This window comes from Lactiplantibacillus herbarum (assembly GCF_001039045.1).
GTDB classification, from domain to species: domain Bacteria; phylum Bacillota; class Bacilli; order Lactobacillales; family Lactobacillaceae; genus Lactiplantibacillus; species Lactiplantibacillus herbarum.
Window position 1 is genome coordinate 1 of the sequence record NZ_LFEE01000020.1, and the last position, 57,671, is coordinate 57,671.

Below are 57,671 nucleotides of genomic sequence, written 5' to 3' on the forward strand. Positions count from 1 at the left end.
TACTTGTCTAACAATTATGGGGCACTTCATCACTTACGGATTTTTTATTTTTATTTTTATTTTTTTAAATGGACATTATATAAGATTACTTTCCCCATAAGAACTTGATCAAAGTACGATCCACCTGAGGGTTGCTGTGCAATTTACTGTGACGAGCATTGTGGCCCGTAAACTGTTTTTCAGTATAGCTACGAGCACGGCCCGCAACTAAGTACTTCAACGCAAGTGATGAAACATTCGGAACGGTCCCGTCAGTGTGACCACCAATATTGCCGTATAGGTTTAGTACGCGGACCTGCTGATCAGGTAATAACTGCCGCAACTGGGTCATCTGTCGATAAGTTGCGTTCATCTTGTTGGGCTTACCCGCAGCATTTAACTTTAACCCAGCTGGTTGTTGAATACTAGCTGGAACACCTTTAAAATCTAAACCGGCAAAATGCCCCGCAATATCGACCTGTTTACGTAATTTCGGTAATTGCTTATTCTGGCTGTTCTGTAATGAATAGTAGATCAGTGAAATATTACCCAGAGAATGGCCTACCATATTAAACGATTTAATATCATAACGCTGCTGTAAAGCAACCACCACATTTTTAGCCCACTCACCATGCTTGGCAAAATCTAATTCACGATTATTCGCATAGTTAACTTCTACAATTGGGTTAATAGCACCCTTTTTAAACGTTCCGACCAATTTGACATGACCATTTTTACTAACCATCGCACGTATAACCGACGTTGTCACACCAGCTTTTTCAGCAGCAGTCACCATATGTGTTTCAGCGTGATAACTACTACCACCACCGTGAAAGAACAACGTCGGTGTGGTTGATTGCACGTACCGTTGGTGTGACTGTAGTCGTGTGCAACCACTGATACTTAATCCTAATAATACTAATACCCCTAAAAGTAGACTACCCCGTACCCATTTTTTCATTTACTCAACATCCCCATTAATTTAATTATCTTTATTGTACTGGGTTAGTGTTACTAGAAGGCAAGTGATTTGTTTGAAAAAAAATCAAAAACATCAAAAAACGTCCAGAACTTTTCTGTTCTGAACGCCTGTCTATGATCTAATCCTTAACAGAATGGACCGTTGATTGCCAATTTCCAGTAGCCGTCACTCGTGGTGTTTGGTTACCTAATTGGTATTCTTGTTCGACAGCTTGCTGACCGGCCAAGTTCAAATAATTAAATGGTTCATTAAAATTAGGCTAGAAAAACATATCAACATAAGCTAAATCGTCGATCGTATTACCATTTTGAATCATCACTGAAATCGTGTTAGCCGCCTGAGCAATATCGTGTTCACTCCAGAACTGAGCACCTAGAATCTGCCGGTTATCGTAACGATAAACTAATTCAATCGTCACCTTGGCCGTAGTTGGCATGTATGACGGTCGCCAATCACCAACGTAAATGGCCCGGCGAATTGGCAACTTATCCTTCATCGCTGCATCGTAAGTCAGTCCGGTAGTCGCCAATGTATAATCGAACAACTTCATCGCTGAAGTCGCTTGCGTTCCCATGTATGGTTGGATATTACCAAAAACATTAATCCCAGCTAACGCCCCTTGCCGCAATGCGTTAGTTGCTAACGGTGTGTATGCCGGTTGCCCCGTTGGATTGAAGTTAACCACACAAGCATCGCCAGCCGCATAGATCTGTGGGTTTGAAGTTTGAACATAATCATTAATAATCAATGCACCGTGTCGATCCATCTCAACCTGACCGCGCAATAATTCCGTATTCGGTACGAAACCAGTACAGACGATTGCCAAATCAACGACGTAATCATCTTGAACAGTTTCAATTTGTAATCGGCCATCATCACTGCTCGTAAAACCAGTGACTCGTTCATTTAAGTGCACATCAACGTGATGCTCACGTAGCAGGCCCACCGCCTTGGTCGACATTTCAGTACTGATATAATTATTGAGAATCTGGTCATGCGACTGAAATAACGTCACGGGCTGCTCCATACTAGCGTAACTTTCCGCAAATTCAGTCCCCATATAACCAGCGCCAATCACAGCGACGTGTTGTTTTTCCCCAAGTGAACGGTACAGTTGCTTCGCCTGCTCATAATTCTTACATAGCAACACCTTGGCATGGTCAATCCCCATTATCGGCGGTACAACCACTGAAGAACCAGTTGCCATGATTAATTTATCATACCGATCAATAAAAACCCGACCAGTCTGCATATCAACGACTTGCATCGTCTGTTGCTCACTATCAATTCGTAGGACATTATGCTGAGTCTTCAACTGAGCCCCCAACTTTACCAAGTCAGCTGGTGCAGCGTAAAACATCTCTTCTAAATGTTTGATAACCCCAGTCAGATAGAGATAAATACCACTTGAAACGAATGAAATATTATTATTACGCTCATAAATGGTGACTTCCGTTTCTGGATGCCGAGTTAAAATCTGACGAGCCGCCGCTGTGCCAGCGTGCGTACTACCAACAATGATCACTTTCATACGTGCCACTTCCACTCCTTCAGACTTATTGCTATTTAGTTTCTCCGTTCAACCATTACCACTATTCATCTATTATAACGTGCTTTAGCTTATTTGTACATAAGTCTGATTTGTGTGATTCAAACGAATCAGCAAGCGTGATATTAATATATTAATTAAACTGTATTTATCATAGTTATATCAGTGTTTTAAACTGATGGCGTCAGGCTTTCACTATATAATTGAGCACTAAAACAGTTTCACAGCCACTGGTTATTCTTAGCTACTTTAATCGCTTCTAGGCGATTGTGAACCCCCAGCTTACTGAAGATTGCTGACAAGTAATTACGAGTCGTTTCACTGTCATATTGATATTCGTTAAAACAGGCTGTTCCCCATACTTAAACGCAACGTGGTGTGCTACTATCAATGCTGTCATTCTAATCACGTCCCCTTTACTTGATAAACCTAGTTTAACAAGCTATTGGCGTACTCAGTAGTCCCTTTTGTCATGACTTCGATATGACAAATGTCATGTTTTAAAAAAAGGTAGTCAACGTTAGCTTACTAACATTGACTACCTTTTACATACTATGTTCTATAGTTAATTTTATTTATTCGCTAATAACCAATAATGACTTAATCGCTTCACGTTGGTCCATTGCTTCATACGCCTGTTGAACGTGATCTAAGTCAAATCGTTGGGTAAAGACTTTTCCCGGGGGAATCTCACCCTTCAAAACAGCATCCAACAAGATTTCACGGTCATACGTCGTAACCGAAGCGATCCCGCCGCGTAAACCAATATTACGCCAGAATAAGTTATTGGTGTTCATCTCAGCTTTTTGAGGAACACCGACTCGACCGACAATAGCACCGGGACGGCCAACTTTAATCGCCGTATCAACGGACTGCTCAGTCCCAACACAATCCAACACGGCATCGGCACCAGCACCGTCCGTCAATGCCATTACACCGTCAACTGCCGCGTCACCACGTTCAGCCACAATATCAGTTGCACCAAAAGCTTTCGCCATCCGTTGGCGATCTTCGTGACGACTCATCGCAATAATCCGTTTAGCACCACGTAATTTAGCCGCGATTACCCCACAGAGTCCAACGGCGCCGTCACCCATGACAACTACCGTATCTCCGGGTTTAACTTCTGCCGTAGCAGCTGCATGGTAACCGGTTGCCATCACGTCAGATAAGGTCAATAGATCATTGAGCTGATCATCGGTGTAGTCCGCTGGTTTTCCGGGGATCTTAACTAAGGCCCAGTCAGCGTTAGTGAAACGTAAATATTCACCTTGGTAACCAACGACTTCATCGTCGTGGGCATTGATACAGTTACCGTCAAAGCCAGCTAAACAAGCCGCACAATGGCCACAACCATGTGTAAAGGGAGCAACGACAAAGTCACCTGGTTTAACGTTAGTTACTTGATCACCAACTGATTCAACGACCCCGATTGCTTCATGTCCCACGGCAGAAGGCTGACGTTTAGAAATCCCACGATACCACCAGAGATCTGAACCGCAAACACAAGCCCGGACAATCTTGATGACGGCATCCGTTGGTTTTGTAATCTGCGCTTTTGGCACCTCACGTGCTTCTACTTTACCAGGTTCAACAAAGACTGCTGTTTTCATAATTAAATTCCTCCTGAAATTAATATTGCTATTCTTTAATCATCATAATTAACTAACCTGAATAGTACATAGATCCAGGTTAACTCAGACCTATTTCAGCATACCAAGCTTCAATACTAGTCTGCAATTTTTGCGTTTGAGATAATAACTGTCTAGTTGCTTCTAGGCCAGATTCAACGCTAACCTCTGGAACCAAGTTTTTAAAATCCACTTCATAATCACCAGCCGTGCCCATATCTGTAAAGAACGGGGCGATGGACCCTTGAAAATCATGCAAGTCCCTCAAAAACGTCCGAACAGGCGTCGCAACTTGTCCACCCCAGACCGGCCCACCAACAAGAACCTTCTGGTAGTCAGTCAACGTTGGCAAAGCGTTCGTCAGTTTCGGTAACTGACCACTAGCCATTTGCTGTTTAGCCGTATCCGAAGTCGCATACATATCAGTCGAAAAAGTGTCCGCAGCGACGGTCAACTCAACTATGTCCGCTGGCACCCGTTTAGCGGTCAATTCGGCAGCCAGTGCCTGTGCCAAACGTTTGGTCGTTTGTGACCATGAATAATAAACAATTAATACTGCTTTTGTCACTCAAAATCATCCCTTAGTCTAATTTAACCTACTTACGATTGATTCCCAAACTATCACGTGAACCCATCTCAGGATCATGGGCTAAACGCATGACTAAGTCCGCAATACTGGTAACAGCAACATCATGACCACCAAAAGGTTCGCCCTTCTTAGTAATCTCGTAATCGAGGTCGCCACCATTATCAAACCAGCCCGGACGAATGACCGTATAGTTCAGGTCTGAACCTTCAACGACATCCGCAGCCTTGCGGTAAGCACTGAGCATGGAATTGTATTTCAAATTGCCCCTGTCACCAATCGAAGCTGGAATTTCATTGTAGATTCCCATCGAAGTGATGAATAATAGTCGCTTGACCGTAGTCGTCCCCATGGCCGCAACCAAGGCTTCAGCCATTTGAGGTAAATCCCCGCTTAAGGCAGCGAAAACAACGTCCTGACCGGCCAATGCTTCCTTCAAAACTGCAGTGTCCGTTACACTACCAATCACAACGCGTTCACGGTTTTTATCAACACTACCGAGCCGATTAGTACTGCGTGCCATCAACGTTAAATCATCATTTGAGTTTGCCAATAAATATTGACGAGTGGCACTACCAACCGTTCCAGTAGCACCAATAATTAGAATTTTAGTCATAAGTTGAATTCCTCCAGATTTAAGTGCTGGCTAATTGATGAATCCAATTGGACCTAACACTAGTTTAACCCAGTAATCCGAGTTAGCCATTAATCACACTTCCAAGGATCATCTGCGTTGCTTGATCTCTACAAAACCTATTTTAAAACCTTGAAGTAACTTCAAGGCAAGCTTTTTTGATGATCTTTTCAATTAAATTTAAGTAGGACTACTCAGCTAAGACGAATTTTTCTACTATATATAATGTAGTCGCAGTCTAATCAGCATAAAAAACGCACCTCCCGATGAAGTTCGAGAAGTGCGTCTAGTGAGGTACTAATAATTATTGATGATTACGTTCCATAATCCAGCTAGTGGATAAAGTCATAGCGGCGCGGGTTGCATGCGTTTCATCTAAAGCATTGACCATCACAAAATCATGGATCATGCCTTGGAATTGGACTTGTGTCACTTCAACACCAGCTTCGCGTAACTTGTTGGCATAAGCTTCACCTTCGTCACGTAAGACATCCGCTTCACCGTTCAAAATCATGGCAGCTGGTAAACCCTTTAAGTCTTCTAGACTTGCGCGCAATGGTGAGGCCGTAATTTCTGCACGTTCGGCAGGATCAGTTGTATATTGATCCCAGAACCATTGCATCCCTTCCTTAGTCAAATAGTAGTCTTCAGCAAATTGATTATATGACGCTGTTTCAAAGTTAGCATCCGTAACCGGATAGTAGAGTAATTGTTGTTTAATTTCAATCCCATGACGTTGCTTAGTCATCAACGTCATAACGGTTGCCATGTTCCCACCGACTGAATCGCCAGCCACTGTTAAGCGGGTCACATCCAAGTTTTCGCTTTGCGCGATACTTGGTAACTGCTGTAAGACCGCGTAATTCTGTTCGATTGCCGTTGGATACTGTGCTTCTGGTGACAAACTGTATTCGGGGAAGATCACTACTGAATTGGTTCGTACTGCTAGTTCCCGAACTAACTTATCATGTGTCTGAGCACTACCAAATACCCAACCAGCACCATGAATATAGAAAATCACTGGCAACTGTGCATGGTTACCTGCTGGACGAATAATGCGGACGTTGATGGCACCCCATTTACTCGTTTCCATCAGCGTATCCTTAATATCAACGTTAGCTTTCTTAACTGGTGACGTTTGAACTTTTTCTAGTAAATCGCGGCCATCTTGTGGTTGTAATTCATAGATCCGTGGATGTGGCGCATTAGCAAGGCTAAAATCCTGAGCAGCTGATTCCAAAACAATCTTCTTTGACATAATAAGCACTCCGTTTCATATGTTATAATGATGGCAAGTAAGACGTGCACGACTTATTTGGTAAATTCATTATAGGACGTGCACGATCTAATTGTCAACACTTTATTTTGAAAGGATTCGATCACAATGGAAAAAGAGCCACTACGTCCCCTAGAAGATCACTTTTGTTTTTCAGTCTACAATACGTCCCACGCCATTCAACGTATCTACCAGCCGCAGTTAGCCGCACATGGGTTAACCTACCCGCAATATCTAGTGCTAGTGATTTTATACACGCAAGGTGATAGTACCGTCAAGGAATTAGGCGCACAGCTAAATCTTGGGACAGGTACAACAACACCCCTGCTAAAACGGATGGAAAAAGCCGATTTAGTACGACGTCAGCGTAACCCTAACGATGAGCGCAGTATCCTCATTGCGTTGACGGAACACGGTGAACAAGAACGGATTGCACTGAAGAACATGCCAGATTTATTAACCAACAAAGCCAGTTTGACTGATCAGCAGTGGGACCAACTGACTCTTTTGATTAACCAACTAATGACTGATCTGAATCAATAAACTAAGCCGTTTGTTTAACTAGCAATAGCTCAAATTAAAAGACCGAACTAAAATCGCAGCTGATTTTAGTTTGGTCTTTTGCTTGTCACTGATTAAATACTATTCATTAATAATTTTAGTAATATCCAAATTCAAGGCCTGTGCGACTCTTGTCCCGTAATCTTCATCCGCCGCATAAAATTGACAAATTTCAAGTTCTTTAACCCCAGGTAAGGTGACTTGTCCCAAGGCTCCCTTAATCGTTTCGATCAGCCGATCCTGTTCGGGTTTGGACATCAGGCGATAGAGATCACCTGCTTGGGTCGTGTTATCGACTTGATACGTATATGGTTGCGCTTGCGCTTTACCGTGAACCGCTACGGATTTAATGGCAGCATCAGGCACTTCTTTGGGACCATCAAGTGAATTAGGCTCATAATTAACATCCGCAGTTTGGCTAGCCTTCATGTACCCATCACGCTCATAATTATGCACCGGAGCAACTGGCCGGTTAACGGGTAAGTCTTCAAAGTTAGCACCTAAGCGATACCGCTGAGTATCCTTGTACGAAAATAGACGACCCTGTAATAATTTATCTGGCGATGCCTCAATGCCGGGTACTAAGTTAGCTGGCGACATCGCAACTTCTTCAACATCCGTGAAATTATTGGTTGGATTCTCATTCAACGTCATTTTTCCGACTTTGATCAACGGATAATCCTTGTGTGAGATAACTTTCGTGACATCAAAAATATCCCACTTATAAGATAACCCGGCCTCATAAGGAATAATCTGCACGTACAGTGTCCATGACGGATTATTGCCCTTCTCGATGGCATCATAGAGATCATCTTGCAAATAGTCGACGTTCTGAATCGTTGCTTTATCAGCAGCTTGGGCGGTCATATTCTTAACCCCTTGGTCAGCAATGAAATGATATTTAACCCAGAACTGCTCGCCTTGCTCGTTGACCCATTTAAACGTATGCGAACCATAACCGTTCATCGTCCGGTAAGAAGCTGGCAGACCCCGATCACCCATCAGATAAGTCACTTGATGCAGTGATTCTGGTGAATGTGCCCAGAAATCCCACTGCATATTTTGCGTCCGTCGGTTAGTCTTAGGATCGCGTTTTTGTGAATGAATAAAGTCTGGGAATTTTAATGGGTCCTTTACAAAGAAGACCGGGGTATTATTGCCGACAATATCGTAATTACCCGCCTGCGTGTAGAATTTCATGGCAAAACCGCGAACGTCACGAACCGTGTCTGGATAGCCTTTCTCCCCAGCTACTTGTGAAAATCGTAAAATCACAGGCGTGGTTTTACCAACACCATTGAACAAATCAGCCTTGGTATAGGCACTCATATCATTTTGTAATTCAAAATAACCCTTTGCACCGGCACCCTTAGCGTGAACGACCCGTTCTGGAATTCGTTCACGGTCAAAATGTGCTAGTTTTTCCAGTAAATCATAATCTTGCATCAATACCGGGCCACGAGCGCCCGCCGTCTGTGAATTTTCATTATTGGCCCACGGTTGACCCGCTGCCGTTGTTAGTTTATCAGTCATTACAATACTCCCTTTCTAGTCAATTGAATTTAAGTTTTGCACAATTTAAATGCTAGCACTCTAATTTCAATTACGCTAATATTTATTTATCCTCACAACAAAAACAGGCTTATCGACCAAGCATAATTTGTAAATTTTATTAATAAAATGATTTCCAAATAGTAAGCTTATTACTTTAATCGAACACCATAATTCGTTGATGAACCCTAAAAAAATAGCCCATGAAAGTGACTAACCTTCATGAACTATTCTGACTTCAACATAGCAGACAACAACTAACTCCTCAGCACTGTTTTAAATAAAACTTCGAATCCTATCCGCAACCGTTTTTGGCATACACTGCTGATCCATCTGTCTCCCTAACTCATTGAGTATCGGCTTACTAGTCACCCAAACACTTGTATCTGCATTGGCTAACATCTCAAGGTCATTCTGATCATTACCAAAAGCGACGTAATGATCAACACCCAAGTATTGAAGCGTCGTCCATTTATTAACTCCCTTAGCAGTCAGATCCAGATTTCCTTCAGTTGTATGTTGAATAACAGCCAATTCGGTATTTCGTTTGAGATGGTCACTTAACCGGACAATCTGCTCTGATGATAAATCTAATAAAATAATTTTAATAATATTAGTTAATGTTGTCATCAGCACACGGTTGGCTAACTTTCCCGGGTCTAATTGTTTCAAAATCTGATGATTCGCTGGCACAGCAGCCGCATAATCCCACTGACCATCAATCACGTAACTTAAAGCTTCCGATTCGATGAGCTGTTTAACCACCGCACTATCATGATCAGTAATTGGCCTAACAGACTTCACTTGTTGTTTATTAGCGATCAGTGCACCATTCGCACCAATCAAAGTACAATCTTTAAACGCTGGAATAATCGGTAACAAATCGCGAATTGGTCGTGCAGAAGCAAAAATCACACGATTCCCCGCCCGTTGTAACGTCACAATCGCTGCACTAATCTCTGGCGCAATCGTCTGACCATTAAAACTGATGGTGCCGTCAATATCAAATACAAAGTTCATCGTCATCCCCCATAGTGTCATTAAAGTCATTTCATTTTCATCTTACATTGTGAGCCATTCAATTGCTAGCAACTTATAAAAATCTCATCAGAATCTAAATCCAGATTTATTTTCATCCACGCTGTTACTAGCTCAAAACACTTATAAAAAAACCGACCCAGAAATATCTAGGTCGGTCAAATAATGATTTAATGTCCGCGATGTTTCGCCAACCGCTTAGCTTGCCGCGTTTGATACAACTGCTCACGATGAGCTTGGCGTGCCGTTTATTATTTAAAAATTAGATACTCAACATTCTAAGCTAACGCAACTGTCGCGTTAATGACCAAAGACGTTCACTCCACTTAGGCCGATAGATCCATATAGCCAAGCCAATCAGCGCTAATATCCAAATTAGACCGTATCCTAATACCAGTGCATCCGTTGCTAATAGGTTGACACCGACATTGCCCATCAGCAGGGTCACCGCCAAACTAATCACTACCAACATCGGTAATCGCCAACTCGAAATAATAATTGGTTGACCGGTTCGCTCACCCGTCTGCCGCTTGCTTAAAAAGTAACCTAATACGGTGCAACTCACTGTTAGTACTACCAGCAAGCTGAGTTCCCATTGACCATGGCTAGTCACATATTTATACACTTGGGACAAATGACGAACCAAAGGCAAAGTAGTCGGCTCATTTTGTGCATCATTGATACAGGCGTTAACCAGTAGGAATACAACAACAGCATTAGTCGTAATCAGCATGATTACCGCTGCAAACGTCATACATAGTAACATCGATAGCAGATCCGTCACCAGTTTGAGTAACCATGCCATCATGCTGAAATGACTAAAATATTGCACTGGAATCGTCAGCCAGAGTGTTCCTAGCGTTAGTCCCATTGTGAGTATACCCGCTAGCAGAAGTGCGCCACCATATAGTAGCCACGTCGCTTGGAAAATCGTTTGCCGCTGATGCCCCATACTCTGAAGCCATTCGTTGAGATGTCGGTAACGTGGATAACTAATCATAATAATTCCAATCAATAAGCTAAGTACCAGCAAGTAAAAGTTATTTTCCTCGTCATAGTCACCGTGCGCATTATACGATAATCCTTTATTATTTGTCCGATAAACCTGTAAGCGATCCTGTAAATAGGCTTGTTTAGAACTCACACGCTGATTACCCTCATCAACGTAATATTGTTTTTGTCGATTATAAGTGACACGTTCCGTAACCATCGTACGGTTGTCATCTGCTTTGTGCCAGTTGTGACTAATTCGGCTTCCCGCAAGCACCCCAATCAAACTGAAGACTAAAACAATGCCAATTAATATTGGCGCCTGCTGCCGCCACACTAGTCGCATCAATCGTTGCATAGCACTTGCCCCCTTATTTGCTGGCACCGAAACAACCAGTACCCAGCAAAACATAGTAATGTCAGTAGCATACCGCTGTATTCATACCAGGGAATAGCGGACTGCCAGAACGGTGCAATCATCATATCCCCAACTACGGTACCAATCCCAATACTTGCTAAAATACCAAAAACTACTACTGATAATAATCCTTGCGGCGTTACCTCAGCCGACCATTTTATCAAGGTTAGCCAAGTTAATGCAAGTAATACCACTAAACCGATGGCAGCTAGACCACTTGCCACACCGCAATGCTCATATAGCCACACATCACTTGTCTTCTTAACTCCAAACGGTTGTAACCAGAAGTTAGTGCGCGTTAACATTCCAAAACCCCAGCGCCACGTTAGGAAACCAACTAAGCCTGCTAACCAGAAATGATCAGTTACATTACCAATCAGCCATCCTAGCGCTGCCACACAACCACTAGTCAGTATGATAGCAATATTGCTACCCATCAACGGTCCAACTGACAAATAGAGTTGATATTTTTGGGGAATCACAGCCACAATCCATAAGTAATGTAGCAATTGGCTTAACGCTGCTGTCCCCATGATAGCGCCCAGTAGACTCAACTGAGCACACCAAACCTGCCAACGTGTCACACCTAGGCTCAATAAAAATGCGAGCCGATGAGTTCGTCGCTCCCAAAAGGCAATCACCAATCCCGCTAAAAGTGCAAGTACGTAGTAGTAATGATTCGGTTCAAATCCCGTAACAGGAATGTGACCATCAGTGTTTTTAAATTCATTCTCTTCAAAGAACTGTTCAATATGATCATAGTAAGCTCGCTCACTGGCCGCTGGCTTCCCATGAATTCTATAGGTTTCTGGGTGACGACGATAATCGGCAGCGTTCAATCGATAACCAATATCCAAGTCGGCACGTCCGGCTTGCCAACCGCGAGTTGAACTCACTGCTGTCCCCATCCCGACCAGCAGAATCCCCGCCATAAGCAGTTGCATCCACGTCCAATTCTGGCGCCACCATAGTCGAGCCAATGTCTTATTTGTCATTTACTCACCTACCATCACGGCTTGGTAGTCACCCAACTTAACTCGGAAGACATCCGTCACTGTAATTGGCTGATCAGCCATCATAACTGGTTCAGCTGCCTGCAACGCTGTTTCAATCGTTGGCGTGTAGTCAGCAAAATAAACTTCCAGTACGCGACCATAGACCTTAATGAGTTGCCCATTTTCCTTAACAATCGCTGGTACTGCTTTTTGTGGGAAAACCAGCTGGAATTTACGGGCTGTCACTCGCAGCTGTTCCAAATCATAGTTAGCGATCAACTGATGATTCTTCAAAAAGAGGATCTGATCACACAGACCGTCCAGCTCATCCAATTTATGCGACGAAATTAAGAAACTGGCCTGCCTACTCGTCATCTCATCAACAATCCGGGTCACGATCCGCTCACGCACCAAGACATCCAACCCATCAAAGGGTTCGTCCAAAATAATGTATGGTGTCTGACTCGCTAAAGCCAATAAAATTTGGAACAACATCCGCTGACCCTTGGATAATTGCTGATAATGGCTGGTAACAGCTAATTGTTCTTCGGCCAGCAATCGCAACATGCGTTGACTATCAAAATGGTCATAGCTGAGTGCGTAAGTTTTGATCAGATGGCTTAATGTTTGGTAATTAAAAAAATTATTTTGTGTATCAATGTAAAACAAGCGCCGCCGCACTGCTGGTTTCTGTGCAACGTCTGCCCCGTCAATCACTAATGTCCCATGATCTGCTAAGTAGTGTGCAGCCATTGTTCGAAAAAGGGTCGTTTTCCCCGCGCCGTTACGACCGACAAGCCCAATAATTCGTCCCGGTTGCCAATCAAACGTCACATTTTCGATAATTAACTGCTGATTAATGCTTTTACTTAACCCACTCACTTTAATCCCCATGTTATTTTCCCCCGTTGTGATAAGCTGCTGTAACCCACTCCTGTAATTGCTGTTCGGTCACGCCTAAAAACTGTGCCTCCGTTAATAAATTTTGCAAACGTTCATGAACAGTATCGATTTCCCCCTGATTAACTGTCGTAGTCGTTGATTCACTCACAAAAGTCCCCTTGCCTTTCACGGTATAAACTGCTCGCTGACTCTCCAAAAGCTGATACGTCTTACTAACCGTATTCGGATTCAAATGTAACTCGGCAGCCATTGCACGAATCGACGGTAATTTATCCCCCGGCTGTAAACTCCCCTGTACGATCTGCTGTTTAATCTGCATCACCAGTTGTTCATAGTACGGTGCGCCATTCGTTGCAAACATGATTTGATCACCTCGAGTTTTGTGTCCTGTGTGTATTACTACAACTAGTACACTATCATACGACTTTTAACTTAACAACCCTTATTTTTTATACTGACTAATGATTACTAGCCATCATCCGCAAAGGCTACTGACTTAGCGTTACCAGTCTTCACACTAATTATTTTCTAAAAAGGCAGGCCCTTTCCCAGCCTTTCAAAAAAATGGACGGTCACCATCCCAAACGAGATGATGACCGTCCATTCATCAATCAGACGCAATTTTTTAATTACTTCTGAACACCGTATTTTTCAAAGTAGTCAGCTAACGGCTTCAGTTCAGCCGCATCGTACTTAGTCTTAAATTGCTCAACCGCTGCTGCCGACGTCTTAGCTGGATCAACGTCCAACTTTTCAACTGGCAAGCCCCGGAAGTCTTTGATCTTAATGTCTAATAATACTGGTTGTCCAGCCTTGGTCACAGCCAGCCCAGCTTCAAACGCATCGTATAGTTGATCAAAGCTAGTCACCTGAATGCCTTTCATGCCCATTGCTTCCGCAATCTTAGCGTAATCCGCATCCAGAAGGTCCAACCCAAAGATCTTCTGAGGAACGTCCTCCTGCTCAGACTTAATAAAGCTTAAAACTTGATTGGACGTCACAATGTTGAAGATTGGCAACTGATACTTCACTTCAGTCAACAGATCCTGAATGACCATTGAGATCGCACCGTCACCCGCGATATTAAAAACTTGGCGCGCTGGTGCATCTAACTTGGCTGCAATCGCACCTGGAATCCCACAACCCATCGTTGCAAAGAGTGCAGAAGTTAATAATTTTTGCTTAGGGTTCATCTTCAAGTACCGGAAACTATTAATGGTATTATCACCAACATCCATTGAAAAGATGGCGTCATCTGTGGCGACGCGATTAATTTCTTTATAGACAGCTTCACCCGTAATCGGATTAGTCTGTTTATTTTGCATCTTCGTCAAGTAAGCCTGCCAATTCTGCATATCATCTTTTGCGGCCTGATAATAAGGTGATTTATTGACGGGAGTCGCTAATGCCAAGGCCTGATTAATAAAGTCCTTCGCATCGCCGTTAATCCCGTAGTCTAAGTGATGGTGCCGACCAAATTTGACCGGATCAGACTCAATCTGAACGTATTTAAATGGATGACTCGTATACACAGCCTGCGCAAAGGAGAAGTCCGCACCGATTGAAACCACTAAATCAGTAACTGCCATCAGTTCATCGGCGGCTTTCGACGCAGCCCGGTAAGCCGTTCCCATATTGCCAGCAAAGTCATCTGGGATAACGCCCTTGGCTAAGCCCGTAATAATAATGGGTACTTGCAACTTATCAGCCAGCTCCATCATGGCTTTCGAAGCACCGCGGATTCCTTGACCAATGTGGAAAACAGGATATTTAGCTTCTTTGATGAGGTCCAGTACGGTTTGTACCTGCGACTGCTCAATAGCTGGTGCTACCGGTTGACTTACTGACACACTCGCAGAATCATATGGGCCCGCATCAATCTGTTGATAACCGAAATCATTAGGAATCGTCACGACTGCCACACCACGTTCCTTATACGCATTCCGAATTGCTTTGTCGACCACGTATGGCAGACTTGCAGGCGTCATAACGGTACGGTTGTAGACCGCAACATCCGCAAACATTGGTTCCTCTGGGAATTCTTGGAAGAAGTCATAGTTCATATTTTCATGACCAACCTGACCCACTAATGCTAAAACGGGAACATGATCTTCCTTGGCATCATAAAGGCCGTTCAACAAGTTAATCGCACCAGGGCCAGCTGATCCAAAGGCGACCCCAATCTTATGGCTCACTTTTGCATCCGCCGACGCGGCTAGCGCGCCAACTTGCTCATGACGAACTTGAATGAACTTGATCCGTTGCTGTTCCGTATCCAATGCGTGCATCGTCGAATTGATAGAACCACCGGCATAGCCATAGATATGATCAACGCCCCACGATTCAATCACACGTAACATTGCGACCGCTGCTTCAATTTTTTCAGTCATTTAAAATCCCTACCTTTCTACCTACGCATGCTAACATGCGCTAAATAGAAACGTTACTTAAAGTGTCTAAAATCAGGGCTTTCACTAATTTTTTTGTGTGAGCAATCGAAGTAAATTTAACAATCCAATTAGCCCTCATCATTAAAATAATGATATCAAAATTCATGGATACCAAGCTACCTGATCAATTAGTTAGCTTGGCATTCATGGCATAAACATTTAATTTCTACCGATAACCGTGCTACAGTACAATTGATTGGTTCCTCTTTGTAAGCTAATTTTAGCCCCGCTCACAAACTAGAATTAATGACTTAAAAAGTGGGTGACAACATGTTTCACAATTCACGTGAACGTTCCATGAACTTCAGTGACGGCGTTTTTGCCGTTATTTTAACTGTCCTAGTCTTGGAAATTAAACCACCAACGGGAGATTTAAGTCTCTATTCCACTAGTTGGCGCACCTTTGGTTACTTAATTCTCATCTATATTGCAAGTTTCTCGCTTGTCTCTACTTACTAGTTCTTCCATCAAAAATTATTTAGTAGTGTTCGTAAAATCACTGGTACTCATCTGCTCTTAAATTTCTACTTCTTATTCTTTATTTCATTAATGCCGTTATTGACTCAATTAATCGCTGAAAATCCGCTGTCGCGGCTGGATAACTTAGTCTATGCATTGGTCTACCTGATCTTTAATATTTACCTATGGTGGTTATTCAAAGAAACTTACGCTACCTTAGTTAAGGATTCTAAATGGACTGCAGCCAATTTGCGTACAGCCATTAAGGAGATTCGAATTATTAGAGGAACCATCGTCGTCGCAGTAATTGCTTGTATAGGCGCTCTAATCTGGGGACCTCTCAGTCCCATTATTTTAGCAACTAGCCCCTTAGTTCGTGACTGGTACAAATGGCTCAGAGTAAAATTAACTACCTCTAAATAAGCAAAACCTAGTATCCTTTAACAGTCCCAGCAGCTGAGAAAAAAGCAGTCAAGCTTGCAGTATCAATCGAGCCTATCCGCTTCAGGACATCCTCACAATTCTGTGTAACAACTGCCGTTTTTCACTTTGACTGTGCACAACAACTAATTGCTGGTCTGATCGCATCTGACGTAATAATGGCACGACTGATTGACTAACTCGTTGCGGATACTGCCAAATAAGCTTTAAGAAAATCCAATAGTCCCAATTAAAGTGTTCTCTAAACATCGGCGGCATATCCGGACGTGTCTCTGGGTGAATTCTGAAACGTAACGAACGTCTAATCACCCTAATACTTGCTAGTAGCCGCGATGTCTGACACCAAATAACCAGGTCAGCCTCTCTTAGCCGAGGCGCCAATGTTCGACTATAATTACCATCAATAATCCAATCAGACTGTGCGTTCATAAATTGACGCTGTGCTTGCAATAACTTCAACTCAGCCGCATGACTATAGTCCATCGCATGCCAAAGCCGATCCAATGCTAACAATGGCCAACCCGTTTGAGCTGCCAATTGACGCGCCAACGTTGATTTTCCCGTTCCAGCATTCCCAATAATAATGACCTTCATGATAGCCTCCTATCAACGTACAACTTTACACGATGCAAAAAACGCCCGTAACCAACTAGGCTGGTTAACGGGCGTTTTCAAATTACTATTCCAAGAAATCTTTTAATTGTTTGCTACGTGAAGGGTGGCGTAACTTCCGCAATGCCTTAGCTTCAATCTGACGAATCCGTTCACGCGTAACACCAAAGACCTTACCAACTTCTTCAAGGGTCCGTGTCCGACCATCATCCAAACCAAAACGTAAACGTAAGACGTTTTCTTCACGATCAGTCAACGTATCAAGTACGCCTTCCAATTGTTCCTTCAAAAGCTCGTAAGCCGCTGCGTCAGCTGGTGACGTTGCGTCTTGATCTTCAATGAAGTCACCTAAGTGTGAATCGTCCTCTTCACCAATTGGGGTTTCCAATGAAACGGGTTCTTGCGCGATCTTCAAGATCTCACGAACCTTTTCCGTTGGCATGTCCATTTCAGCCCCAATTTCTTCAGGAGTTGGTTCGCGGCCAAGATCTTGAAGTAATTGCCGTTGAATACGAATCAATTTGTTGATCGTTTCAACCATATGGACAGGAATCCGAATCGTCCGTGCTTGGTCAGCAATGGCACGCGTAATTGCCTGGCGGATCCACCAAGTTGCGTAAGTTGAGAATTTGAACCCTTTACGGTAATCAAACTTTTCAACGGCCTTCATCAGACCCATGTTACCTTCTTGGATCAAATCAAGGAATTGCATCCCCCGACCAACGTAACGTTTAGCAATGGAAACAACTAACCGCAAGTTAGCTTCTGCTAATTCTTGCTTAGCCGTATCGTCGCCCTGTTCAATCCGCAATGCCAAAGCAACTTCTTCATCAGCCGTTAATAAGTCAACCCGACCAATTTCCTTCAAGTACATCCGGACGGGATCATTGATCTTAATCCCAGTAGATGAACCGGCATCGCTCAATTCTTTCTTAGAAACGGTCTTAACACTCTTGACTGCCCGGGCATCTGGATCACCCTTCTCGTCAACAACGCTAATCCCAGCGTCTTCAACTTTTTGCAATAACTTATCAATACCCTTAGCATCTAATTTGTAAGGTGCAGCAAGTTTATCTGATAATTCATCATATTTAATGTTACCAGTTTTCTTATATTCTTTAATTAATGCTTTAACAGCCTTGTCGTACTCAGCCGTTTCTTTTGATTTTGCCATGTAGTAGTCCTCCTAATAGTATGCATCTACCAGCGCCCAGAGTTCAGACCATTTCTAGTATAACATTATAATCATCAATTCCCAGCCTGTTGAACCTGTTGCTGTTGTCGGTATAGCTCAATTAATGCCAACGTTAACTGCTGGACCAAATCGTGATTACCGATTTGTTTCGCTGCCGTTAACTCGGCTTTCTTACCCTGAATTTGTTCTACTAATGGCTGCTGATTCATGATGACGTTCACCAGATCAGCAATCTCTTCTTTAGAAGACTCACTCGCCACATCCATAAATTCCAAACTAGTAACTACGTGTTGCAGACTTGAATCAGTCATAAAGTCCGTGAAACTGCCTAGTTCAAATTGATTATGCGTCTTAAAGTAAGCTTCCGCAAAGACTAAGACTTGCTGATACGGATCATGCACAAAATGAAATCCAGCAATTGCCATCACTCGTAACCACACATCATGATCATTTAACAGTCGGTATAGTAATAACCGTTCAGCTTTTTCAACTCGACTAAGTGGCCCATTATTATTCGTGGGCCCTTCACCCTGAGCCATTGGCGGTTCATCCGGCATTGGCTCAGGTGGTGGCACCATTGATGAAGTTGACTGCGATTGTGATGGCCCACGATGACTACGTTGCACCGCTTGCTGGCCAATCAGTGACCGCAACTGTTGTTTGAGATCATCCTTATCCAAATTAAATTCGGATACCAGTTGATTCAGATACAAGTCCTGTTCAACACTCGATGATAACTTAGACAACTGTTGTAGGACGGCCTCTAAATAAGTCAGCTGATCCTGCGTATTCTGCAAGTTCAAATCATGTTTTAAATACTGCATCTCAAAGGCAGTCGGTGTTTGCTTACCATCTTCAAAGACCTGGACAAACTTTTCCTTATCGGTTGCCCGCAGATACTCATCAGGGTCCATCCCATCAGGCATCTGAATGACCCCAAGATTGAGACGGCTATTACCATCAAGTAGCTTAAGGGCACGATCAGTCGCTTTTTGCCCCGGCATATCACTGTCATAACAGACGTACAGCGTATCCGTGATCCGCTCAAGCATATAAATCTGCTCGTCGGTCAGACTAGTCCCCATCGAGGCAACCCCATTTTGGATACCAGCGCGGTAAGCCGCAATGACATCCATAAATCCTTCAAACAAGATTACAGATTTATCTTGACGAACCGCACCACGCGCCAAATCAAAGTTGAATAAAACAGATCGTTTATTGAATAACTTCGTCTCCGGGCTATTCAGATACTTCGGTTCATCTGGTGACTTGGTTAAAATTCGCCCAGAAAAAGCAATCACCCGACCACTGGCATCCTTGATTGGAAAAAGGACCCGGTCAACGAAGCGATCACGCAAATCCCCCGCCTGATTCTCAATAAACAACCCCGATTGCCGTAATAATTGGTAATCAGTCTGATGTTCCTTGAAAAAATCCAGCAATAACTGGTTGGCAGGCGCGTAACCGATACCGAACGTTTCAATCGTTTCATCATCTAAACCACGGTCGTGTAAATATTTAAGTGCTGGTTCACCCAACTCAGTATTAACTAGAATGTGTTGATACATCTTAGCACTATCTGCGTATAACTTTAGTAAATCAGCTTGTTGTTGATCCTTAGGGGCTGCCGGTTGGGTCTGAGCCGTGTAGGTCGCCGGCAAGTCAATGTGACCAAAATCAGCAACCTTAACGATAGCTTCTGGGAAAGAAAGGTTTTCCAGTTCCATGACGAAACTGAAGACATTCCCACCCCGACCGCAACTAAAACAGTGAAAAATCTGCTTCTGTTCATTAACAGAAAATGACGGCGTCCGCTCCTCGTGAAAGGGGCACAGGCCGAATAAGTTTTTACCAGCCTTTTTCAACTGAACGTATTGTCCAACGAAATCCGCAATATTAACCGCCGAACGAACTTCTTCGACTTTCTCTTCAGGAATTCGATTGGCCACTTTGCCACCCCATTTCTACTAACTAAAGTCTGACAAATTAACCAAAATGATTGCAACAATCAAAAGCCGCACCACAAAAACTGGATGCGACTATTAACGTGCAAACTTCTACAAAATATATGATATCACAAATTTGACAGCAGTGCAATAATAAGTTTCACTTATTAGACATTTCTGTCAAATTCGTCATTATTTCAACAATCAAAAATTGGGACCTGTGACAAAATCGACGCTTCAGAATCAATTTCAATCCTGAAACGCCGATTTTTTTACAACTAATTGGTGTCAAAACGTGCGCCACCAGGCAGTTTGTTCCGCTTAGCACGAAAGCAGCAACCATTCCCAAAACCGGAATAATTGCTGCTTCCACGTTAATGCTCACAAACTAACCGCCTGGTGGCCCACTCTCTTATTTAACGATTAATTGATTCAAGTCACCCATGACGTTCACCATCTGAGCAATTGTCAATAATTGCTTCAAGTGATTATCACGAACCTGATCGTCTTTACTCATAACCATCGTTTGTTCAAAGTAATCAACAATCAAAGGTCGTAAGTCAGCTAAAGCCTTGAAGCGATCTTCCATACTCATCGTTGGTGTGATCTGCTTCTGTAACTCGTTAACTGCATCATATAGCTTTTGTTCTGCATCATTTTCGAACAAGCTAGGATCGACTACTAAGTCACCCGCTGCTAAATCAGCTTTCGCAGTAATCCGCAATAAACGGGTAAAGGCTTCGATCGTGTCCTTGAAATGAGGATCATCCTGATGCGCATTAAGCACGTCAGCAGCTCTGAACATTTCACGAATGTCTTGACGACTCCCCTTGATAACCGTATCAACGATATCATAACGTAACTTACGGTTGTTGAACCATTGCTTAACTCGATCGGTTAAGAAGGCTGCAACTGGTGTGGCTTGCTTAGCCAAGTCAAGATCATAAGTTGCACCGTGCGCTGACAATTCTTTTTGAATTTCCATTTCGATTTCATGAATTGGGAAATCCCAGCTCTGATCACGAACAATCCGGACAATCCCGAAAGCTTGACGACGTAATGCAAACGGATCATTAGACCCACTAGGTGTTAAGCCAACCGCGAAGAAACTCGTAATTGAGTCGATCTTATCGGCAACGGCTAAGACAGCACCAACCTTTGATTTTGGTAAATCGCCGTCAGCACTGATTGGTAAGTAGTGTTCACGAATAGCTTGACCCACAATTGGATCTTCACCCTTCAAGACCGCGTACTTTTCACCCATTACCCCTTGTAATTCAGGGAATTCACCAACCATACCTGAAACTAAGTCAAATTTGTAAATCTGCGAAGCGCGGTGTAATTGGTTCTTTTCAGTTTCGCTAAGACCAAAACGATCAGCCAAGAAACCACTGATATACATGACACGTTGCATCTTTTCATACATCGTCCCGATCTTATCGTGGAAACTAACTTTTTTAAGTCGTTCAACGTATTCCTGAATTGAATGCTGTTGATCTTCATGGTAGAAGAAGGCGGCATCTTCCAAACGGGCAGTTAACACTTTTTGGTTACCTAAGGCCACGTTCTCTAAGTGTTCAGCATTCCCATTACGAACAGAAACGAAGTGTGGCAACAAGTTGTCTTCATCATCAGTTACGTAGAAGAAACGTTGGTGATCACGCATTGACGTAATCAACACTTCGTCAGGAATCGTCAGGTACTTCGTATCAAAGTCACCAGCAAATGCGGTTGGATATTCAACTAAGTTCGTGACTTCTTCCAACAAGCCTTCATTAACTTTAATTTCCCAGTCATGTTCAGTTGCTAAAGCCGCAATCTGTTCACGAATGATGTCTTTACGCTTAGTCGCGTCTGCAATCACTTTGACAGCATCTAAGTCAGCTTCGTAATCCGTTGCGTTAGCAATTTCAACGTCATGACCCAAGAAACGGTGACCACGAGAAACTCGGCCAGCCGTAACGTCTAAGATTTCAACTGGTACAATCTGTTCATCTAATAATGAAACGATCCAACGAATTGGCCGAATATACTTAAAGCTATAAGTAGACCATTTCATCATCGTTGGGAAGTTCATCTTAGTGATGACGTCCTTGATACCATCCGTCAAGACTTCAGCAGCCGTCTTACCAGCCGTAAAGGTCTGTACGAAGACGTAAGGTGTTCCCTTGATTTCTTTAAAGACGATATCATCAGTTGAAGCGCCCTGACCCTTAGAAAAGCCAATCGCAGCCTTCGTCCAGTTACCATCCGCATCCTGAGCAATCTGCTTAGCGGGACCACGAACTTCCTTCTTAACGTCTGCTTGCTTGTCAGCTAAGCCCAATACTTCAACGGTCAAACGTCGAGGCGTTGAGAAAGTCTTGACGTCTTCAAAGTCCAAACGAGCATCCTTCAAGAACTTGATCATGCGTTCTTTAAGTTGCAGCACACTTTGTGTAACGACGTGTGCTGGCATTTCTTCCAAACCGATTTCTAATAAATAAGTTTTAGCCATTATTTGGATTCCTCCTGTGCGTGTTTTAATAATGGGAAGCCACGTTTTTCACGTTGCGCAACAAATTCCTTGGCAATCGACTTCGCCATGTTACGGATGCGGTCCAAGTAACCGGCCCGTTCCGTAACGGAAACCATCCCGCGAGCATCCATCAAGTTAAAGGTATGGCTACATTTCAAACAATAGTCGTATGCAGGGTGAACTAAGCCATTCTCGATCTGTTGCTTAGCTTCCTTTTCGTATTCATCAAATAACATCAATAGTAAGTCTTCGTTGCTATCTTCAAAGGCATACTTTGAGTTTTCAAATTCTGGTTCTGAGAAAATATCGCCATACTTAACACCGTCGCCCCATTCGAGGTCGAATACGGAGTTAACGTCTTGAATATATGATGATAAGCGTTCCAAACCGTACGTGATTTCAGACGTCACGGGGTCAACTTCTAGGCCACCAACTTGTTGGAAGTAAGTAAATTGACTGATTTCCATCCCATCAAGCCAAACTTCCCAACCAACACCGGCACAACCCATTGATGGGTTTTCCCAGTTATCTTCAACGAAACGAATATCGTGTTCTAGTGGGTTGATGCCTAATTTTTCCAAACTTTGTAAATACAAGTCCTGGATGTTTTCAGGTGAGGGTTTCATAACCACTTGGAATTGATGATGTTGGTATAACCGGTTAGGGTTTTCACCATAACGACCATCAGCTGGGCGCCGTGAAGGTTCCACGTAGGCAGCGTTCCATGGTTCTGGTCCGATTGCGCGTAAGAAGGTATAAGGACTCATCGTCCCAGCCCCTTTTTCTGTATCATAAGACTGCATTAACATACAACCTTGATCTGACCAAAACTTCTGTAAGGTCAAAATAATCTCTTGTACTGATAATTTTTTACTCATTAGTTTCCTCCCAAAATTAGTTGACTGAACGACTGATACATCAGTTGAATACGACGTTAATCGGATTTTACGGCACAAAAAAGTCCCCTGTCGCTATTCTAATAACGACATAGGGACGATTTAATATCGCGGTTCCACCCTACTTCTGAGTAACCTCAGCAGCTTAATTACTTGATCTATCAGCTCCGAAAGCGCCAGTTAACGTTGTGGATTAGTCGTTTTTCACCATCACGACCTCACTAAGAATCCTCATCGTTGACTTTCTCTCATCAACACTTAACTATTCAGTTCTCCATCATCATAGTCGATGAAGTGGTGTTTGTCAATCAGTCTGACGGGGTTTTAGTGGTTGATACCAACTCCCCATCTGATCAATAAAGCGTTTCGACTTCAGATGAATCCCAACCGAGCTCTGATAAATTTCATCTAAAATCCGCCGTAACTCAGCCGCCGTATTCGGTTTAACCTTAATCGAATGGACCTTAGACAGATCAAGCGCCGAAAACTGGCGCAGGTAATAGATAGCGGCCGCACTAGCATGTAACCGGTGCGGATCCACGTGCCAATGCTGCTGACACAACAAACCACCGTTACTTTCAGAATAATCAAACGGCAAATCGGTTCGGCCACACACCGTACACCAGCGTAGTTCCGGTGCCACCCCAAACGGGCCTAGTAGCTGAATCTCGATCACATTGGCTACCAGAGCTGGTGCCACGTCTTGATCAATCAATTGCAACGCACTCGTCAGTTGTTGGTACCAGCGACCCACGGGCTGATTATCTGGAAAAGCCACGTCAATCAAACTCATCACGTAGGTTGCATAGGCGTTCAACGCGATGTCTTGACTGATATTTTCGAAATACTGAACTTCTTTCACACTATTAACGTAGGATAATCCTTCATCACGCAGATCACCAACGTACGTGCCCATGGTGAATGGCAACAATTCCGCCGCCATTTTAAAGCCCCGTCGCCGCGCTCCCCGGATAAAAAACATCTTTTTTCCGTATTCGGCGGTTAGAAACTTAATTAGCATGTCACGTTCACGGTAATCACGGCGCGACAGTAGAATCCCGTTAAAGTTAGCGACCATTTGTTGGGCCATGTGATCACCTAACGTTTCTAATAATCGTCTGACCGGTAGCCATAGCTAGCCAGTAAGTCTTGACGATCTTTCCAATTCTCTTGGACTTTGACCCAGAGTTCCAGATAGACCTTGTCACCTAGTAAAAGTTCAATATCACGGCGAGCCATTGAACCGATCTTCTTGAGCATACTACCACCCTTACCGATGATAATGCCCTTTTGTGATGAACGTTCAATGATAATCGTTGCTTGGACGTGAATCTTTTCTTCATCTTGACGCTTAATTGAATCAATAACCACTGCAGTTGAATGTGGAACTTCCTGACGGGTTAGATCGAGAACCTTTTCACGAATCAATTCCGAAATGATGAATCGTTCTGGGTGATCAGTAATCTGATCAGATGGGTAGTATTGAGGACCTTCTGGCAATTGTGTCTTTAGGGTCGTCAACAACTCGTCCACGTTATTACCTTCGAGGGCAGAAATTGGATAAACTTCTTTCCAAGGTAAAGCGTCCTTATATTGATCCATAATTTCTAGTAAGTGATCTGGATGAACTTGGTCAATCTTATTGATCACCAAGTAAATCGGTTGTTTAACATTTTTTAGACGGTCAATAATAAAGTTATCACCGGCACCACGGCGTTCGTCTGCATTGATCATGAACAACACGGCGTCAACTTCACCTAACGTTGAAAGTGCTGATTTGACCATGAAGTCACCTAAGCGACTGTGTGGCTTGTGGATCCCAGGAGTATCAATAAAGACCATCTGGGTATCATCAGTGGTGTAAATCCCTTGAATTCGGTTACGTGTCGTTTGGGCTTTGTCAGACATAATTGCCACTTTTTGACCAACAACTCGATTTAGTAACGTTGATTTACCAACATTGGGACGACCAATAATCGCCACAAACCCGGAATGAAATGCCTTTTGTTCTACCATAATTAATTCCTTTCGCTGCGCTGCTGATTAGAACCAGTCTAACGCAAGTTCCCATATTTTAGGCGCAAATAATATCACACCAACTAACACCGCAAATGCCGCTGAAAAAACGACAGCACCGGCTGCAATATCTTTAATTTTTTTAGCTAACGGATTAAAATGTGGCCCCGTAACCATGTCACAGATGTTTTCCGCAATCGTATTATTAATTTCGCATAGCATGACCAAAAAAATGGCCAAAGCTAGCCACAGCCATTCATTAACACTCAAATGCACCCACCAGCCAGCAATCAGAGCTACTGCTCCTAATACTAGGTGGGTCCGCATATTACGTTCTTCAATCACAACTGTTTTAAGCCCATTCCAAGCGTGGCGCCATGACTGTAAAAATGAATGATTCTTGCCAACTTGCAAGCGATCTGGCCTATTTTTCGAGGCCATAAGCATCCAATATCTGTCGTTGCAATCCAAACATTTCAGTCTCATCTGCTGGCTGGAGATGATCATACCCATTCAAATGTAGAAAACCATGAACGATCAGGTAGCCCAATTCGCGGGCCTCTGAATGTTGTAAAAAGGCGGCTTGTTCCGCAACTTTATCGACTGAAATCATGATATCTCCCAAATTGAGTGGCATCTCAGCCGCCATTTCTGGGTCCATCACAATCAGGTCATCTTCATCATCGTCGTGCATCGCAAAACTAATGACATCGGTTGGGCGATCAACCCCCCGGTATTGTTCATTAATTTTTTGAATGGTGTCGTTATTCATCAGGGTTACTGAAACTTCAGTATCTTCCCGTAAATTTAACGTTTTTCCTGCCAGCTCAATTAGTTCACGCACTTGTTGCAATTGTTCCGGTTGTGCGCCGTCCTGGGTTTGATCAAATAACTCTAAATCCATAACTGCCTCCGTTTACCGTTGTTCCACTTGGTCATATGCCTTAATAATCTTGGCCACAACTGGGTTTCGTACCACATCATCCGCCGTAAACTTGACGAATGAAATATTGCTAACACCTTGTAAGATTCGTTCTGCTTGGATCAAGCCACTGGTCGTATTCCGTGGTAAGTCAATTTGCGAGATATCACCGTTAACAATCATTTTGGCACCGAATCCTAGCCGGGTCAAAAACATCTTCATCTGAGCATTAGTTGTATTTTGAGCCTCATCAAGAATGACAAAAGCACGATCCAGCGTCCGCCCCCGCATATAAGCAAGTGGCGCAATTTCAATAATTCCCCGATCCATTAATCGCTGCGTATGTTCCGCACCATAAATGTCGTATAGCGCATCATAGATTGGTCGTAAGTATGGATCCACTTTTTCTTTTAGATCCCCTGGTAAGAAGCCCAAGCTTTCGCCAGCCTCCACAGCGGGACGCGTCAAGATAAGCTTTTCAACGTCACCACGCTTTAACGCCGCAATCGCCATGACAACCGCTAGATACGTTTTACCAGTACCGGCTGGGCCAATCCCAAACGTAATATCACTCTTCTCAACGGCCTTAACATACTGCCGCTGACCAAAATTCTTGACTCGAATTGGTCGACCACGATTGTCCTTAATCAACGTTTCAGAGTAAAGGTCCTTAAAATAAGCGAGTGTCCCGCGGTTAACCATCTTGATGGCACTAATCACATCAGGCGCACCTATTTGAATCCCCTGACTGATCAAGCTTGTTAGGTTTTCCAAAACTGCTTGCGTATTCTGAATAGCCGCCTCGTCATCGCTGCTGATCGTCATCTGATCACCAAAGACGTGTAAGCTAACGTGTAGTCCGTCTTCCAAGAGTGCCAAATGCGCGTCTTCTGGTCCCAATAACGCTACTGACTGCGTGGGATCGGAAATGAGAAATTTCTGTTCGTATTTTGAGTTTTCGGTCAAAGACATGAACTCCTTTATTGACAGATTTAATCATCATGGTGCCTACTATCGACATGACTAACACGCCGGTATGAGTAGGTATTCGTGAACTAATCATAGCATAAAAGCCTGGAAGCTACCAGCAGGACCATTCCGAGTAAAAGTCAACAAAAAAGCCGAGAAATAAATTTCTCGGCTTACCGTTAATTCAATAATGATTTAACTGTTTGGTTGATCAGTTTACCGTCTGCTTGGCCTTTCAGCTTAGGCATAACCGCACCCATCACCTTACCGAAGTCACCTTTACCAGTGGCACCGACTTGTTTGATGGTTTCAGCAACAATCTGTTGAACTTCTTCGTCCGACAATTGTTTTGGCATATACTGTTCAACAATTGCAATTTCTGCTTTAACACCGTCAACTAAATCTTGACGATCCGCATTTTCGAATTCACCTAATGATTCGCGCCGTTGTTTCAGTTCTCGTGAAATCACGCTAACTTCTTCATCAGCTGTTAAATCATGGCCCGCATTGATTTGTTCGTTCATCACTGCGGCCTTAAGCATTCGTATAACGCTGAGACGCTGCTTATCGCGCGCCTTCATCGCAGCTTTCAGATCACCATTGAGTGTTTCTAATAGACTCATTGGTTGCCCTCCTCGTTAATTAAATTAGTGCTGACACTAATTACTTGAAACGACGACGGTTCTTACGCTTACGTGCTGCTTCAGATTTTAACTTCTTCTTCACACTTGGTTTTTCGTAGAATTCCCGTTTGCGGTATTCTTGTAAAGTACCACTCTTTGAAACGGTACGCTTAAAGCGACGAAGAGCATCATCAAGAGATTCGTTTTTACGAACGACTGTTTTTGCCATGTTAAATTCCCTCCCTCCGAGCTCAAAATGTAACCGTCAAATTACATGTGTACTTACATATAACGCAACTGTTCTAGTAAATTATACATAACTTGAAAATGGGCGTCAACCACAGTTTGCGATTTCCTTAAAAATAATCGCTCTTAAGGGAGCTAGCACGGACAGTAAATCGTTTTCATACTTACCTTGCTATGCTACACTAGAGTCATTATTGAACCGAAATGAGGTTATTACATGACAGTTATCAAAGTCTTCGTTTTATCTGATTCAATTGGTGAAACGGCTCATAACGTGGCTTTAGCCGCTGCTGCCCAATTCAGTGGCTACGACATTCGCTACCAGCGTTTCCCATTTGTTAGAACTGAATCATTACTACAGACCGTCCTGGACCAAGCAATTAAAGAAAAAGCGATTATTTTTCACACCTTTGTTGATCGCCAGCTCAGTCAGCTCGTTAATCATTTCTGTGATGTCCATCAATTACCTTACTATGATGTCATTACGCCGGCACTCGATACTTTTTCGGAAGTTACCCACGTGCAACCCACTAATCGTCCAGGCACGGTCCACGCGTTGAATAATAACTATTTCGACCGGATCAACGCCATTGAATTCGCAGTCACCTACGACGACGGTAAGAATCCCACCGGCTTTTTAGAGGCTGACGTTGTCTTGCTGGGAGTCTCACGAACATCTAAAACGCCGTTATCACTCTACCTCGCCAACCGTAATCTTAAAGTGGCTAACCTGCCATTAGTTCCAAAAGCTCAGATTCCAGATGAGATTTGGCAAGTCGATCCTAAAAAGATCTTCGGCTTAACTAATGACCCAGAGAAACTCAACACGATTCGGCGACAACGAATGGTTCAATATGGTTTGAATCCTGATACGATGTATTCTAACACGGATAAGATCAAAGATGAACTCGCCTATGCGGATGATATCTTCAAAAAAATCGGTTGCCTAGTCATCAACGTGGCTAACAAATCAATTGAAGAAACCGCCACATTGATCACCGAGAGTTTGAACATCGGTAATCCTGAATAAGTCGTTATTAAATAATCATAAAAAAAGCGTGTCGCGGAATTTTAAAACTTCTGCGACACGCTTTTTGTGACTCATTTCAAAAAATCATTTCTAATTTATACTTGGCTTAAAGTAACTCAACACCACCATCAACGTGCAGGATCTGACCCGTGACAAATTGATTCTGCATTAAGTATAAATAAGCAGCGGTCACTTCCGCCTTCGTGGCAACCCGTTTTAATGGAATTCCTTGACTAACAGCGGTTGCTTGTTCCGTTAACTGTTCTGCTGACAAATCACGCCACAGCCCCGTTGGCGTCCACGTCGGCGCTACCGCATTAACCCGGTATTGTGGGCTCATTTCAACGGCTAGTCCCGCTACCATCGTATTAATCGCCTGATTGCCCACAATGGCTCCTGACGCATCGTACGGGTGGCCACCAGCGCCAGAGGTCATGATCAGCGATCCCTGTTCATTAAGATGCTGACTGGCGACTTGTGCTAGCTGCAGATTAGCAAAGAACTTATCTTCCAGCGTTTGTCGAATAGCCGCTACTGAATTATTCAAGAAGCCGCCACCCATTGCGCCACCGAGCATTGAAACAACGTGGTCAAACTTAGGCTGCTGGTCAAAAAACGACTGCAATTGCTCCTGGTCTTGAGCATCCAGCGCCGTCCCTTGTAGTTGTGTTCCGGTTGCAGCTAACTGCTGCTGAGCTTGTTCAATGTGTTCTATCGTATGACCGATAATATGAACTTGCGCACCCATTTCTAATGATTGTCGTGCAATTTCTAGCCCAAAACCAGATGTCCCACCAACGATTAAAATACTTTGATCCTTTAAACTCATGCTAAAATCCTCCTTAAATAAAAAAACGATAATCGCAAATGCCGATTACCGTTCAATTCTAAATTAACGTTGTTGTTCAATATCTTCAATCAGATGTTCATTAAACTTCCCTGCACGCAGCATCGCAATTTCATACTTATACGGTGGTAATTGGTGCTTTTTGTCCTCACCAACGTATGGTGTTTCCAAAATCTTACTGATATCAGGCAGTTGTGGATGATGAGCGACATAGTTAAGCGTATCAAACCCAATCGTTCCCATCCCAATATTAGTGTGGCGGTCCTTGTGAGCACCCTGAGGATTCTTAGAATCATTGAGATGCCCCACTTTTAGCCGGTCTAAACCAATCACGTGGTCGAATTCATTAAGGACACCGTCAAAATCATCCTTAATGTTGTAACCAGCATCACTGGTGTGACAAGTATCAAAGGTGACTGACAATTTTTCGTTATACGTGACACCCGCAATCATTTGGGCTAATTCTTCAAAACTCCGACCAACTTCAGTTCCCTTACCGGCCATTGTTTCAAGCGCAATCTGAACGGTCTGCTCTGGCCGTAAAACGGTATTTAAACCCTTAATGATCTGGGCGATTGCGGCATCCGCACCGGCACCAACGTGAGCACCAGGATGTAAGGTAATCTGCGTTGCACCAACTGCCTCAGCACGTTGGATTTCTTGATAGAGAAAATCGGTAGCAAATTCAAAGTAACCCGGCTTTGTCGTATTACCGAGATTAACAATGTACGGTGCGTGCACGACAATCTGCTGAAGGTCATTAGCCTCAATCACAGGCTTAGCAGCTTCGATGTTCAATTCTTCAATGGGTTTTCGCCGTGTATTCTGGGGCGCACCCGTATAGATCATAAACGTATTCGCACCATAGCTGACCGCCTCGTTGGCTGATCCTAGTAACATCTTCGGTGCCTTCATTGAAACGTGTGAGCCTAATCTAAGCATTGCGAGTCCCATCCTTTATCGCTATTTCAGCCACAATTATTTGCTAACGGCTGACGATTAATTTAATAAGCTTATTATACACGTCTGGCGTCATTTAATGTTGCACAATCGCTGTTCTCTCAATCAGAATCGTTAAAATCAAAATAGTCCAGAATTATCAGCACGACAAAAAAAGAACGGTCACCGTTTGCACGACGAGCCGTTCTTAACTTAAATTGCAAAAATTAGATCATATCCACGAAACGTGAACGGAACTTGTAATGTAAGTGTGAACCAATCAATAGCATAAAGAGAACGATTCCCCAGAAAACTAAGGTTAAGACTGGTTGACTCCATACCGTTGCTTGATTGAACATTGATTCTCGGAACCCGTTAATAATGTAGAAGAACGGGTTGAGTTGTAAAACACGGACAAACGGTGCTGGAAAACCAGTCGTTTGGAAGTTGAACAACACGCCAGATAAGTAAAAGGCCATCCGCATGATTGATTGCAATAAGACTTGCCAATCTTGTACCAAGACAGAAACCGTTGAATTAAAGATACTCAACGCAAACATCAGACACATCATTGCGAAGAAGTAGTAAATCCATTGAATCCAAGCCAACGATGGGTAGATTCCGTTAAAGAAACCTAACGCAATCGAGAACACCAACATCGTCCAGAAAGAATTCAAATTACCGACGATCCGAATTGATGGTAAGGCTGAGACGGGGAACTTCATTTTAGAAACCATGTTAACCCGTTGGTAAATACTCTTAGACCCATCCAGAATAGCCCGGTTCATGAAGAACCAAGGGGTAATCCCGATAACCATCCACATTAAGTAAGAAACCCCGTTGAGGTCCCCACCTTTTTTGAAACCGCCACTGAAGACGATCCAATAAATCCCGATCTGAATTAATGGGTATAAGTACTCCCAAGCTAATCCCAGATAATGGTTTTGATAACTGGCTTTATCCTCATAATTAGAAATCCGCCAGATAATTCCCCAGTTCTGGAATTGTTCTTTAACAATCGATACAACCTCTTTCAAGGCAACGACACTCCCTATCTATACATTCAAAAAAATGGTTTTATTTATTGATAAAAATAAGCTAAAGTTCGTTCAGTTGCATGACCATCGTTTTGAGCATTCCACAATTGATTAAAGGTCGTCAATTGGAGCGGCTCTGCCGGATTAGCTAAAACTTGATTTAATGCGGTTACATCCGCTACTAATGGCCCCGGCGCCCACTGCTCAAAGTCAGGCTGTAACCCAACCGCATCATGATAACTTTGCCAGTCAAAGACATAGAATACCATTTTTTGACAATTTGGCAAGAGCGCATAGTCAAAAATGACGGACGAATAGTCACTAATTAGCGTATTAGCTACCGTCAAAAGCTCATCCGTACTGAATTCTGGCACTAACGTAATCTGATCAGGATATTCTTGTTGCAGCCGTTGTTCTAGCTCAGCCAGATGCGGATGCAACTTGACCACCAATCGTTGATTAGGCCGTAAAACTAACTGACCAAAGTCTGCAGGTAACTCAAATTGAACACCCGCACGATAAGTTGGCGCATACAAGATTAACTCCTCCTGCCGAAACTCTGGATAACGCTCATAGATTGCCGTCATGGTTTTATCAATCCACGCCGACTGCCGATAGCGATCTGAACGAGGATAACCCACTACCCGCATCCGATTCATTGGAACATGGTAACTGTCCGCAAAGACTTGCCCCATCTTATCTGATCCGACAACATAATCAGTAATATGATTATATACCGCTTGAAACCGACGCTGATCATCAGCTGATCGTTGAACCGTTTGCGGATCACCCCAGCCAAACGCTTTGACCGCACCGTCAGCGTGCCACATCTGAATCACACGCTGATGCCGGTGACGAATAAGTCCAGCTGTAAAGGCAAAGTAATTATCCACGTAGAGGTCCGCAGCTTGTGTAAACACTGGGACGCCACTCAGCACCAGTCGTAGTGAGTCTTGAAACGGTTGGATAGCAACACCAGCTGCTGCCAACTCTTCAGCACCACGCTGTGCAGCCGGTAAATAATAAACGGTAACCCGACCTGGCAAGCGTTGATCTAGCTGACGAATGAAATCTAAGTTATCCGCAAAACTCATCAAATAGATAATCCGATCAGTCCGTTTAAAGTGCGCCAACCAAGATATCAAGCTAACCAGCCAGATATAGATTGTTTTCTTCACTCCGGCCACCCTTTCATTCGTTGCAAAATACGACCAACTGATTATAGCATACTTTACTTTTCTGCCATTCCGCCTTAACACTTACTTAACAATTAGTTAGCCCTAGAAACAGTAAATAGCGGGGGTATAACCAATATTATGGTCACGCACCCGCTACTGAATTAATTGCCTATGGTTTTGGTTCGTAGAAATGACCGAGAATCTTGACCGTGTCCGAGATACTGACAAAGGCGTGTGGATCAGATTCTGCCATCGCTGCTTTTAATTCGTTCATTTCATAGCGCGTAATGACCGTAAACAGAATGGTCTTGTCATCATGTTGATACGCACCCTCAGCATTGTGAACGATCGTAACTCCCCGACGAATACGGTTCTGAACACTATCAATCACCGTTTTAGGCCGACTAGTAATAATCATCACTTGCATCTTCTGTTGACGAGTATACGTCATATCCATAACCCGGCCATTAACGAACAGGCCCAGCGCTGAGTAGAAAGCGTATGGCCAGCCGTAAACAAATCCGGCCGCAATGACGATGATTGAATTAAACGCCATGTTGATCGTCCCCATACTGCGCCCAGTCTTACGACGGATCACAATACCGACAATGTCTAGCCCACCGGTCGAAATACCGTTTTTAAGGGCGGTCCCGGTACCAAATCCGTTAACCGCACCACCAAAAATCGCACAGATGATTGGATCGTGTGTCAAACCAACTGGTGCAATCATTTTGATCATCACACTAGAAAGTGCAACTGCTAGAAAAGTGTACAACGTGAATCGATGACCAATATGCCGCCATGCAATGATAAACATTGGCACGTTTAAAATGAACAGTAACGCGGCGGTTGAGATTTGAAAAGGTAAGAATTTGGACATCAAACTATTGAACAATTGCGCTAACCCAGTGATCCCGGAAGAATAAATGTGCCCGGGTGTCCAAAAATAATTCATCGCGATTGAGACTAAAATGGCATAGATAAAAGCCGTCGACGCCTTAACCACGTCGCGGTGATGTTTGGACAACTGCTGAAAATCATCCATGAATAAGTGTGCTCCTTTACGTTTTTTACATTCGCTATTGTAACACGCTTAACCTTATCCCAGCAGGTATTTGCGGTTTTCTACCAAAAGTCTCACGTTTCTCATTAAAACCACATTATATTAGTCAACTTTTGGCGCATCTGCCCACTGTTCCGCAATAAACGCTTCCCGACCGCCCGCTTCTTGCTCGGCAAAGACGACTGGATTATTTTTATAGAAGCGTTGATGACGTGCTTCAGCTGGATAGAATGGCTTGGCATCTTCAATCGTCGTGACAATTGGTTTTGAAAAACGTTCACTGGCCTGCAATTGTTGTTTGGACGTTTCAGCGATTTGCCGCTGTTCAGCGCCACTGACAAAAATCACTGGTCGGTAGTTATCACCGCGGTCCTGGAATTGCCCCATTGCATCCGTGGGATCCGTCTGGTGCCAATAAATGTCAACTAACTGCGCGTAACTGATGATTTCAGGATCAAAGGTGATCTTAACTGCTTCTGTATGACCGGTAGTGTGCGTTTTGACTTCTTCATAGGTCGGATTAGCCTTATGACCACCTGTGTAACCTGAGACAACACTGTCAATTCCTGGCTGGTTATCAAAGGGTTGGACCATGCACCAAAAACAACCGCCCGCAAAAATTGCTGTTTCCATGAGAATTCCTCCAATTAGGTTTTAATAATAATTTAACACTATCCAAAAAGGACGTCCATCACTGAACGTCCCTTAAATCAACTATTCTGGATCTTCATCCGTAATTGGTCGGTTAATCTTTAAATCAAGGTCAGCTAACTGTTGATCAGACACCGTTGCGGGTGCATTGGTCATTGGTTCTGATGCCTTGGAATTCTTTGGAAAGGCAATGACTTCACGAATATTGTCGTTACCTGACAATAGCATCGCAAAACGGTCCAAACCAATTGCTAAACCGCCATGAGGTGGAAAGCCCATGTCAAGCGCATCTAGTAAGAAGCCAAACTGTTCTTGAGCACGTTCTTTAGTGAAACCAAGCGCCTTGAACATCTTTTCTTGTAGCTCACGAGTATGGATACGGATCGAACCGCCACCCAATTCGTAACCATTCAAGATAATGTCATATGACTGAGCATGTGCTTGATGAGGGTCTTCACCTTCATCAAGGTAATGCACGTCTTCTTCATTAGGCATCGTGAATGGATGGTGAGCAGATACCCAGCGTTCGATACCTTCGTCGTATTCGAACAGTGGCCAGTCAACGACCCACAAGTAAGCGTATTGGTCAGCTGCAATCAAGTCTAATTCCTTGGCAATTGCTGTCCGCAAGTAGCCTAACGTATCAGAAACAACTTTGAAACTGTCAGCAGCAAATAATAGTAAGTCGCCTTCATGCGCATCAGCAGCACTGGTGATGGCTTCAAAGTCACCGTCGTTCTTAAAGAACTTAGCGATTGGCCCGTTAAAGCCGTCAGCCGTAACCTTCATCCAAGCTAAGCCCTTAGCACCGAAACGTTTAACGTAGTCAGTGTAAGCGTCGATTTGTTTACGTGAGTACTTGTCAGCACCACCAGGAACGGCAATGGCTTTAACCATCCCACCGTTTTCTAAGGCACCGTCAAAGACTTTAAAATTGGCATTAGCAACTGCTTGTGACATGTCTTTTAATTCCATGCCGAAACGGATATCAGGTTTTTCAGAACCAAAACGATCCATTGATTCTTGCCAAGTGATCCGAGTAAATGGTGTCTTAATATCGATACCCTTGACGTGTTTCATCACTTGCTTGATCAAGCCTTCAGTCTGAGCCTGAATTTCCTCGGCGGTTAAGAAAGAAGTTTCCATATCGATTTGAGTGAATTCTGGTTGCCGATCGCCACGTAAGTCTTCGTCACGGAAACAACGCGCAATTTGGTAGTAACGGTCAAAGCCCGCACCCATCAATAATTGCTTAAAGATCTGTGGTGATTGAGGTAATGCGTAGAAGTGGCCTTGGTAGACCCGTGAAGGAACTAAGTAATCACGAGCACCTTCTGGCGTTGACTTCGTTAAGAACGGCGTTTCAATGTCGTAAAAGCCGTTAGCATCGAAGTAACTGTGAACTGCTTGGGTAATGCCATTACGAATTTTGAGTCCTTTTTGCATTTCTGGACGGCGTAAGTCCAAGTAACGGTATTTCAAGCGTAGTTCGTCAGACACATTGATGTCATCTTGAATGTAGAAAGGTGGTGTCTTAGCTTTGTTCATAATCGTAGCTGATTGAACTTCAACTTCAACTTTACCAGACTTCATCCGGTCGGTAACCGCCTTAGCGTCACGGTTCACAACGGTTCCTTGAATCTCAATTACGTATTCGCCACGGAGTTGGTCCGCAACAGCGAGTGCATCTGCTGAAAATTCTTGACTAAATACTAATTGAACGATGCCTTCGCGATCGCGTAAATCGATAAAGATCAAGTTACCGAGATCCCGGCGTTTTTGTACCCAACCTTGTAACGTAACTTTTTGGCCTAAATACTCTTCGTTGATCAATCCTGCATAAGTGGTTCTTTGCATCATAATCTTCCTCCTCTAAATAACGTGACTGTAATTACTAGTCACGACTGCCACTTTATTTAATGACTTGTTTAGCGTTTTTATAGACATCTGCCATGGCAACCTGAGTTTCATTACCGGTTGCCATTTCTTTCAAGTTAACGACTTGACCTTCAATCTCAGCTTCACCGACCGTCATCGTGTAACGCGCGTTCAAGCGATCAGCACTCTTGAATTGTGCCTTTGGTTTACGATCCAAGTAGTCACGTTCCGCAGTGAAGCCCGCAGTCCGCAATGCTTGCGCTAATTTCAGCGTTGTTGCACTGGCAGTATCACCAATCCCAACCACGTAAACGTCTAATTGGTTATCCATCGGTACTTCGACGCCTTCAGCATCCATCAAGACAAGTAGTCGTTCAACACCTAAGCCAAAACCAACACCAGAAACTTCAGGACCGCCCAGTTCTTTAACCAAACCGTTGTAACGTCCACCCGCACAGATGGTCGTATAGCCCTGACCAAGCGCACGTGAATTCGTCATGATTTCAAAAATCGTGTGGTTATAGTAATCTAAGCCCCGTACCATCGTTGCATCGATTTCGTAAGGGATTTCCAAAGCTTCTAAATAAGTCTTGGTCTGTTCAAAATGAGTCTTAGCATCATCACTGAGGTAATCCAAGATCGATGGTGCGGCCTCAACGAATTTTTGGTCTTCAGGTGCCTTACTATCTAAGACACGTAAAGGATTCTTGTGTAGACGTTCCTTAGAATCATCACTCAATTCTTCAAAGTGTGGTTCCAAGTAGTCGATCAAGGCTTGACGATAGTCGTCACGCGTCTGTTGGTCACCCAACGTGTTGATGACTAACTTCAAGTCAGCCAAGCCAAACTTATTCAGTAGGTTATAGCCCATTGCGATGACTTCAACGTCTAACGCCGCACTTTCACTACCAAAGGCTTCGACACCTAATTGGTGGAATTCACGTAAACGGCCTGATTGTGGACGTTCGTAACGGTACATAGGTCCCATGTAGTAAACCTTGTATGGTTTTAAGACTTGGGGACCGTACAATTTATTTTCGACAAAGGCCCGCACAACCCCTGCCGTACCTTCTGGACGTAACGTAATGTGACGATCACCCTTATCGTGAAAATCGTACATTTCCTTAGTCACAATATCAGAAGTATCACCTGCAGAGCGTGAGAACACTTCAAAATTTTCGAACAATGGTGTCCGAATTTCTTTAAATTGGTAAGTCTTGAAAACCTGGCGTGCAGTTTCTTCGACGTATTGCCATTTTTCACTGTCGCCGGGTAAAATGTCGGCAGTTCCTTTTGGACGTTGATATCTCATTAATAGTTCCTCCTCTAATTCCAATCGACAAAAAACGCCCCTGTTAAATTAACAAGGGCGCAATTGCGCGGTACCACCTTTATGAGTACTAATTGATAACGTCTGTAATCACAGGCGGAACGTTCCCGTTCACCTCAAAAGCGTCTCCTCATCGCACACTATCCGGAATTCTCAGCGCCATCCGGTCTCTAGTTATAGTGGACTGCAATGCTCTTACTTTCTCTGCGGTCGATTGATTAATATATGATTAAATTTACACGAATTTAGCCTGAAAGTCAATCGTTGTCGCTAAAATAACCTCAAAGCTTTCGTCACAGTATGAATTTTTTTGGTATACTGATTGCAGCACTTTAAACTGTAGTTATTTTAATTTAGATTGGTGACATTCATGCAAATTTTAAAACATTTCTGGCGCCAAATCGCCGTTACCCTAGTCTTTGTTGGACTAGTAGCGGGTTTTGTGACGCTACTGGCCGTCAACAACACGGCCACGGTCAACATCGCTAACGTCAACATTCGCCGTGGGCCCGGAATGAGTTACGCGATTGAAGATTCGACGTCTAAGGGTACTAAAGTTCACATCATGAAGCGTAAGAACAACTGGATCTATGTTCGTTATGCAGATCATAAATTTGGTTGGATGGCGAGTTGGCTAGTTAACGAGCACAATACTCAGTTGACTAAGACAACTAAGATTTCTGAGGCAACCATCGTCTTAGATCCAGGCCACGGTGGTTCTGACTCCGGTGCACTTTCAAGTAAGGGCAAGATGGAAAAGACTTACACCCTGCGCGTGGCAAAGGCCGTTGCTAAGAAGTTACGTGCGGCTGGTGCCAACGTTATCTTGACTCGGGACAGCGATAAGTACGTTGGACTCAGTGCTCGACCAGAGATTGCTAACAACATCCACGCCGACGCCTTTATTAGTTTCCACTTTGACAGCTCACCTGAAAAGAATACGGCTTCAGGAATTACGACTTATTACTATCATAAGTCGACTTCGCTAGCATTGGCAAAAGCATTGAATAGCAACGTTTCGACCCTGCCAATTCCAAGTAAGGGGACTGAGTTCGGGGATTTCTTAGTTATTCGTGATAACTCACGACCATCCGTCTTGATGGAACTGGGCTACATTAATGACAAGTCAGACTTCAAGACGATTAGTTCTGCAAAATACCCACAAGAAGTGGCTCACGCCGTCTATGCTGGATTGAGTACTTACTTTGCAAATCAGTAATTTAACTGTTAAAAAGCGTTTAGGATTGCTTCCTAAACGCTTTTTTTTGCCACTATACATTTAATTTGTTATTGCCAATCATTTGACGTACGGCAATAATTCGTTAAGATCCGCAACCTGCACTTCTGGTTCGCTAGTCACCTGAATCAAATGGTCAATATCGAATAGATAGCCGGAAATCCCGGCATTGTGCCCCGCCTCAATATCCAAGTTACGGTCACCGACCATTACAGCCTGCTGACGATCAACATGATGTTGATCCAACAAATAATTGAGTGCGGCAGGGTCTGGCTTACGTGGAAATGGCTGTGCTGCCGTTACCATATCGGTAAAGTAATCAGCCAAGCCAGCTTGTTGTAGATATGTCATTGCACTATCATCCCGGTGCGTCATCAAATAGTTGTGACCACCAATTTCCCGAACTCGGGATAAAACAGCCTCCGCACCATCAAAAGCAGCGGGTGCAACTTGTAATTGGCCTTCATAGCGTTGGTACCCTGCTCGAATCTGCTGGCTGTCCCAATCATAGCGCGCTGCAATTAGCTTCTCCGCATAGCCGACTGAATGTTGACGCATCAGCTGATAAGCCTCATCCGCTGTAATTGTGGCCCCCATATCCTGAACAGCCTGTTGAAACGCCTTAACCATTGCTGGATAAGTATCTAAAATAGTCCCGTCTAAATCCCATAAAAACTCACGCATGTTGTTCCACTCCTGTTTTTAGATAATTGTTAGATACAAAAAGCTGAAAGTACCAAGATGGTCTTTCAGCTTAAGCTTTAACGTTGGTCAGTATCGTAGCATATCGTTACGGGGCCATCGTTCACTAATTCAACTTGCATATCTGCACCGAACTCACCCGTTGCAACGGTTACCCCATTAGACATCAATTGTTGATTAAATGTATCATACAATTGACTAGCCAAATCAGGTTTTCCTGCATCTGTGAAACTAGGCCGATTCCCATGACGCGTATCCGCGTACAACGTAAATTGTGAAATTGATAGAATGGCACCGTTGACTTGCTGAACGTTTAGGTTCATCTTACCAGCATCATCACTAAAGATTCGTAGGTTTAAGATTTTATGAATCACATAATCAAGTTCGGCCTGACCATCACTATCTTGAAAACCAACCAACAACACCAAGCCATGATCGATGGTCCCTTTAACCTGACCATCAATCGTCACTTGGGCATGTTGCGAACGTTGAACAACTACTCGCATGGTCTACCTCCTAAAATAACTTCCGCTCTACAGCGTACAAGTCTTGGACATTCTTCAGACTTTCAACGATTCGTTGCAAATGTTCCAAGTTACGAACACCGATAGAAACGCTAATAATCACCATCTTGTTATGGTCAACTTTACCATTGACGTTCGTCAAGAACTTGGTATTGTTGTTGATCACTTTGAGAACATCGTTTAACATCCCGTTACGGTTGTAACCCTGAATTTCCAAGTCGGTATTGTAGTTAGTCCGATCACCTTCTGGATTTTCCCATTGGACATCGATCAGCCGTTCACCCTGAGCTTCAGCCGCCTTCACGTTAGGACAACCAACCCGGTGCACGGAAACACCGCGCCCTTTGGTAATATACCCGACAATATCATCACCCGGAATCGGTGAACAACAGTGACTGAGCCGGACTAGCAGATTATCGACACCTTGGATAATCACCCCACCAGATGACGAAACCTTTTGCCGCTTACGCTCTTGTTTTTCCTGTTCCTCACTGTGTTCCTGCTTCTTTTTCTTGGTAGTCGGTTCCGCTGGATCAGCTAAAATAGCTTCCTCACGTTCACGTTGACGATCCGCCTCGCGTTGCTTACGAACATCACTCGTCAAACGATTAGCAATACCCACGGGTTGCACATCACCAAAGCCTAGTCCAGCGAACAAGTCATCTTCACTCGCATAGTGCATTTTGTTAGCAACCGAAGCGAGTTTATCCTTAGTCATAATTTCTTTAGGATTAAACTCTAACTCACGTAACTGCTTTTCTAAAATATCGCGACCAGTCACAATGTTCTCTTCACGATCAGCACCACGGAAGAACTGTTTGATCTTGTTGCGGGCACGCCGAGTATAAACTAACTTCTGCCAGTCACGACTAGGGCCCGTTGAACTTGTCGAGGTTAAAATATCGACAATATCACCATTTTTAATCTGGTAGTCCAGCGGCACGATCTTGCCGTTAACTTTGGCTCCGGTCGTATGATTACCAACCTCAGTATGAATTGAGTAAGCCATATCAAGTGGCCCAGCACCCTTAGGTAATTCAGTCACATCACCCTTAGGCGTAAACGCATAGACACGATCACTGAACAGGTCACCTTTAACACCTTCCATAAAATCAGAGGCATCGCGACTCTCATCCTGTAATTCAATAATTTCTTTAACTAAGTTCAGTTTATCACCAGACTGGCTCTCCTGAACCTGATCCTGCTTACCTTCTTTATAAGCCCAATGAGCCGCAACCCCGTATTCAGCAACTCGGTGCATCTCAAAAGTCCGAATTTGAATCTCTAAAGGTTTACCCTCTGGACCAACCACTGTCGTATGCAATGATTGATACATATTGGCCTTAGGCATCGCAATGTAGTCCTTAAAACGACCAGGCATCGGTTTCCACTGGGTGTGGATCGCACCTAATACTGCGTAACAGTCTTTAATCGAATCAACTACGACACGAATTGCCAGTAAATCATACATCTGACTGAACTGTTTATGCTTATCACGCATCTTCTTATAGATTGAATAGATATGCTTAGGCCGACCATAGATCTCAGCATCAGGCAGTTCCAGATCGGTCAAGGCTTTCTGAATATCGTCAATGGCAATTTCAATATACTTTTCACGATCTTCACGCCGCGAGTTCATTAAATGAACAATCCGGTAGTATTGTTGCGGGTTCAAGTAACGCAGCGAAACATCTTCCAGTTCCCACTTGATGGTACTGATCCCTAAACGGTCTGCAATTGGTGCATAAATTTCTAGCGTTTCATTCGCAATCCGCCGCTGTTTGTCTGGACGCAAATGTTGCAACGTCCGCATATTATGCAACCGGTCCGCTAATTTAACGATCATGACGCGAATATCCTTCGACATTGCGAGTAGCAACTTACGGTGATTTTCCGCTAATTGTTCCTTATTGGATTTATAACGAATTTTACCTAGTTTAGTCACACCATCGACGATAACGGCCACGTCATTACCAAATAATTCTTTGACGTCGCCTAATGTGACCCCAGTATCTTCCACAACGTCGTGCAAGAAACCAGAAACAACCGTTTCAGGGTCCATTTTAAGCTCGGCTAATATTCCGGCAACTTGAATCGGATGCATTATATAGGCTTCACCGGATTGCCGGTACTGATCCTTATGCACATAAGTTGCAAAATCACACGCCCGTTTAACAAACGCAACGTGTTCACTGTTCATATACTTTTGAACCATGTCCAGGACATCCTGGGCCGTCCAAGTAGGCTGTTTGGGCATTCTTATCACCACGACTTCCACAAGATTCTATTTAATAAAAGGCACGCGAGTTTCCCACCCAGCGTGCCTTGCCAACCGTTTTAGCTTAAACTTTCGCGGGGACCGGTCAATCCATATGCTAAGTAGGAAATGCCTAAATCGACTAAAGCCAAATAGTAGACATACGTTGGGAAGAACAAATATAGGCCAATAAAACAACCCACTGGGAACAGCCAAACAAGCCATCCCGTTTGAGCCGTCCGGCGAATTTGCCAACCAACTATCGCTGCTAACACAAAATCAACCAGAAATAGTAACCACACGATTTGATGAAACCGACTAATACTAAGTAGCTTCAACAACCAAGGTAGTAACACCCCAACGACAAGCGCAACTAGCCAGTATTGGCCACTAAACTTACGAAATTTTTCCGTCAAACTGAGTCCCTCGCTTACGCTTTATTACAAAATGATTTATGTTAATTATTGTACACCACCGACTACGAAATTACACTAATTCGCACCAAAAAGAAACACTACTTAACAAGTATAGTGGCGCTGTTTCGGCACGCATAATCCGGGGCCCCAAACCAGCCGCAACAATCCCTGAATCCTGTAATTGTTGCACTTCCTGAGGCGTTAAGCCACCTTCTGGACCAAAGATTGCTAACAACCGTTGTGGTGGCGTCATCGTTTTCAAGGTTTGCACTAATTGACTACTTTCACCCTGTTTAGCTGATTCTTCCCACGCAACGATTCCCTGATCATACGAGACATTTGCTAACAAGCTAGTTAAGTCATTCTGATAACTAACCGTTGGAATCATCGTCCGGTGTGACTGTTCGGCCGCACCTTGGGCAATCTTAGCTAACCGTGCCAGTTTGCGATCACGTTTGTTAGCCGCCCACTTGGCAACGGCCCACTGACTGTCATAAAAGACAAAGGCACTGGCGCCCAGTTCGGTTCCACGCTGCACAATCTGTTCCGGCTTATCACCCTTAGATAAGCCACATGCAATCGTCACCGGTAGCGGTAGCTCAACTTGTGGATCAGTAACTGCCGTAACTTGTGCGGTTGCGGTCTGCCCATCGGTTGCCACTAACTTAGCATGAACCACCTGATGTGCTAACGTTACAAATTCTGCTTCATCACCCGGCTGAGCACGCATCACTTTGACCCAGTGTTTAACGGCTTCACCTCCGACAGTAAAGGTCTGCTCAATAGCTGCTTCAATTGGTTGATCTAAAAAATAGCGTTGCATTGACTACCCCTCGCTAATCTTCATCAGTTGGTAAGTAAGCAATGATTCCATGCCAGTCACCCATCTGCGTATGTTGTGTGATTTGGAAACCAGCTTGCTTGATCGTATCTAAAACTAGCTGGAACTTATCGTCAATAATACCTGAAGTAATAAAGTAACCACCACGTTTTAAGTTCTGACGAGCTTGTGGTACCAATGGAATAATAATTTCCGCTAAAATATTAGCGACAATGATGTCCGCTTGCGTATCAATACCAACTAATAAATCGTTAGCCGCTACGTGGATGTCCTTAGCAACTGGATTTAAGTCAAGGTTAGTTTGGGCTGAAGCAACCGCAATATCATCTAAATCATAGGCTTCAACATCGCCGACACCCATGGCCTTAGCCGCGATACTCAAAATACCAGAACCGGTACCAACGTCAATCAAATGCTCGCCACCATTGATCACCGTTTCCAACGCTTGTAAACAGAGTTTAGTGGTTGGATGCGTTCCGGTACCAAAAGCCCGACCCGGATCAAGTCGTAAGACTAATTCACCAGGTTGTTGGACTTGATAGTCTTCCCAGCTAGGTACAATCGTTAAGTACCGGGTTACGCGTACTGGGTGGTAATACTTTTTCCAAGCCGTTGCCCAGTCTTCATCCGACAAGTCCGCCATGCTGACATCATTAGGCTGAGGGTCCAAACCAAATTCTGTTAATTGGCTAACACGCTGCTTAATCGTGGGTAAAATTTCGGGAACAAACACCGTTTCAGGATAATAGGCTGAAATTTGAGCACCACTAGTAATGTGGGGAATCGTGTCTAAATCAATAATTTCACCATAACGATCTGGCTTTAGGTTCTGATAGTCTAAAGCATCATCGATTTTGACACCACTAGCTCCAGCTTCCATTAAAATATTCGAAACTGCTTCAACGGCTTCGTTTGAGGTACTGACCGTAACTTCAGTCCATTTCATAAATATTGCCTCCTAAATGATTTGAATTCATAAAAAAAGCTAAGTCGCCTGCTCGTCGCTTAGCTATCATCTTCTATTTCATAGCTCTAATTATATAACAAGCACACTTGCTTTTACAATTAAACTAAGGGTACCCAGCCATGCTGCTCGTGATCCAATCGACGGCGACTGATGTGAGAAACGAACGGGTTACCCGCCACATAGTACCGTAATGGTGCAGTACTCCACTCACCCTTGTTAACGATACCGATACGTGCAGTTCGTTCAACCAATTGTGGTTGCCGAATTGAGGTCTGCAAATCCAAACTGAGTGGCCCGTCGTCAAGTGACTGACCATTCAAAGTCTTATCCAAACCGAGCGCTTGCATGAGTTTTCCCGGGCCATTAGTCAGGTTAGCCAGTTGAACCGGCCGTTGACGTTGCATCTGGTCTAATCCTTCTACTGGTTCAATCCCTCTAATCAAAACACATTCAGGTACGCCGGCTTTCTGGGTCACAATATTGAGCAAAAACAAGGCTCGCATCTGATAAATGTAAATTGTCCCAGCCGGTTGCCAGAGCGCTTGATTGCGCGCTGTCTGATGATTCTGGTATGCGTGAGCCCCGGCATCCTTAGCACCAAGGTAAGCTTCCGTCTCAGTGATCCACGCTGTTAACATACCAGTTGGTGTTTGCAAACAGAGTTGTTTACCGAGTAACGAGGCCGCAATTTCTGGTGTTGAACGTTGTGTTAAGAATTCAGTTAACTTAGTTGCCACTACTGAAACCTCCTAAACAAAAAGCGGAGCCGACGTATGTCAGCCCCGCAACAGTCTGAATTATAGTTCAGGTGTCTTTTTTGTTAAATGTTTATTTAAATATTTAAGCATTTCGGTTTCATTCTTGAAAATCCGAGGCCGCTTTTGCTTGTGTAACCGAACAGCGATCTCATTGATCTTAATATGTCCAGTCCAAGTATGACTATACTTGACCACAACTCGGTTATTACGGTGCTCCTTACCGAATTTCAACACGTAAACGCTGTCGGGCACCATCAGCGGTCTAATATATGTTTTGTCGTAGTCATAATGTATTGATCGCAGAAACTGTTTCGTGCGTTTTAACATGTCGATGATCTCTCCTTCACAGTGTGAAATTGATTAAATGATAACTTAATTGATTTCAAAGTCCGTTTTATAACTAAATTTAATTATAGCAGACTTTAAACATATAGTGTACCAATTTGCCACTAGTGATACAAGAAACTCGCACTTGGTACCCTATTCTTACGGAGTCCTCATAATTATTTTAGTCGTTTCGTAGGATATGGTAAAATAGTGCTAACGTAGTATCTTTACTGAAATCAAGGGGGATTTTTCTGATGGTATTAATCGAAAAAATTTATCGGCGCGCTCACGATCCATTGACAAGTGTTGATCAAATCGAAAAATTTCAAACAAACGATGGTTACGTCACGGATAACCAAATCTTAGCACGTGAAGTTGGTGCTGACAGCGTTGGTTGTTTTTACAAAAATGAAGAAGGTAAGCGTAACAAAGTTGTTGCTGAACAAGATGATGTTGGCCAATGGCATTTGAAAACAAACGGCACGACTGATCCGGCCACTGACGGCTTATTGCAATTACCACATATGGATAATGTTTGGGGCTAGATTGGCCATAACAACTAATTAAATTTACTTGTCTATAACAATAATCACTATGTCAAAAGATAGCTAGTACGATTGCCTTGTACTAGCTATCTTTCTGTCGCATTTACTTTCAGTGAACATTACCATTACTTTGAAAAGGAATAATTATAAAATGACTCCTCAAGAAAAACGCTTACGAGCTACTTTAAGCCATCGAGAAAAAATAATGATCAATGATATCAGAAACTGATTTTAAAACACTAATAGTTAGCTTAATTGCTGAATACAAACATGTCCAACAAAATAGTCACCAACTGAGTGAGTTTTGTTCTGATAAAAGTTTTAAATTCCAAATATCGTACTTAGAAACACATTTGCAACTTATGGTGACGAGTCCTAAAAAGCAGTCCACTTCATATGCGAACCACGCTAGCCAGCCTAATTTCTAGTGTATTCTCAATCTATTTAATTTTTATTTTTATCATCCGTATCCTTGCACAAATTCGTAGACTTCATGGCAGCGGCTTTTTGTGCCTATTAAATCTATTGCCAGTTGTAGGAAATATCAGTTTATTAATTGTATTAATGCTATCCACAAATTTTAGTTATAAGTATCATGATTATCGTTAGTACTCGACGATAATTTTCTACCTCGAGTTTATAGATACTTTCATATTCAGATATAGTAAAATAACACATGACAACTACACATTTGTTTAGCCAGACGTCCCCTTACAATGAACGCCCACATCCTACTAATTTTGTTAGTCGGCTTTGTTCCAATTGATGACCTCGTTGCCCTGTTCATTCTTATGAAAGCTTTAAAACAACAATATAACTCTGATATTACTTAACGTATTTACAACGCATAATATACACCGCTTTGACCAGCTAGGATGTCGTAAAAAGCTAAAGTTAGGAATAATTCATGGGGATTGTTCTTAAATATTTTGGGGAATCATATTATTTGGAGGAGTTACTTTTGGAAACAATTTCTAGACTTATTTTTTTATTTGCTGTTCTCTCATTCATTTATTTTTTCATGCGCTGGTTGATTAGCCTGGTTAGAAGAAATAATCCCAATAAACATTATGGAAAATATACCCTTATTTCAATAGCAATAACTATATTGTTCTATATGATACTTACGATGGCATTTTCTAGTTCTCAAAAATCAGATACAGCATCAAAACCGGCTTCAAGTGATTCAAGCAAAAAGATAACCAAGGTTGTATCCAAAAAGAAAGAAAGTATCAGTAAAGCAAACTCTATTAAAGCGGCACAAGAATCAGAAAGCAGTTCCACTGCCAAAAAAGAATCTGAGAGCCGCGCCAGTTCAGAATCAATAGCAGAATCTAAGAGTTCTTCCGTAGCTGATTCTGAATCACTTGCTGAAAGTTCTTCTGCTGCCAGCAAAAAATCCCAAGAAGCAAGCCAAACTGATGAAGTTTCTTATACCAAAACTGGCGAGTGGACTGTTGCCGCTTCAGGTATGGTATTCGTATCAGACGCTAACATATACTACACCAGTGTAAAAAATCCTAGTCACTATCAATATATAACACAAAGTGCTGCCGATGCTGCTGGTGATACTATTGCACCACGCGGCAATCAATTTGCACGACCATAAATGAACAGTTTAAATTCTGCACAAATTTTAAGCACGAATAGGTTAATGGTAAAACAGCAGCCTTCAAAGCTGTTAGTTGCGGGTCCGATTATTGATAATTCTGAATAGTTATTAGCTACCTCGTAAACGTCCATCGCCAAGGTTGGGCTGAACAACACACTGAAGTTAAATTTGAATTTTCAAAATCATTTGGATCAAACTCAGCACTAGTCATTCTTCCAGCCACCTAAAAAAAGCAAGCAACTAATCCCAAAAAAGATTAGTTGCTTGCTTTTTAATTTCTATCAGTTCGGCTTTTCTTCCTCGTCAGTCTTAAGAACAGCCATGAACGCTTCCTGAGGGATTTCCACCCGTCCGACAGCCTTCATTCGTTTCTTACCAACTTTTTGCTTCTCAAGTAACTTCATCCGTCGAGTACGGTCACCACCATATAGATGCGCGGTAACGTCCTTCCGGTATGCCTTGATATTGGTACGTGCAATAACCTTAGAACCGATCGTTGCTTGGACCGGAATTTCAAAGTTTTGACGTGGAATAATCGTCTTCAACTTAGACGTAATTTCACGGCCACGTGCTGGTGCAAAATCACGGTGCGCAATAAAGCTCAACGCATCGACTTGATCACCATTCAGCAAGATATCGATCTTAACTAACTCGCTAGCCCGGTAGCCATCTAAGTCGTAGTCCAATGACGCGTAACCACGTGTATTAGATTTGAGTTTATCGAAGAAATCAAAGATGATTTCAGATAACGGCATATAGTAAGTCACGTTAACCCGGTTATTATCAAGATAGGCCATCGTGCCAAACTCACCACGCTTACGTTGGGCAAGTTCCATCACGGCACCAACATATTCATTTGGCACCATAATTTGAGCCTTAACGTATGGTTCGCGAATTTCTTTGATTGCGGAGGCTTCTGGCATTTCAGCAGGATTTTCAACTTGCTTTTGAGTACCATCTGTCATCAAGACATGGTACGTAACGGACGGTGCCGTTGTAATCAGGTCGAGGTTGAATTCCCGTTCCAAACGTTCCTGAACAACATCCATGTGCAATAGACCTAAGAACCCACACCGGAACCCAAAGCCTAACGCCTGTGATGACTCAGCTTCAAATTCAAGCGCTGCATCGTTTAGCTTCAGTTTTTCCAACGCTTCACGTAAGTCGGTAAAACGCGCGTTATCAGTTGGGTAAATCCCTGCGTAAACCATTGGATGCATTTCCCGATAACCCTCTAAAGGCTTATCAGCTGGACGCTTAGCATTCGTCACTGTATCACCGACACGCGTGTCCTGAATATCCTTGATGCTGGCAGTAATGTAACCAACGTCTCCGGCCATCAAGTAATCCCGCGCGATTGGTTTAGGTGAGTTGACCCCAACTTCAGTCACTTCATATTCACTACCACTATTCATCAAACGAATCTTATCGCCAGGTTTAACAATGCCTTCATGCACACGAATACTCAGCACAACGCCACGGTAATCATCATAGATCGAATCAAAGACCAATGCTTTTAGTGGTGCATCTAAATCGCCCTCTGGTGCTGGGATTTTCTGCACAATCTGTTCTAGCAGGTCTTCGATACCGATACCCGCCTTAGCCGAAGCTAAAACGGCATCATCCGCATCAATACCAATATCATCTTCGATTTCTTTGCGAACCTTTTCTGGATCGGCTGATGGCAAATCTATCTTATTGATAACTGGTACGATCTCTAAGTCATCATCAATCGCTAAATAAACGTTCGCTAAGGTTTGTGCTTCGACCCCTTGCGCAGCATCCACGACCAAGACGGCCCCTTCACACGCTGCCAAGCTTCGTGAAACTTCATAGGTGAAATCCACATGTCCTGGTGTATCGATCAAGTGAAAGATGTACGTTTCACCATCATGCGCGTGGTATTGTAACTCAACCGCATTTAACTTGATTGTAATCCCACGTTCACGTTCCAAATCCATCGAATCAAGCACTTGATCCTGCATTTCCCGTTTTGAAATGGTATCCGTCAACTCCAAGATACGATCCGCCAAGGTCGACTTACCGTGATCAATATGGGCGACGATCGAGAAATTACGAATGTGTGCTTGTCGATCCTGCATTGTCCCTTTATCCATTGAATTTCCTACTTTCTTCCTGAGTCCTAATCTATCCAATTATACCAACTAACGCCCACAATCACAATTTTTCTCCCGGAATCATCCTGTAAATGACTTGTTACCAACCGTTCCTATTTATCATTTCAGTTTTAGCCAACAATCAAAAAAGCCGTCCCCACCAAGATGGCCGGAACGACTAACGTAAAACTTATTTAAAACTACTTAAATCACTAGGATTAAGTTGTTGCCAACGTGTTGAGTAGAATTCATCGTTAAGTTGATAATTCAACTTCGTCGTAGTCTTCTTACTCAAGAACGGATTGACCTTCTGATCAACTGCGAGCCAGCCACGCCAGCCCAAGTGAATCGTATCAGTCATGAAGTAGTCCTTACCACCATCCTGCGTCAAGTCCAACACGTTGTTGAAGCCTTGGCTAGATAGTTGGTACTGAATCTTCTTGTCAAACTGACTGATCATATTCATGGACAAGCCAGTATAGTTCGACCACCGTTGGTTAATCGGTGGAATAATGAACAGCACGTCGGTATGCGTCTTAGCAAACTGGTTCAAGACTAACTGGAAGTCCGCAAATTCTGGTGACTTTGTGTAATCAAGCGTTGTCTGTGAATCTTTCAGATGTTTGTAATTACGCTTCAACTGAGCATTCCAGAACTTATTACTGATTTCTAGACTGTTAGAAGTCGTCTGTGATTGACCAATATTACCAGCTAACGTATTCAACTTACTATAGTTGTATTCGGCTGGTAACTGCTGTGCCTGCTTGTTAACCGTGTTCAGATTCTTATTAGAAATCCCGAACCGTGAGAAGAATTCATCCTCACTTCCAAGTACTCGAGCCTTATAGTTAATATAGGCCATTTGAGAACTGGTTGGTTTAAAGCCTGCCGCAACACGGGTTAAAGCCCCTTCTAACACCATATCAGATGAACCGGATGGCATCTGTAGCAATCGTTTGGCAGCGTAACGATCCATGGCCGTATTATGCTCATCTTGCAACCAATCAATCGTTTGCAGTGGTGAGTAATAGTACGAAAAGGCGTCCTTACGCGTTCCTTGGGGAACAAACCATTGTGGCGAAATTACAAAGACAGCCTTCTTATTTGTAATCTGCTTCTTAACCGACTGCATCGCAAAGTATTGGGTCAGTGACTGGGTACCGCGCGCACCGAGCAAGAATGGTCGGTAGTTACGGTTATACTTTTCCGCTAATACGGATGGATGCATTGGATCAAATCGTGACCATTCGGACGAACCGAAGAACGGCACGTAACCATCATCCAACGCCTGCCGCTTAACTAAGCGACCTTTTAAAACGTTAGCTGACAATGAAACGGCAGCGGTCTTCTCGGTGTTCTTAGAGATATAGTTTAATCCGAATGAGAACGGTGAAAGCAGTACGGCCAGTAATAAGACGGCAGCCAGAATAATCGGCCCAAAAATCTTAAAAAGGCGGTTGGAAACTTTCATTGCATGCTCTCGACCTTAGCTACAATTTTTGCCGGTGTGTCCCATTCTGACCGTTGAAATTCTGAGACTGGCACTTCGATACCTAATTGACTTTGTAATTCCAATAAAAGTTGAACAGAACCCATTGAATCTAAGATGCCTTCGTCAAACAAATTAACATCCATATTGCTTGAGACATCTTCCCCGGTTAAATCAGCTAAAATTGCTAAAACTGTTGCTTTTGTATCATCCATTATTATGACGCTCCCTTATAATTTTTATAGATGGGCTGCGAAGAACAGCTTGTCGAGAAAGCCTGAGAAGATCAAGAAACTGAAACAAACCACGTTAAACGTTAGGAAAATCGCAAAGTATTCCGTGAATTTGTTAGAAGGAATCTGATCTCTATGCTTCTTCTTATAACGTAGCCAGGCATCGTTGACGACCATTGCTAGCCCATGGAATAACCCATAAACGATGTAGTACCACGTTTCCCCGTGCCAAAAACCCATAATCAACATATTAATGACGTAACAAACATTCGCCGTTGTAATCCGGCTCTTAAAGACCTTGTGCTTCATTAAGAAGAACACTAACCGCATGTAGATGAAATCACGGAACCAGAATGAAAGCGTCATATGCCAACGATTCCAGAAGTCTTTGATATTCTTTGACTTAAATGGCTGATTAAAGTTCATTGGTGTTTCAACACCCATCAGGTAACTGACCCCAACGGCAAACAAACTGTAACCGGCAAAGTCAAAGAACAAGTACATACTGTAGATGTACATGACACCAAGCAACGACCACGAAAGGCCATGTGCTTGTAAAGCAGCGTGTTCAACAACGGGCAACATCCGCGTCCCGAATACATACGCAATCAAGAATTTGTATAAGAACCCAAGAAAGACGTAGTGAACACCCTTTTCAACCAAGCCCAAATACTTCTCACGGGTTGGCACACTATCGTAGTCCTTAACGAACCGGCGATAACGGTCAATTGGCCCAGAAGAAATGGTTGGGAAGAATAGTAAGAACTGTCCAAATAACACTGGATGAAATTCTTTGATGACCCCATCACGAGTTTCCATGATGGTTTGGACAACTTTAAACGTCAAATACGAAATCCCAAGAAAACCAATAATTGAAGTCTTCCCGTGGGCAACAGCGGGTGTAATCTTAACCACCGCTAAGGGAATAATTGCCAAGATGACGCTGACGACGAAGACCCACCCTTTATTCGGGGAATCTGGCCGCTGGCGATACTTGGAATACAACCACACGAGCAGGATTTGATAGACGAGGTAAATGATCAGTGCAATCCCGGTATGCCACTTATTGCCACCAAACGTCAGCATTAGGAAGACAAATGTCACTAATGATTCGTAAAGGTGTGAGCGACGACCGAATAGCAAACCAATCATTAATGGTAACAACGCGATAAAGAGCAGCACAAAGTACGTTGGGTTACCATACGGGTCAAAAGACATCATTCTGGATTGACCTCTTTAATGATCGACTTGACATCAATTTTACCGTTAGGCGTTAATGGCAAGCTGGTCTGATAAACGAACCGTTGCGGAATCATGTATTCCATCATCATTCCTTGAAGGTCCTTTTTAATTGCCGTCGTCAGTGCAAATGCACTTTCAAAGTCATTTTCCTTTGGAACGACGTAAGCAATCATTTGTGTTACTTTGTGCTCTTTATCATATTTTGGTACGGCCACAGCTTGTTCAATATGCTGTTGTTGGGCCAAGAAGTGGTTAACTTCTTCCAGTTCAATCCGGTAACCGTGCATCTTGATCTGGAAATCGACCCGACCACGGTAACGGAATAAACCATCATCGTCCATCGTACCAATATCACCAGAATGGTAAGCACGTTGACCATCTAATTCAAAGAAAGCATTCGCAGTCTTTTCAGGATTATTCAAGTAACCCTTTGAAACGGATGGGCCAGCGATGATTAATTCACCTTCCGTACCGTTAGCAACTGGTTCGCCGTTCTCATCAACAACTAACATCTGCGTATCAGCTTTAACATAACCGATTGGTAACCGATCGTACTTAGCTAATGCGTCATCAGTAATTTCTACTTGCGTCACAGCAACACAAGTTTCAGTTGGACCATACGTATTGAAGATCCGGGCTGCTGGGAAACGTTTTTTGAGTGTTGCAGCTGTTTTATGCGTTAATTCTTCACCACAGAACAAGAAGTGCGTCAAACTTGGTAAGTTTTCTGCATTAAACTTCGGTTCTAACAAGCAGATATCCATAAAGGATGGTGTCGAAACCCACACGTTAATTGGCAACGTTGGTAAGGCCGCAAATAACTGTTTGAAATCATCAGTTACTGCTTTTGGTAATGCGTAGAGCGTCCCACCTAGTGCTAAGGTTGGGTACACATCCATTACGGATAAATCAAACGAGTATGGTGGTTGGGACAATGAGTTTGGTTGTGCTGGTAACCCAAAGTCATCACTCAACATCCAGTCAACGTAACTGACTAAGTTGTCGTGGCTGATCTGAACCCCTTTAGGCTTGCCAGTCGTTCCAGAAGTAAAGATAATGTAGTAATCATCGTCACCACTGACTGCGTGATCGGCCGTATAATCAACTGGCGTTGCAAAGATTGCTGCCAATTGATCTGAGGTAATAACAGGTGTTGAACCCACACCCGTTGGTAAATCAACAACCGCAATCGCAGCTGCTGGTTCCGCAATTTCATTGATCATCGTTAACCGTTCGTTGGGCGAATGCGTATCAATTGGAATGTATGCCCGTCCAGACTTAACGACCCCTAGGAAAGTGGCGATCATTTCAAACGTTTGACCACCAAAAACAATAATGGGTGCGTCTGGCAAGTCCAGTGTATCGATATGAGCAGCTAACGCGTCAGAATATGCTTTCAGTTCTGCGTAAGTATGCTTGGTACCCTGCACATCATAGACAACCTTATCTGGCTGCGTGCGTGCGTAATCATCAATTGTTGCGATGAGATTTTTTGTCATAATTAAGATTCCCCCCAAACAATAGTGCCGTTGCGTTCATCATTAGAATTCATTGTAAATAAATTTCGCTTGATTCATCCCACTATAACCATACAGATAAACCAAAGCTAACATGATAGCAAAGTATAATACCGTGAGCGCAATGAAGTGAACGACTGGCCGTTGAAACCAGACTTTCAATTTTGCGAACATGCCATCACCTCCTCCAATTGTGTCTTATTCATTATTTAAGTTGACCATTCATTAAACCGACAAACATTTTATTGGCCGCACTCTCAATACTAGCAGAATCTCGATAATAATTACTTAGTAAGACAAAACCAGTCTTACCATCCGGTGACAAGTGCACGTCGGATTCATAGCCATAACCGATACCATGAGAACGAACGCCATTATCGAGATTATAGATTCCACCACCATAATGACCAGTTGCTGTTGGTGTGTGCAGAATTGCAACGCTTTTCTTAGAAAGTAGTTGACCTTTCAAGATTGCACTCTCCGCTTTAAACAGATCGCCAGCACTCATATAGACTTGCCCAGTTCCTAACTCATTGGCCATTTCTGACGTACTTTCAGACGCTTCTTGATCATAAGTAGCGTTGACCTGACTAGCTGATGCTTGTTGATACCCCAATGTCGCGTTACTCCCTAGACCCTTGATGACAAACCCAGTATGCTTTAAATCTAGCTTTTCAATAATATTTTTCGTAAAGAAATCCTGGTAAGATTTGCCAGTCACCTTACGGATAATCCCTGCCAACAATAAAAAGTTAACTGAAGAATAATTGAAACTTCCATCTTTGTCCGGATAGTAATCTAAGTGGTCTACAGCGTAGTTAACAACCTGATTTTCCGCTAACGTATCTTTAGAACCATCGTTAAGCCGGTAACCGGTCGTCATATCCAATAGTTGACGAATCGTTGTTTCCCGTCCGGATTTAATCGTTGGGTAATACTTAGTAATAGGATCCGTTAACTTCATCTTACCAGCCTGAACCAACTGCATGATACCAATCGCAGTAAACGACTTTTGAATCGACAAAATCTGATACTTAGAAGCCGGACCGTTCAATTGATTAGAACCCTTGTCAGCATACCCAAATCCTTTTTGATACATAACACGATTATTCTTGACCACCAAAGCTGTTCCAACAAAGTGTACTTGCTTCAAGGTCTTAGTAATCTGCTCATTTGCACCAGTGGATTTTGAAAACTGTTGCTGATTAACCTGCTGACTAATCTTGGCTTTCTGTTGAGCAGCTTTTTTGGCTGCTGTCTTTTTTTCTCGCTGTACCTTAGCAATCTTAGCTTGCTGATTGACGTGATGCACATAATAGCCACCACCAGCACCCAGAACCAATATTGCCAACAAAATCATTGTTAAAAGTTTACTTCGTTTCACAATTTTAACTTCCCCACTAGTTTATTGATTACGAACTGATTGCCGTCATTAACTAATGTCGTTAACGGTACGTTAAGTTCAATCATAATTCTAGCAATCTTCATGATTTATACACATTTCCCACGTGAAAAGAACAAAAAGCTGCCCATACGTTCACTATTACGATTCCTTTGTAACGGTTTTGTAACATTACCGTTAAAACCTGTCCGTACCTAAGCGTAATTACCTACCTCCTTGATTAATTCTAGCACTGGCAATCATCTCAAGGATAAGATAACGAAACTGTTCGCACAAAATTACCCAAACTGAAAAGTTACTTAATAAACAGTCACATTTGTTTTACAGCCACACAAAAACCGGACTGCCGCAATCAACAATTGATTACACAGTCCGGTTTTTGATGTACAACGCTGTAATACTTAACTTAGCTTAAACGCCGCGCAGTTTATCAAATAGTGAGCTCTTACCATTGCCAGCTACCGTCTTACCGCTAGTTTTGGCAAACGTCTTAAGCGCTTCTTTTTGATTCTTGTTCAGATGAGTTGGGGTTTCAATATTAACCGTCACCCGTTCATCACCCATACCATTGCCACGTAAGCGTGGTGCACCCTTACCGCGTAAACGGAAGGTCGTTCCAGTCTGAGTTCCGGCTGGAATCTTGAGCTTAACATCACCGTGAACCGTCTTAACTTCAACTTCATCACCCAATGCAGCTTGCACAAAATCAATTGGTAATTTGAAGTAGATAGTTGCGCCATCGCGTTCAAATTCTTTGCTTGGTTCGACCCTAAAGATAATGAATAAATCACCGTAAGGGCCACCGTTAGTCCCAGCTTCACCTTGATTTTGAAGACGCATCTGTTGGCCTTCTTCAACCCCGGCAGGAACCGTTACTTTGATTGAGTGACTCTGTTCTGTATGACCAGAACCGCCACAAGTCGCACACTTGTCTTTGATTTCCTTACCAGTACCATGACATACGTCACAGACCTGTTGGCTCATCATCCGACCAAGTGGGGTATTCGTTTGAACTTGAATATAGCCGGCCCCTTGACACTTAGAACAAGTGACGGGCGATGTCCCTGGTTTAGCACCAGAGCCAGCACACGTGCCACACTGTTCCTCACGATTGTAAGTGATCGTAGTCTTCTTACCAAAAATGGC

Annotated in this window: 55 protein-coding genes and 2 pseudogenes (1 of these 57 running past the window's edge); 7 read left to right on the forward strand and 50 right to left on the reverse strand. The window is 43.3% G+C overall.

Annotation, left to right across the window (positions count from 1 at the left end; all coding sequences use genetic code 11):
• Positions 1 to 85 precede the first annotated feature (85 nt).
• From ACG95_RS06765 to ACG95_RS06790, 7 genes and pseudogenes are all read right to left on the reverse strand, one after another.
• Positions 86 to 940, reverse strand: coding sequence for an alpha/beta hydrolase (locus tag ACG95_RS06765; RefSeq protein WP_047999802.1), 855 nt, complete (start codon positions 938 to 940; stop codon positions 86 to 88).
• A gap of 139 nt (positions 941 to 1,079) precedes the next feature.
• Positions 1,080 to 2,492 (reverse strand): annotated as a pseudogene (locus ACG95_RS06770) (FAD-dependent oxidoreductase).
• Between the two features lie 239 nt (positions 2,493 to 2,731).
• Positions 2,732 to 2,827 (reverse strand): annotated as a pseudogene (locus ACG95_RS14755) (DNA-binding response regulator); the annotation flags it as partial.
• A gap of 258 nt (positions 2,828 to 3,085) precedes the next feature.
• Positions 3,086 to 4,123, reverse strand: a complete 1,038-nt coding sequence (locus tag ACG95_RS06775; protein WP_047999803.1) for a zinc-dependent alcohol dehydrogenase family protein — start codon at positions 4,121 to 4,123, stop codon at positions 3,086 to 3,088.
• A gap of 79 nt (positions 4,124 to 4,202) precedes the next feature.
• Positions 4,203 to 4,709 carry a flavodoxin family protein gene (locus ACG95_RS06780; protein ID WP_053072717.1) on the reverse strand — a complete coding sequence of 169 codons (507 nt, stop codon included), beginning with the start codon at positions 4,707 to 4,709 and terminating at the stop codon, positions 4,203 to 4,205.
• Positions 4,710 to 4,737: 28 nt separating this feature from the next.
• Positions 4,738 to 5,343, reverse strand: a complete 606-nt coding sequence (locus ACG95_RS06785) for an NAD(P)H-binding protein (RefSeq protein ID WP_047999804.1) — start codon at positions 5,341 to 5,343, stop codon at positions 4,738 to 4,740.
• A 322-nt stretch (positions 5,344 to 5,665) separates the two neighbouring features.
• Positions 5,666 to 6,619 carry an alpha/beta hydrolase gene (locus ACG95_RS06790; protein WP_047999805.1) on the reverse strand — a complete coding sequence of 318 codons (954 nt, stop codon included), beginning with the start codon at positions 6,617 to 6,619 and terminating at the stop codon, positions 5,666 to 5,668.
• Positions 6,620 to 6,745: 126 nt separating this feature from the next.
• Between ACG95_RS06790 and ACG95_RS06795 the strand changes: the two genes are divergently transcribed.
• Positions 6,746 to 7,180: a MarR family winged helix-turn-helix transcriptional regulator gene (locus ACG95_RS06795; RefSeq protein ID WP_047999806.1), complete on the forward strand. Its 435-nt coding sequence runs from the start codon at positions 6,746 to 6,748 to the stop codon at positions 7,178 to 7,180.
• Between the two features lie 99 nt (positions 7,181 to 7,279).
• Here ACG95_RS06795 and ACG95_RS06800 read toward each other — a convergent pair whose 3' ends face one another.
• From ACG95_RS06800 to spxB, 7 genes are all read right to left on the reverse strand, one after another.
• The gene (locus ACG95_RS06800) at positions 7,280 to 8,731 is read right to left on the reverse strand and encodes a catalase (protein ID WP_047999807.1); all 1,452 of its coding nucleotides are present in this window, start codon (positions 8,729 to 8,731) and stop codon (positions 7,280 to 7,282) included.
• 294 nt (positions 8,732 to 9,025) lie between these two features.
• Entirely contained in the window at positions 9,026 to 9,799 is a 774-nt protein-coding gene (locus tag ACG95_RS06805) for an HAD-IIB family hydrolase (protein WP_237756471.1), read from the reverse strand.
• Between the two features lie 271 nt (positions 9,800 to 10,070).
• Positions 10,071 to 11,135: a hypothetical protein gene (locus ACG95_RS06810; protein ID WP_047999809.1), complete on the reverse strand. Its 1,065-nt coding sequence runs from the start codon at positions 11,133 to 11,135 to the stop codon at positions 10,071 to 10,073.
• Positions 11,123 to 12,190 carry a hypothetical protein gene (locus ACG95_RS06815; protein WP_053072719.1) on the reverse strand — a complete coding sequence of 356 codons (1,068 nt, stop codon included), beginning with the start codon at positions 12,188 to 12,190 and terminating at the stop codon, positions 11,123 to 11,125. Before ACG95_RS06815 ends, ACG95_RS06810 begins: the two co-directional genes overlap by 13 nt.
• Positions 12,191 to 13,084 (reverse strand): ATP-binding cassette domain-containing protein, encoded by an 894-nt coding sequence (locus ACG95_RS06820; RefSeq protein WP_047999810.1) that lies wholly within the window; start codon positions 13,082 to 13,084, stop codon positions 12,191 to 12,193.
• 1 nt (position 13,085) lies between these two features.
• Positions 13,086 to 13,454, reverse strand: coding sequence for a GntR family transcriptional regulator (locus ACG95_RS06825; protein ID WP_047999811.1), 369 nt, complete (start codon positions 13,452 to 13,454; stop codon positions 13,086 to 13,088).
• 268 nt (positions 13,455 to 13,722) lie between these two features.
• Positions 13,723 to 15,483 (reverse strand): pyruvate oxidase, encoded by a 1,761-nt coding sequence (gene spxB, locus ACG95_RS06830; RefSeq protein WP_047999812.1) that lies wholly within the window; start codon positions 15,481 to 15,483, stop codon positions 13,723 to 13,725.
• 330 nt (positions 15,484 to 15,813) lie between these two features.
• On the opposite strand from spxB, the gene ACG95_RS06835 reads away from it, so the two are divergent.
• Positions 15,814 to 16,002, forward strand: coding sequence for a TMEM175 family protein (locus tag ACG95_RS06835; RefSeq protein ID WP_047999813.1), 189 nt, complete (start codon positions 15,814 to 15,816; stop codon positions 16,000 to 16,002).
• Between the two features lie 504 nt (positions 16,003 to 16,506).
• On the opposite strand, the gene ACG95_RS06840 is transcribed toward ACG95_RS06835, so the two are convergent.
• From ACG95_RS06840 to rpsU, 12 genes are all read right to left on the reverse strand, one after another.
• Positions 16,507 to 17,037: an AAA family ATPase gene (locus ACG95_RS06840; protein WP_047999814.1), complete on the reverse strand. Its 531-nt coding sequence runs from the start codon at positions 17,035 to 17,037 to the stop codon at positions 16,507 to 16,509.
• 85 nt (positions 17,038 to 17,122) lie between these two features.
• Positions 17,123 to 18,229, reverse strand: coding sequence for an RNA polymerase sigma factor RpoD (gene rpoD / locus ACG95_RS06845; protein WP_047999815.1), 1,107 nt, complete (start codon positions 18,227 to 18,229; stop codon positions 17,123 to 17,125).
• Positions 18,230 to 18,303: 74 nt separating this feature from the next.
• Positions 18,304 to 20,199 carry a DNA primase gene (dnaG, locus tag ACG95_RS06850; RefSeq protein WP_047999816.1) on the reverse strand — a complete coding sequence of 632 codons (1,896 nt, stop codon included), beginning with the start codon at positions 20,197 to 20,199 and terminating at the stop codon, positions 18,304 to 18,306.
• Between the two features lie 409 nt (positions 20,200 to 20,608).
• Positions 20,609 to 22,693 carry a glycine--tRNA ligase subunit beta gene (gene glyS, locus ACG95_RS06855; RefSeq protein WP_047999817.1) on the reverse strand — a complete coding sequence of 695 codons (2,085 nt, stop codon included), beginning with the start codon at positions 22,691 to 22,693 and terminating at the stop codon, positions 20,609 to 20,611.
• Positions 22,693 to 23,592: a glycine--tRNA ligase subunit alpha gene (gene glyQ, locus ACG95_RS06860; RefSeq protein ID WP_047999818.1), complete on the reverse strand. Its 900-nt coding sequence runs from the start codon at positions 23,590 to 23,592 to the stop codon at positions 22,693 to 22,695. Before glyQ ends, glyS begins: the two co-directional genes overlap by 1 nt.
• Positions 23,593 to 23,914: 322 nt before the next feature.
• The gene (gene recO, locus ACG95_RS06865) at positions 23,915 to 24,688 is read right to left on the reverse strand and encodes a DNA repair protein RecO (protein ID WP_152668307.1); all 774 of its coding nucleotides are present in this window, start codon (positions 24,686 to 24,688) and stop codon (positions 23,915 to 23,917) included.
• 29 nt (positions 24,689 to 24,717) lie between these two features.
• Entirely contained in the window at positions 24,718 to 25,626 is a 909-nt protein-coding gene (era, locus tag ACG95_RS06870) for a GTPase Era (RefSeq protein ID WP_047999820.1), read from the reverse strand.
• Between the two features lie 27 nt (positions 25,627 to 25,653).
• Positions 25,654 to 26,067, reverse strand: a complete 414-nt coding sequence (locus ACG95_RS06875; protein WP_047999821.1) for a diacylglycerol kinase family protein — start codon at positions 26,065 to 26,067, stop codon at positions 25,654 to 25,656.
• A complete protein-coding gene (gene ybeY, locus ACG95_RS06880) occupies positions 26,051 to 26,530 on the reverse strand; it encodes an rRNA maturation RNase YbeY (RefSeq protein ID WP_047999822.1) in 480 nt (159 codons plus the stop codon). Before ybeY ends, ACG95_RS06875 begins: the two co-directional genes overlap by 17 nt.
• 12 nt (positions 26,531 to 26,542) lie before the next feature.
• Positions 26,543 to 27,520: a PhoH family protein gene (locus ACG95_RS06885; protein ID WP_047999823.1), complete on the reverse strand. Its 978-nt coding sequence runs from the start codon at positions 27,518 to 27,520 to the stop codon at positions 26,543 to 26,545.
• Positions 27,521 to 27,696: 176 nt separating this feature from the next.
• Positions 27,697 to 28,140: a GatB/YqeY domain-containing protein gene (locus ACG95_RS06890; RefSeq protein WP_047999824.1), complete on the reverse strand. Its 444-nt coding sequence runs from the start codon at positions 28,138 to 28,140 to the stop codon at positions 27,697 to 27,699.
• A 40-nt stretch (positions 28,141 to 28,180) separates the two neighbouring features.
• Positions 28,181 to 28,369 (reverse strand): 30S ribosomal protein S21, encoded by a 189-nt coding sequence (gene rpsU / locus ACG95_RS06895; RefSeq protein WP_003638914.1) that lies wholly within the window; start codon positions 28,367 to 28,369, stop codon positions 28,181 to 28,183.
• A 234-nt stretch (positions 28,370 to 28,603) separates the two neighbouring features.
• On the opposite strand from rpsU, the gene ACG95_RS06900 reads away from it, so the two are divergent.
• On the forward strand, positions 28,604 to 29,416 hold the full coding sequence (locus ACG95_RS06900) for a pyruvate, water dikinase regulatory protein (RefSeq protein ID WP_047999825.1): 813 nt from the start codon (positions 28,604 to 28,606) through the stop codon (positions 29,414 to 29,416).
• Positions 29,417 to 29,522: 106 nt separating this feature from the next.
• Here the strand turns inward: ACG95_RS06900 and ACG95_RS06905 are convergent, their stop codons facing one another.
• From ACG95_RS06905 to hisS, 8 genes are all read right to left on the reverse strand, one after another.
• Complete coding sequence (locus ACG95_RS06905; RefSeq protein ID WP_047999826.1) at positions 29,523 to 30,245, reverse strand: SDR family oxidoreductase; 723 nt, start codon at positions 30,243 to 30,245, stop codon at positions 29,523 to 29,525.
• A 63-nt stretch (positions 30,246 to 30,308) separates the two neighbouring features.
• Positions 30,309 to 31,205, reverse strand: a complete 897-nt coding sequence (locus ACG95_RS06910; protein WP_047999827.1) for a deoxyribonuclease IV — start codon at positions 31,203 to 31,205, stop codon at positions 30,309 to 30,311.
• Between the two features lie 224 nt (positions 31,206 to 31,429).
• Positions 31,430 to 32,239, reverse strand: a complete 810-nt coding sequence (locus ACG95_RS06915) for an ABC transporter permease (protein ID WP_047999828.1) — start codon at positions 32,237 to 32,239, stop codon at positions 31,430 to 31,432.
• A 44-nt stretch (positions 32,240 to 32,283) separates the two neighbouring features.
• Entirely contained in the window at positions 32,284 to 33,417 is a 1,134-nt protein-coding gene (locus tag ACG95_RS06920; protein WP_047999829.1) for a CDP-glycerol glycerophosphotransferase family protein, read from the reverse strand.
• Between the two features lie 169 nt (positions 33,418 to 33,586).
• Positions 33,587 to 34,462, reverse strand: coding sequence for a YitT family protein (locus ACG95_RS06925; RefSeq protein ID WP_047999830.1), 876 nt, complete (start codon positions 34,460 to 34,462; stop codon positions 33,587 to 33,589).
• A gap of 120 nt (positions 34,463 to 34,582) precedes the next feature.
• Complete coding sequence (msrA, locus tag ACG95_RS06930) at positions 34,583 to 35,113, reverse strand: peptide-methionine (S)-S-oxide reductase MsrA (protein ID WP_047999831.1); 531 nt, start codon at positions 35,111 to 35,113, stop codon at positions 34,583 to 34,585.
• Between the two features lie 81 nt (positions 35,114 to 35,194).
• Positions 35,195 to 36,988 carry an aspartate--tRNA ligase gene (gene aspS, locus ACG95_RS06935; protein WP_047999832.1) on the reverse strand — a complete coding sequence of 598 codons (1,794 nt, stop codon included), beginning with the start codon at positions 36,986 to 36,988 and terminating at the stop codon, positions 35,195 to 35,197.
• A gap of 55 nt (positions 36,989 to 37,043) precedes the next feature.
• Positions 37,044 to 38,321 (reverse strand): histidine--tRNA ligase, encoded by a 1,278-nt coding sequence (hisS, locus tag ACG95_RS06940; protein WP_047999833.1) that lies wholly within the window; start codon positions 38,319 to 38,321, stop codon positions 37,044 to 37,046.
• A 388-nt stretch (positions 38,322 to 38,709) separates the two neighbouring features.
• Here hisS and ACG95_RS06945 point away from each other — a divergent pair, with 388 nt between their 5' ends.
• Positions 38,710 to 39,558: an N-acetylmuramoyl-L-alanine amidase family protein gene (locus tag ACG95_RS06945; protein WP_047999834.1), complete on the forward strand. Its 849-nt coding sequence runs from the start codon at positions 38,710 to 38,712 to the stop codon at positions 39,556 to 39,558.
• A gap of 78 nt (positions 39,559 to 39,636) precedes the next feature.
• On the opposite strand, the gene ACG95_RS06950 is transcribed toward ACG95_RS06945, so the two are convergent.
• The 8 genes from ACG95_RS06950 to ACG95_RS06985 form a co-directional block, all read right to left on the reverse strand.
• Complete coding sequence (locus ACG95_RS06950; protein WP_047999835.1) at positions 39,637 to 40,260, reverse strand: HAD family hydrolase; 624 nt, start codon at positions 40,258 to 40,260, stop codon at positions 39,637 to 39,639.
• A 77-nt stretch (positions 40,261 to 40,337) separates the two neighbouring features.
• Positions 40,338 to 40,784 carry a D-aminoacyl-tRNA deacylase gene (gene dtd, locus ACG95_RS06955; protein ID WP_047999836.1) on the reverse strand — a complete coding sequence of 149 codons (447 nt, stop codon included), beginning with the start codon at positions 40,782 to 40,784 and terminating at the stop codon, positions 40,338 to 40,340.
• Between the two features lie 10 nt (positions 40,785 to 40,794).
• On the reverse strand, positions 40,795 to 43,059 hold the full coding sequence (locus ACG95_RS06960; protein WP_047999837.1) for a RelA/SpoT family protein: 2,265 nt from the start codon (positions 43,057 to 43,059) through the stop codon (positions 40,795 to 40,797).
• Between the two features lie 80 nt (positions 43,060 to 43,139).
• Positions 43,140 to 43,475: a hypothetical protein gene (locus tag ACG95_RS06965; protein WP_047999838.1), complete on the reverse strand. Its 336-nt coding sequence runs from the start codon at positions 43,473 to 43,475 to the stop codon at positions 43,140 to 43,142.
• 70 nt (positions 43,476 to 43,545) lie between these two features.
• On the reverse strand, positions 43,546 to 44,298 hold the full coding sequence (locus tag ACG95_RS06970; protein ID WP_047999839.1) for a 16S rRNA (uracil(1498)-N(3))-methyltransferase: 753 nt from the start codon (positions 44,296 to 44,298) through the stop codon (positions 43,546 to 43,548).
• Between the two features lie 13 nt (positions 44,299 to 44,311).
• The gene (gene prmA / locus ACG95_RS06975) at positions 44,312 to 45,262 is read right to left on the reverse strand and encodes a 50S ribosomal protein L11 methyltransferase (protein ID WP_047999840.1); all 951 of its coding nucleotides are present in this window, start codon (positions 45,260 to 45,262) and stop codon (positions 44,312 to 44,314) included.
• Positions 45,263 to 45,381: 119 nt separating this feature from the next.
• Complete coding sequence (locus ACG95_RS06980; RefSeq protein WP_047999841.1) at positions 45,382 to 46,020, reverse strand: DNA-3-methyladenine glycosylase; 639 nt, start codon at positions 46,018 to 46,020, stop codon at positions 45,382 to 45,384.
• A gap of 60 nt (positions 46,021 to 46,080) precedes the next feature.
• Entirely contained in the window at positions 46,081 to 46,368 is a 288-nt protein-coding gene (locus tag ACG95_RS06985; protein WP_047999842.1) for a hypothetical protein, read from the reverse strand.
• A gap of 254 nt (positions 46,369 to 46,622) precedes the next feature.
• Between ACG95_RS06985 and ACG95_RS06990 the strand changes: the two genes are divergently transcribed.
• The 3 genes from ACG95_RS06990 to ACG95_RS06995 all read left to right on the forward strand — a co-directional run bounded on the left by ACG95_RS06990 (position 46,623) and on the right by ACG95_RS06995 (position 48,522).
• Complete coding sequence (locus ACG95_RS06990) at positions 46,623 to 46,913, forward strand: hypothetical protein (RefSeq protein WP_047999843.1); 291 nt, start codon at positions 46,623 to 46,625, stop codon at positions 46,911 to 46,913.
• 396 nt (positions 46,914 to 47,309) lie between these two features.
• Entirely contained in the window at positions 47,310 to 47,522 is a 213-nt protein-coding gene (locus ACG95_RS15005) for a DUF805 domain-containing protein (protein WP_420324096.1), read from the forward strand.
• Positions 47,523 to 47,874: 352 nt separating this feature from the next.
• A complete protein-coding gene (locus ACG95_RS06995) occupies positions 47,875 to 48,522 on the forward strand; it encodes a hypothetical protein (protein WP_237756472.1) in 648 nt (215 codons plus the stop codon).
• A gap of 284 nt (positions 48,523 to 48,806) precedes the next feature.
• On the opposite strand, the gene lepA is transcribed toward ACG95_RS06995, so the two are convergent.
• The 8 genes from lepA to dnaJ form a co-directional block, all read right to left on the reverse strand.
• On the reverse strand, positions 48,807 to 50,642 hold the full coding sequence (gene lepA, locus ACG95_RS07000) for a translation elongation factor 4 (protein WP_047999844.1): 1,836 nt from the start codon (positions 50,640 to 50,642) through the stop codon (positions 48,807 to 48,809).
• A 190-nt stretch (positions 50,643 to 50,832) separates the two neighbouring features.
• Positions 50,833 to 52,113: a D-alanyl-lipoteichoic acid biosynthesis protein DltD gene (gene dltD, locus ACG95_RS07005; protein WP_047999845.1), complete on the reverse strand. Its 1,281-nt coding sequence runs from the start codon at positions 52,111 to 52,113 to the stop codon at positions 50,833 to 50,835.
• Positions 52,110 to 52,352 (reverse strand): D-alanine--poly(phosphoribitol) ligase subunit DltC, encoded by a 243-nt coding sequence (gene dltC / locus ACG95_RS07010; protein ID WP_152668302.1) that lies wholly within the window; start codon positions 52,350 to 52,352, stop codon positions 52,110 to 52,112. The genes dltD and dltC overlap by 4 nt, the downstream gene beginning before the upstream one ends.
• 18 nt (positions 52,353 to 52,370) lie before the next feature.
• Positions 52,371 to 53,585, reverse strand: coding sequence for a D-alanyl-lipoteichoic acid biosynthesis protein DltB (gene dltB, locus ACG95_RS07015; RefSeq protein ID WP_047999847.1), 1,215 nt, complete (start codon positions 53,583 to 53,585; stop codon positions 52,371 to 52,373).
• Complete coding sequence (dltA, locus tag ACG95_RS07020; protein ID WP_047999848.1) at positions 53,582 to 55,105, reverse strand: D-alanine--poly(phosphoribitol) ligase subunit DltA; 1,524 nt, start codon at positions 55,103 to 55,105, stop codon at positions 53,582 to 53,584. Before dltA ends, dltB begins: the two co-directional genes overlap by 4 nt.
• Positions 55,106 to 55,147: 42 nt before the next feature.
• A complete protein-coding gene (locus ACG95_RS07025; protein ID WP_047999849.1) occupies positions 55,148 to 55,297 on the reverse strand; it encodes a teichoic acid D-Ala incorporation-associated protein DltX in 150 nt (49 codons plus the stop codon).
• Between the two features lie 31 nt (positions 55,298 to 55,328).
• Complete coding sequence (locus ACG95_RS07030; protein ID WP_047999850.1) at positions 55,329 to 56,507, reverse strand: serine hydrolase domain-containing protein; 1,179 nt, start codon at positions 56,505 to 56,507, stop codon at positions 55,329 to 55,331.
• Positions 56,508 to 56,936: 429 nt separating this feature from the next.
• Positions 56,937 to 57,671 carry the 3' portion of a molecular chaperone DnaJ gene (gene dnaJ, locus ACG95_RS07035; protein ID WP_047999851.1) on the reverse strand. 411 nt of this gene lie beyond the right edge of the window, so 735 of the gene's 1,146 nt are visible here — the last part of the coding sequence; its start codon lies off the right edge, out of view — the gene reads right to left on this strand; its stop codon occupies positions 56,937 to 56,939.

What these genes read in the sequence shown, in the direction of transcription:
- ACG95_RS06765 (WP_047999802.1), bottom strand. Translation starts at nt 940, where the DNA reads ATGAAAAAATGGGTACGGGGTAGTCTACTTTTAGGGGTATTAGTATTA.
- ACG95_RS06775 (WP_047999803.1), bottom strand. Translation starts at nt 4,123, where the DNA reads ATGAAAACAGCAGTCTTTGTTGAACCTGGTAAAGTAGAAGCACGTGAG.
- ACG95_RS06785 (WP_047999804.1), bottom strand. Translation starts at nt 5,343, where the DNA reads ATGACTAAAATTCTAATTATTGGTGCTACTGGAACGGTTGGTAGTGCC.
- ACG95_RS06790 (WP_047999805.1), bottom strand. Translation starts at nt 6,619, where the DNA reads ATGTCAAAGAAGATTGTTTTGGAATCAGCTGCTCAGGATTTTAGCCTT.
- ACG95_RS06795 (WP_047999806.1), top strand. Translation starts at nt 6,746, where the DNA reads ATGGAAAAAGAGCCACTACGTCCCCTAGAAGATCACTTTTGTTTTTCA.
- ACG95_RS06800 (WP_047999807.1), bottom strand. Translation starts at nt 8,731, where the DNA reads ATGACTGATAAACTAACAACGGCAGCGGGTCAACCGTGGGCCAATAAT.
- ACG95_RS06805 (WP_237756471.1), bottom strand. Translation starts at nt 9,799, where the DNA reads ATGACTTTAATGACACTATGGGGGATGACGATGAACTTTGTATTTGAT.
- ACG95_RS06810 (WP_047999809.1), bottom strand. Translation starts at nt 11,135, where the DNA reads ATGCAACGATTGATGCGACTAGTGTGGCGGCAGCAGGCGCCAATATTA.
- ACG95_RS06815 (WP_053072719.1), bottom strand. Translation starts at nt 12,190, where the DNA reads ATGACAAATAAGACATTGGCTCGACTATGGTGGCGCCAGAATTGGACG.
- ACG95_RS06820 (WP_047999810.1), bottom strand. Translation starts at nt 13,084, where the DNA reads ATGGGGATTAAAGTGAGTGGGTTAAGTAAAAGCATTAATCAGCAGTTA.
- ACG95_RS06825 (WP_047999811.1), bottom strand. Translation starts at nt 13,454, where the DNA reads ATGTTTGCAACGAATGGCGCACCGTACTATGAACAACTGGTGATGCAG.
- spxB (WP_047999812.1), bottom strand. Translation starts at nt 15,483, where the DNA reads ATGACTGAAAAAATTGAAGCAGCGGTCGCAATGTTACGTGTGATTGAA.
- ACG95_RS06835 (WP_047999813.1), top strand. Translation starts at nt 15,814, where the DNA reads ATGTTTCACAATTCACGTGAACGTTCCATGAACTTCAGTGACGGCGTT.
- ACG95_RS06840 (WP_047999814.1), bottom strand. Translation starts at nt 17,037, where the DNA reads ATGAAGGTCATTATTATTGGGAATGCTGGAACGGGAAAATCAACGTTG.
- rpoD (WP_047999815.1), bottom strand. Translation starts at nt 18,229, where the DNA reads ATGGCAAAATCAAAAGAAACGGCTGAGTACGACAAGGCTGTTAAAGCA.
- glyS (WP_047999817.1), bottom strand. Translation starts at nt 22,693, where the DNA reads ATGGCTAAAACTTATTTATTAGAAATCGGTTTGGAAGAAATGCCAGCA.
- glyQ (WP_047999818.1), bottom strand. Translation starts at nt 23,592, where the DNA reads ATGAGTAAAAAATTATCAGTACAAGAGATTATTTTGACCTTACAGAAG.
- recO (WP_152668307.1), bottom strand. Translation starts at nt 24,688, where the DNA reads ATGGTCGCTAACTTTAACGGGATTCTACTGTCGCGCCGTGATTACCGT.
- era (WP_047999820.1), bottom strand. Translation starts at nt 25,626, where the DNA reads ATGGTAGAACAAAAGGCATTTCATTCCGGGTTTGTGGCGATTATTGGT.
- ACG95_RS06875 (WP_047999821.1), bottom strand. Translation starts at nt 26,067, where the DNA reads ATGGCCTCGAAAAATAGGCCAGATCGCTTGCAAGTTGGCAAGAATCAT.
- ybeY (WP_047999822.1), bottom strand. Translation starts at nt 26,530, where the DNA reads ATGGATTTAGAGTTATTTGATCAAACCCAGGACGGCGCACAACCGGAA.
- ACG95_RS06885 (WP_047999823.1), bottom strand. Translation starts at nt 27,520, where the DNA reads ATGTCTTTGACCGAAAACTCAAAATACGAACAGAAATTTCTCATTTCC.
- ACG95_RS06890 (WP_047999824.1), bottom strand. Translation starts at nt 28,140, where the DNA reads ATGAGTCTATTAGAAACACTCAATGGTGATCTGAAAGCTGCGATGAAG.
- rpsU (WP_003638914.1), bottom strand. Translation starts at nt 28,369, where the DNA reads ATGGCAAAAACAGTCGTTCGTAAAAACGAATCTCTTGATGATGCTCTT.
- ACG95_RS06900 (WP_047999825.1), top strand. Translation starts at nt 28,604, where the DNA reads ATGACAGTTATCAAAGTCTTCGTTTTATCTGATTCAATTGGTGAAACG.
- ACG95_RS06905 (WP_047999826.1), bottom strand. Translation starts at nt 30,245, where the DNA reads ATGAGTTTAAAGGATCAAAGTATTTTAATCGTTGGTGGGACATCTGGT.
- ACG95_RS06910 (WP_047999827.1), bottom strand. Translation starts at nt 31,205, where the DNA reads ATGCTTAGATTAGGCTCACACGTTTCAATGAAGGCACCGAAGATGTTA.
- ACG95_RS06925 (WP_047999830.1), bottom strand. Translation starts at nt 34,462, where the DNA reads ATGGATGATTTTCAGCAGTTGTCCAAACATCACCGCGACGTGGTTAAG.
- msrA (WP_047999831.1), bottom strand. Translation starts at nt 35,113, where the DNA reads ATGGAAACAGCAATTTTTGCGGGCGGTTGTTTTTGGTGCATGGTCCAA.
- aspS (WP_047999832.1), bottom strand. Translation starts at nt 36,988, where the DNA reads ATGCAAAGAACCACTTATGCAGGATTGATCAACGAAGAGTATTTAGGC.
- hisS (WP_047999833.1), bottom strand. Translation starts at nt 38,321, where the DNA reads ATGAGATATCAACGTCCAAAAGGAACTGCCGACATTTTACCCGGCGAC.
- ACG95_RS06945 (WP_047999834.1), top strand. Translation starts at nt 38,710, where the DNA reads ATGCAAATTTTAAAACATTTCTGGCGCCAAATCGCCGTTACCCTAGTC.
- ACG95_RS06950 (WP_047999835.1), bottom strand. Translation starts at nt 40,260, where the DNA reads ATGCGTGAGTTTTTATGGGATTTAGACGGGACTATTTTAGATACTTAT.
- dtd (WP_047999836.1), bottom strand. Translation starts at nt 40,784, where the DNA reads ATGCGAGTAGTTGTTCAACGTTCGCAACATGCCCAAGTGACGATTGAT.
- ACG95_RS06960 (WP_047999837.1), bottom strand. Translation starts at nt 43,059, where the DNA reads ATGCCCAAACAGCCTACTTGGACGGCCCAGGATGTCCTGGACATGGTT.
- ACG95_RS06970 (WP_047999839.1), bottom strand. Translation starts at nt 44,298, where the DNA reads ATGCAACGCTATTTTTTAGATCAACCAATTGAAGCAGCTATTGAGCAG.
- prmA (WP_047999840.1), bottom strand. Translation starts at nt 45,262, where the DNA reads ATGAAATGGACTGAAGTTACGGTCAGTACCTCAAACGAAGCCGTTGAA.
- ACG95_RS06985 (WP_047999842.1), bottom strand. Translation starts at nt 46,368, where the DNA reads ATGTTAAAACGCACGAAACAGTTTCTGCGATCAATACATTATGACTAC.
- ACG95_RS06990 (WP_047999843.1), top strand. Translation starts at nt 46,623, where the DNA reads ATGGTATTAATCGAAAAAATTTATCGGCGCGCTCACGATCCATTGACA.
- ACG95_RS15005 (WP_420324096.1), top strand. Translation starts at nt 47,310, where the DNA reads ATGCGAACCACGCTAGCCAGCCTAATTTCTAGTGTATTCTCAATCTAT.
- lepA (WP_047999844.1), bottom strand. Translation starts at nt 50,642, where the DNA reads ATGGATAAAGGGACAATGCAGGATCGACAAGCACACATTCGTAATTTC.
- dltD (WP_047999845.1), bottom strand. Translation starts at nt 52,113, where the DNA reads ATGAAAGTTTCCAACCGCCTTTTTAAGATTTTTGGGCCGATTATTCTG.
- dltB (WP_047999847.1), bottom strand. Translation starts at nt 53,585, where the DNA reads ATGATGTCTTTTGACCCGTATGGTAACCCAACGTACTTTGTGCTGCTC.
- dltA (WP_047999848.1), bottom strand. Translation starts at nt 55,105, where the DNA reads ATGACAAAAAATCTCATCGCAACAATTGATGATTACGCACGCACGCAG.
- ACG95_RS07025 (WP_047999849.1), bottom strand. Translation starts at nt 55,297, where the DNA reads ATGTTCGCAAAATTGAAAGTCTGGTTTCAACGGCCAGTCGTTCACTTC.